Consider the following 55,126-nt stretch of genomic DNA (forward strand, 5'->3'; position numbering starts at 1 on the left):
AGCCGTGGTGGCCTACGCCGTGACGGGCAACTGGTTGGCGTCACTCACGCTGAGTTTGTTGGAGCCCACGGTCCAGGCGTTTGCTTACTTTTTCCACGAGAAAGCATGGGAACGGTCGCGGAGCCGTAAACTAGCCCGAGAGCAGGCTATTCCTAACCATATTGTTGCGGAGTCCGTGTGAAAAAACTCATCAATGATCCTCGTCACATCGTCCGGGAAGCACTTGAGGGTCTGGTCGACACCACCGGCCACCTCGCACTCGTTCAGGGCGAGAACATTGTTGTTTTACGCGACTTACCCCAGCCCGATCAACGCCCGGTCGCGGTTTTGTCCGGGGGAGGCAGCGGCCATGAACCTGCCCACGCGGGCTACGTTGGGGCGGGCATGCTCAGCGCGGCGATTGCAGGTGACGTGTTTACCTCTCCTAGCGTGGATGCGGTGCTGGCGGCCATTCTGTCTGTCGCCGGCCCTGCTGGCGCCTTGTTGGTCGTCAAAAATTACACAGGCGATCGCCTGAATTTCGGGCTGGCCGCTGAGTTGGCACGCGAGAAGGGCATCCCCGTTGAGGCCGTGGTGGTCGCCGACGATGTGGCGTTGCGCGATATCGTTCCGGCCGAACGCCGTCGCGGGATTGCCGGCACCGTATGGGTGCACAAGATTGCCGGTGCGGCAGCGGCCAAGGGCTGGTCGCTGAACAAAGTCGCCGCAGTTGCGGCACGCGCGGCCGCGAGTATTGGGTCCATGGGCGTGGGGCTGGGAGCCTGCACCGTGCCGTCAGCGGGCACACCGAGCTTCTCGCTAGGCGAGACCGAGATCGAGTATGGACTGGGCATCCATGGCGAAAAGGGCGTGCGGCGTGTCAATATGAAACCCGCTGACGCGATCGTGCAGGACATGCTCGAGCAAATATTAGCCGAGATACCGGGTGATACCCATCAGGTCGCGTTGCTGGTCAACGGCTTGGGCGCGACACCTCCTCTCGAATTACAGATCGTCGCACGGCACGCGCTGGCGACCCTACGCGCAAGGGGTCTTACACCCACGCGTGCCTGGGTCGGCAATTTCATGACCGCACTCGAAATGCCCGGATGTTCGCTGTCGGTGCTGTCATTGGATGGGGAACTACTGGAACTATTGGATGCGCCCTGCGCTGCGCCGGCGTGGACGGCTTCGGCTCGTCTTACTGAAGAGCGCGCCACTGTTTCGGCGCCCGCAGGTCTGGAGGTGGAATTCACCCTTACGCCTGAAGGCCCACTGACCGCGACACTCCAGCGAATCGCAACAGGGGTCGCGCATGCGTTGATCGCCGCCGAAGCCGAACTCGCTGACCTCGACGCGAAAGCAGGGGACGGAGATCTGGGCGCCAGCATGGCGCGTGGCGGCCAGGCCATTCTTGACTTGCCGCCCGAAGCGTTCCATACGCCTAATCAGTTTTTCGCTTCACTGGCGCAGAGTATGCGGCGCGCGATCGCCGGTAGCTCCGGGCCGTTTTATGCGGTTGGGCTATTGCGTGCCAGCCGAGAGCTGGCGGACGTGGCACAACCCACGCCTACGCAATGGCAGACCGCCTTTGCCGCTGCCCTGGATGCCGTCATGGAGATGGGCGGCGCCAAACCGGGCGATCGCACAATGGTCGATGCTCTTGCGGCGGCCAGCGACGCCTGGCACTCGGCGTTGAGCGCCGGCACGGATGGCGTAGAGGCATTCAGCCAGGCGGTTGACGCCGCGGGCAAGGCGGCCGAGGACACAGCCAACATGCAACCTCGTCTGGGCCGGGCAAGTTATCTGGGCGAGCGCGCCGTTGGCATACCGGATGGCGGCGCCGTCGCGGTAACGTGCTGGCTGCAGGCGCTACGCGTGGGGTTGAAGCGTTAAATAGACACAATTCTCCAACGGGTTCGAACGTACTCCAAGCCGTAGGTTCGAACGCGGCGCAAAGTGGCATTACGGCAACCCTGACCGCTGCGTATGCATCATGCAGCCATCTGGTCGCACTGTTCGGCGCATTCCTTGCACATGCGTGCACAATCGGCCATTCCGTCCAGGCCCTCGCAGCTTCGCGCGCAGTCCTCACATATCACGGCACATGCGCCGCAGACGAATTTATGGTTTTCGACTCGGACAAGCATCATGTGCGCCGCGGTTCGGCATAGCTCAGCACATCCCATCATCAAGCGGAAGTGGGTGGGTTGGACGTGCATTTCTCCTTCCTCGAGGCAGTATCCCATGGCGGTTTGTACGCAGCGTCTATAGCAGGCAAGGCAACTGTCTATGCAGCGCTCCATTTGGTTTTCTGTGGGCGTCATAGTGGCTCCTCATAATGGTGGATTCCCTTGAGAGACAGCATTTTTCATACCTGCGACGTGGAGTCGTGGTGGCTTTGTTGCCTCCCTGTGGCTGGTACGTTGTTTGCGAGTATGCGTACATACTCAGGTCCAGCGTGCATTGTTGATGTTGGGCGACCAAGTCAACCAGCACGGATGCGTCAATTAAGGGGTGGCACGAATGACGGAACGGCTTGGCCATGCCATGGTCAGTGCTCAACCCGCTGCGGCGGGTCGGATATCGATCGTTGTTCTGACCTATAACCGGTGCGAGGAAGTTTGCCGCACACTCAGGGGTTTGTCGGCATTGCCCGTTGCCTATCCTGTGATCGTTGTGGACAACGGTAGCACCGATGACACAGCACCCCGCATCGAACGTGAGTTCCCGAGCGTAACCCTCGTAAGCGTCGGCGCCAATTTAGGGGCCGCCGGCCGGAACCAAGGCGTGGTTAAGGTCGCTACGCCTTATGTCGCGTTCTGTGACGACGACACATGTTGGATGCCGGGCTCACTGGAAAAGGCCGTTGAAATCCTGGATGCGCACCCCGGGATATCCGTATTGAATGCTCGGATTTGGGTTGGGGAGGATGCTCGGCCAGACCCGGCTTGCGTTGCCATGGCGTCGAGTCCGCTGCCGTCTGTCGCTGGCGTCGGCCCGGAACTGACGGGTTTTATGGCGGGCGCAAGCGTCATGCGAACCCACGCATTTCGGCAAGCGAGAGGATACTGGGCGCCTTTTTTTATCGGTGGAGAAGAGGCGTTGCTGGCGCTGGACATCTTGGCACAGGGCGGCACCATCGTTTATGCACCGGCTGTGCAGCTCCGCCACTGGCCTTCCATTTCCCGCGATACGTCATTGCGTCGGCGTTTGTTGGCGCGCAATGCGCTATGGACAGCTTGGCTGCGCCTTCCGCTACCGTTGGCGCTGGCGCGCAGTTGGCATCAACTTTCCTTTCTACCCGATTGGAGGACCCGGTTCGCGGCGTGCCGGGATGCACTGGTCGGATGGCGGTGCGTCCGGCGTCACCGCCGGGTGCTTGACGCCGCCCTTTGCCGCAAGCTGGCGGCCGTCTGGCGTGACGAGGCGGGTCGCTAAAGCTCAGCGACTGCGGTTGCGAGCAAAGACCTGGAGCCGGCACTTCTTACCCGTGTGTGTAAGAAGTGCAAAGCACGCCATGTCGTACATGAGAAACCCGCAGCGGACGACGTTTGGACAGCCGTTCGGCACACCGTTTGCTCTTGCACAGACCGAACTCGCGAGTGCTCGAAACTCAGGTGGACGAGACTGCACACGCCGTCAGGAGGCGGAACGATGGACTGTGATCAACGATATTCTGGCCGGGGTAACGATGACGATTTCAACCTGAATACGGGTGTCGGCGTCGAGGACCCCATGCATGATGCCGATTATCAGAGCAAAACAAGGACGCGAGAATGGCGACAGTGCGCTCATGTCCTATGCATTCGGTTGGACAATATGGGCGATGTTTTGATGTGTACGCCGGCCTTCAGGGCGTTGCGCCAGTCAGGTGCGCGGCGCCTGTCATTACTGACTTCGCCCTCGGGGGCGATCGCGGCGCGATTTATTCCCGAAATCGACAATACGCTGTCTTACGATGCCGCCTGGATCAAGAATGCGTCGGATGGCCGAGATCAGGATATCGATGCGATCGGACGATTGCGTGCACTGAGGCCCGACGCGGCGGTGATCTTCACGGCGTACAGCCAAAGCCCGCTACCCGCCGCGCTGCTGTGTCACTTGGCCGGCGTTCCGCGCGTCCTTGCTCATTGTCGCGAAAATCCCTATCGACTGATTACCGACTGGGTTCGGGAAACGGAGCCCGCGGATGGCATCCGCCATGAAGTTCGGCGCCAGTTGGATCTGGTGGCGAGCGTTGGCGCGCACAGCGACGATTTGCGTCTGTCTTTCCATGTCAAAGAGATCGACCGCCTGTCGCTGCGGACGAAGCTCTATCACGAAGGCGTGGCCGACGAGGAGGAGTGGATCTGCGTGCATGCTGGCGCGACCGCGCCTTCGCGACGCTATCCCGCACGGCAAATGGTGCAGGCGCTGGTAGAACTGCGCGGCGACGGTCGCCGAATCTTACTGCTAGGCGCGCACGAGAGCGAGTCATGGGCTGCCGAGCTGCGGGAGGCGCGAAAGTGGCTGCCGGGTTTGATAGACCTCTCTGGCAAGTTGTCCTTGGGGGAGCTTGGCGCCGCGTTGGAAGGCGCGGTCGTGATGATCTGCAACAACAGCGGCCCGGCGCATATTGCGGCCGCTCTCGGCATCCCTGTTGTCGACCTGTACGCTCTGACGAACCCGCAGCATACGCCCTGGATCACCGCCTCTCGTATTTTGAACCACGATGTGCCGTGCAAGTATTGCTATCGAAGCATTTGTCCGGAAGGCCATCACGCCTGCCTCGCGGGCGTCGAGCCGCGGCGCGTGGCGATGGCGGCGCGAGAGTTGATGAATGGCCGCCGTCCGTTCGTCGAGAAATCGCAATGAAGCCGGTCACGGGTTCCATTCTGGTGTCGGTGGTCGTGCCGACGTACCTGCGTCCACAATTGCTGGCCCGCTGTTTGAATGCATTAGTCCGCCAGCAGTTTCCGCGCGATACCTACGAAATCCTGGTGTGCGATGACGCAGCAAGCATCACGACGCGACAGCAGGTCGAGGCGCTGCGCGAGCGGTGCTCCGGCAAACCTGAGATTCGCTACCTGGCTGTAGAGGACAGCCGTGGGCCTGCTGGCGCACGCAATGTGGGTTGGCGCAGCGCAAAGGGTGCGATTATTGCTTTTACCGACGACGACACGATTCCCGATGAAGATTGGCTGGAGCATGGTGTGAGCGCCTTATCTCCCACTGTAGCGGCAGTAGTGGGCGACACCGACATGCCGATGCCGGATCCGCCCAGCGATTATGAACGCGACGCTTGTGGCCTGACCCGAGCCGAATTCATCACCGCTAATTGTTTCGTGCGCCGTTCGGCGCTGCAAGCCGTCGGGGGATTCGACACTCGCTACACCATGGCATGGCGTGAAGACTCCGACTTGCACTTTGCTCTGTTGGACCGAGGGTTTCGGGTTGAACGCTGTCCGCCGGCCCGCGTGCTGCATCCCGTCCGCCCCAATCGCTTTGCCGCCGGTCTTGGCATGCAAAAGAAAGTCATGTTCGACATGCTGCTGAGGAAAAAGTACCCCCTTCTTTATCGCAACCGCATTCAGGCTCATCTTCCATGGTTCTATCTTGGCGTGACCGTCGCGCTTCTATTGGCCGCTGTGTTGGTCATCATGGGGTACGAGTTCGCGGCGCTGTGCGCCGCTGGTGTCTGGATAGTGCTGACGACGTTCTTCTTCGTAAAGCGTTTGCAGGGCACCCACAAGTGCGCACGCAACGTGATGGACTTGGCGATTACCTCGGCGTTTATTCCGTTGCTCTCCATCTATTGGCGGCTGGTGGGCTTGGCACGGTTTAGGCGGATTGGCTCATGAGGTCGCTGGCTTTGGCCTATGCCGGGAATGGCGTTTGCTACTGTTTTTGTACTTTTGTACATACCCGACTTTTAATGTCAGGAGGACTCGTGCCATGAAACCGAAAGAAGGAAAGTCCAACCCCTCGACCGATGATACCCCTCGTGAAGCCCAATCCAGTCATCGCGACACGCAGAACCGTACCAAGAAAGAAGGCCATGCCACGCAGATCGGAACCGGGCAAGATCAACAGAGCCAGCGAAACCGCGGAGGCGGTGCAAGAAACAAGTCCTGACACCGCACATGACTTCCCAAAGGGATGGGGTAGTCGGTCCGCCTACGGCACCCTCTATCTGGGTGATCGGCGACGTGCATGGCTGCGCAGCATCTCTGAACGCACTGTTGTCGCGTCCCGAAATCGCAGACGATCCAGACAGTCGGTTTTGGTTCGTGGGTGACTTGGTGAACCGAGGGCCGGCTTCGGCCGCGACGTTGCGCCGCATCATGGCGCTAGGCGAACGCGCCACAGTCGTGTTGGGAAATCACGATCTCCGGGCATTAGCCATTGCGGCGGGTTGTCTACGACCGGCCCGGCGTGACACGCTCGACGATCTCCTGACTGCTGCCGATCTGGACGTTTTGCTGAATTGGCTGCGTCGTCGTCCGCTGATGCATTCCGAGGCAGGCTACCTCCTTGCTCACGCGGGGATCTATCCGCAATGGGATGCGACGTTGGCAATGTCGCTCGCACGAGAAGCGCAAGATGTGCTCAGAGATAGCCGATGGCGTGATTACATACGCACGCTCTGTGGCTCGGCCGGCTCGACATGGCATACTAAATTGCAAGGTGAACGCAGGTTGCGATTTATTGTGAATGCGTTTACGCGGATGCGCTTGTGTACGCAGACAGGTGCGTTGGTACCAGGGGCCAAAGCTGCGCCCGGATGTTGGCCATCCGGGACCGTGCCTTGGTTCGATGTCCCGAGCAGGCCTACCGAACACACGCCGATCGTGTTCGGACATTGGGCGACGCTAGGCCTGTACGTGCGTACGGATGTCACGTGTGTAGATACCGGTTGCGTAACAGGCGGTGTGTTGACCGCCTTCAGGCTAAAAGATCGCAAAGTGGTGCAGGTGGGGCGGGATACGCTTGCGCCCGCTTTTGAGGCGCCGGGAGCGACACCGCATTACTGTGACTGGATCCAACCCCGGTCGCGCCATGCGTGGCCATTTCAGGCAAGTGGCCGCTAGGGTAGCGGCCGCAGAGGCTGACTCAGGGCGTCTTGCTTACGCTCTGCTGGAGTGTTTGGGCCATTTGAAGATGTTGCTGCAGCGTTGGCAGGGTCTCAGACGCGAACTGCTTGACGTCCGCATCTTTGGCGTCAGTCGATGCTTCCTGAAAGAGCTTGACGGCGTCCTCGTGAGCGGAAACCCCGATTCCATCGGCATATGCTTTGTCAAAGCCTTCTTCTCGCAGACCAAGCGTCTTCAGCTTGGCTTGTTGCATCAACGATGGTTCAGTGGGGGCCTCAAATCCCTTTTGTTTGGCCAGATCCGCCAGTTTCTGTCCCGCCTTGCCATGATCGTCGACCATTTTCTGTGCGAAGTCTTTTACTTCTGCATTGCCCGATTTTTCCAAGGCAAGTTTGCTTCCTTGGACTTCCAGATGCCCTGACTGTGCGGCGCTTTCCAGGAAGCTGCGATCATCGGCATCCAGTTCTGAGTCCGAGTTGATTGGTGTTTTCGTCGCGGCCGGCGTGTCCGATGTGCCCGGCGTACTCGGTACGCCTGGCGTGGGTTGTGCGGGCTGTGTCGTTTGCGCGACGGCGACGTGTCCGCCATTTAGCGCCGCTAGGGCAAGTAGGGTGGCTGCGAAGTAGCGAGCATTCATGAGTTTCTCCCGAACGTGGCGCTTGACGCCGTTGACAGTAATTCGTCCGGGAAATTCAGCAAGCAGCGTGCCTGACTTACGTGGGTTGGACAGCGGGAATCCAAATGAACTATGAGGTCGCCTGATGTAGTGTCACACCAGCGTTCGGGGCTGACGCTCTCAGAATCGCACCCGATGTCGACTCGGTGCAGTACAGCGTGCGTCGTTCCTTGCCGCCAAACGCAATATTGGTGGTCAATGAGCCTTGATTGCTGCGCCATACCCTGATGGGTTCGGCCCGATCATTTAGCAGCCAGACATAACCAAGCCCCGGGTTGGCGACGACAAGGTTTCCCGTTTCGTCCACCGCCAAACCGTCCGGGCCGATAGGACCATACGACGTGAAGAATTGGCTGACCTTGGATACGCTGCCGTCGGCAAGCAGCGGAACACGCCAGACGCAGTTGCCCCGCGTGACACCAAGATATAGAACGCTGCCATCCGGGGAGAGGGCGACGCCGTTCGGGCTGGGCACATTGATGAGCAAGGTGTCGAGCTCGCCGTTTGGCTTTAACCGATATAGGCGTCCGCTGGGGTCGTGCAGGCCACTTTGACCCTGATCGGTGAAATACAGATTACCCTTGGTGTCAAACACCAGATCGTTCACGCCCTTGAACCGTTCGCTGTTGCGTCGTTCCAGATAGGGTGTGACATTTCCGGTGCCGATATCAAGCTGCATCAGTCCGTTCTTGTAGTCGGTGATGAGTAGCGTATTGGCATTCATGAACTTCATGCCGTTGGGTTCGCCATCATATTCTGCGACCAGAATCCATTCCCCTGACGGAGTAATGCGAAAGACCCGGCCCCAGGGAATATCGGTGACATAAAGATTGTCATCACCGTCAAATACCGGTCCTTCCAGAAACGAGTCAGCCATAACGCCGCCACGGTTAGCATCGGCCCAGGCACTGCGTTCGCGCCGTCTGAACGTATCAGGCATAGCGGAAAACAATTCGAAGTCGCCCACTTGTGGCGAAGCAAGTAGAAACATGGCGGCGTACCTTTTTTAACGTTGTCGAAAATTGATACTTGACGCGATATTGCCCCACATTGCGCTCGTGTCTGCAAGGTTTTTTTGAACTCTGCGGCTCAGCGCCGCGTGCCTGTATACCCAAGCCCTCGGCGAACGTGCCTACGTCCCGAGCTGCCAAATCGTCGCGTCACGCGTCACGATACGTCGGGGCAGGAGTTTGTTCACCAAAAACACGTCGGCGATCTGTTGCTGCCGGTCGAGGTTCTCAAGGGAAACGGACCGCACATCGTAACTGCGTCGTTTATTCGCAGCCACGATGATCGTTTTATCCAGACCCCACACCGGAGCCAATAGACTGGCCGCATCGTCCGGATTTTGTTTGGCCCAGAGGCCCGCGGTCCGCAACGCATCAAACACCTGATTGACGACTTTAGGATTGTTTTCGGCATATGGCGTGGACGCCAAGTAATAGCGTGCATAGTCGGCCAGCCCATCGCGGCCGTCGATCAAGACCCGTACACGTTCGTGCTGCTGCGTTGCCGCGTAGAACGGATCCCAGATGGCCCACGCGTCGATCGAGCCATTGCCAAATGCAGCGCGTCCATCGGCGGGCGTCAGATACGCCTGCTGAATGTCGGCCAGCGGCACGCCCGCTTGTTCCAGCGCGGCAATCACCAGGAAATGTGCGCCGGCAGCACGCGCAAAGCCCACCTTGCGGCCTTTGAGATCTGCCACGCTGCGAATCGGCGAGTCTTCTTTAACGATGATGGCCTGGGCGGACGGTGCAGGCGTTTCGCGAGCGTAATAGGTCAGTGCGGCACCCGCCGCTTGCGCAAACAGTGGCACAGTATCCGCGACATCCGCGCTCAAATCGATCGCACCTACGTTCAGAGCTTCCAGCAAAGGCTGACCGTTCGTGAACTCGTGCCAAGACACGGTGATGCCTTGATCGGCCAATTGCTTTTGCAATGTACCTTGGGCCTTGACGATGGTGATCAGGGTCGAGGATTTTTGATAGCCGATGCGCAGTTTCTTGTCAGCGGCGGCTAGCACGGCGCGAGGGACGGTCAACGTCAATCCGACGGCGCCCGCGACGGTTAGGAGTTGACGGCGAGTTGGCTGAAACAAAGGGGATGTCATGGCAGCGGTTGATGAGGATAGGGTCTGCCATCATCGACGGCGATGCTGCGCATGACAAATACAAAAATGGGATAACAATATGGGTGAGAAACCCTCAAGGCCCGCTTACGGCTTCACATTACGGTCCAGAAACTCGCGCATCGCCTGCGCAATGTCATCGCCGTGCGTTTCAAGCGCGAGATGCCCTGTATCCAGGAAACGTACTTCGGCGTTCGGGTTGTCTCGCTTAAATGCCTCGGCGCCCGGTGGCGTAAAGAACGGATCATTCTTGCCCCAGAGAGCCAGCAGGGGAGGTTGATAACGGCGGAAGTATTCGTGCAACTGCGGGTATTGCTTGACGTTCTGTCCATAGTCCAGCAGCAGATCCATCTGCGCGTCGACGCCAATGCGCTCAATGGCTGCGGAGGCTAGTTGGTAGCTCTCCGGCGGGATCAACGTCGGGTCCGTGACGCCCTCGGTGTATTGCCACTTGATCATGTCCGGGGTGTTGAACCGGCGCAGCGTTTCGCGGTTGGCAGCGGTTGGCTCGGCCCACGCGCGGCGCATGTCTGCCCAGCCCGCACTCAATCCTTCTTCATAGGCATTGCCGTTCTGGCTCACGATGGCAGTGATTTTCTGTGGGTGTTTTACCGCCAATCGCCAGCCTACGGGCGCGCCGTAATCGAACACGTATATCGCGTAGTGGTCTAGATTTTTGGCTACAGTGAAATCGTCGATCACCGACGTTACGTTGTCGAACGTGTACTTGAACTCAACGTCAGGCATGACCGTCGTCTGCCCAAAACCGGGCAAGTCTGGCGCAATGACGTGGTATTGACGGGCGAGTTGCGGGATCAGGTCACGAAACATATATGACGAGGCGGCAAACCCGTGCAATAGCAGGACGGTTGGCGCAGTCGGTGATCCGGCTTCGCGATAGAAGACGTTGACGCCCTGGATTTCTATATGACGGTAATGGACTTGCGCGGGGCTTTCTGCGGCCTGGGCGGTGAGGGCGGTGGCGAGGGTCGAGGCGGCAGCAAGCAGGTTTCGGGTGTTCATGGCATTCCTTGGAGTGGCGTTCGATGTTCCAGATGAATAACCTATATAATTAATTTAAATAGGTTACTTTGCGCCTAGTATGAGCACGATAAAGTAACCTGTCAAATTAATTTTTAAAGGTTATCAAATGGCGGGTGTAGAAACGCGGCTCGATGGCAACCCGGGAGAGGCCCCAATGGTGGGTGATCATCTCGCAATGGATTTGCTCAATACGGAAGCACGCGTCAATGGGGTGGCCGTTGATTACTGGAGCAGCGGTGACGATGTGCGCCGATGGCTGGCGCGTTGCGGCGTAGTCCCCCCGTCGCCGGGCAAGGCGGTCGACCCCGCCGAGTTGCTGGCGCATGGAACCGCACTGCGACGACTGGCGCGTGCGTTGATCATTCAGCGCAAGCAGAGCGCCATCGGTGAAATTAGTGCGTTGAACCGGTATTTGCACGCCAGCCTGAGTGCCCCGCATTTGGAGCACGACCGTGACGGCAATCTGGTGTTGGCACGCCGCGCGTGTGGCGACGGGGCCGACGCATTACTCGGACCCGTCGCGGAATCCGTGGCGCAATTGCTGGTTGAGGGTGATTTCGGCCTAGTCAAACAATGCGAGCATCCTGACTGCGTCTTATGGTTCTATGACCGTACCAAGGCACACAAGCGCCGCTGGTGCAGCATGGCCTTGTGCGGTAATCGCTACAAGGCCGCACAGTTCAGGAAGCGGCGTAGCGGCGATACGTCGTAAATTCAGTTCCAACACCGCTTCCTTCGGGACGTCCCAAGTCAGCGTGCCTTTAATGTCCCGCCGCTTTGCGCCACTGGCCAGGTGATTGCCCCGTATGGGCCTTGAAGGCGCGCGACAATGCCGCTTCGCTGCCATAGCCGACGTCGGCGGCGATGAGTTTCAGGGGCTGACCTTGGCGCAGGGCGCGTTGGGTCAGATCGATGCGCCAGCCCTGAAGATACTGACCGGGCGTGATGCCCACTACGTCACGAAATGTGGTGGCGAACGCGCTGCGTGACATACCGGCGTTACTGGCCAGATCCTCTAGCGACCATTCTTTGGACGGGTTTTCGTGCATTGCCACGATGGGGAGGCGCAAGCGGGCATGTGCAAGTCCGGCCAGCATGCCGCTTTTCATCTGTTTGCTTTCCATCAACTGCCGCAGGATCTGGATGATAACTACCTCGAAGAGCCGATTCACGACGGCATGCTTGCCGCAGCGCTGCTCAAACGCCTCGTCGAACAGGATCCGTAATACGTCTGCCGAATCGTTGATCGACGTGAGCGGAAGGCAGATTACCGGGGGGAGGGCGGCGCTGATGGGGTTGTGCATGCCACCCTCGAATCGCAGGTTGGCGCACACCATATCCGCACCCGCTAAGGGATCCGAGAGAAACCGGTGCGCCATCGGCCGGGGATATAGCAACAGACTGGGTTCCGCGATAGTGAGCGAGCTATCGTCATGAATGACCTCCACCGACCCGCGTCGTATGAGATGCAACTGACCCAGGCCGGGTTGTGCCTCCAGCAGGTTATCGCCGCATAGCGTTCCGGCGTGAAACACTTGCGCGTTAATCGCGAAGCGATGCAGTAGTTCGGCTAACCGATCGGTCATTTTGTACTTTAGGTAGTGTTTTTTGGATTTTATATCACCAATCGTATTGTTGGACCAAGCAGAATGTCGTTAAGCCACTTCGGCCTCCAACGATTGACTACAACGAGGTTCACCATGAACACTATTTCCAAAGCGGTTGCGACAACACTACTGGCTGTTGCTGTACAGGCCGGTGCGCCGGTTCAGGCGGCATCGACGGACGCCTCTGCCGTGGCTAGCAGCATCACCAAAACCGGTAGCTACGTGACGACGAACGACGGTGTGCAGATTTACTTTAAGGACTGGGGCCCCAAAGACGGCCCCGTGGTCACCTTCAGCCATGGTTGGCCTTTGAGTTCGGATAGCTGGGAATCACAAATGATTTTCCTGGCGTCGCAAGGCTACCGCGTGGTGGCCCACGATCGACGCGGTCATGGTCGTTCCAGCCAGCCTTGGGATGGCAATGACATGGATCACTATGCCGACGATTTGGCCGCGGTGATCGACGCGCTGGATCTGAACGACGTCACGCTGGTGGGCTTTTCTACCGGCGGCGGTGAGGTAGCACGCTATATTGGTCGTCACGGCACCAGCCGCGTAAAAAAGGCCGTGCTGGTCAGCTCGGTGCCGCCGCTGATGCTCAAGACCGCCGACAATCCTGGAGGCCTGCCTATCGAAGTTTTCGATGGTCTGCGCAAAGCATCTCTGGATAACCGCTCGCAGCTCTATCTGGACATCGCCTCAGGTCCGTTCTTTGGTTTTAATCGTCCCGGCGCCAAGCCTAGCCAGGGCCTGATCCAGGCGTTCTGGGTGCAGGGTATGCAGGGCGGCCATAAGAACACGTATGACTCGATCGCCGCATTCTCGGCAACCGATTTCCGCGCGGACTTGAAGAAATTTGACGTACCTACGTTGGTGATCCATGGCGACGATGACCAGATCGTCCCGATTGATACCTCAGGCAAGGCATCCGCCGCGCAGATCAAGGGTGCCAAGCTGATCGTCTACCCCGGTGCTCCTCACGGCCTGACGGAAACGCACAAGGATCGCCTGAACGAAGATCTGCTCAAGTTCTTGCGTAACTGATTTTGCAATAGTCGCTCTCGTTGTATTGACCCGCACTCCCATTTCGCAATGATTGGAAGTGCGGGTCACGGTTACACCTGGCGATCGCGGCGCTCAGTTTCCCAATGCGGGTTAACATGGCCTTTGCTCCGGGGTGCACGCCAGTGCTGAGATTCACACCCGCGAACTTGACCCGGTTTATACCGGCGTAAGAAGAGCACTGGTCTTGCCGGGGCGCGTGGATGCGCGGCTTGTGCGGGCGGGCTTCGGAGCTTCCATGTACAGGAACTAACCAAGCCCATGAACTACGTCGAACCGCCGGTCGCCGATATTCTCGAATTTATCGCCCAAGAGGGTTGCACGGACACGCAATTCGATCAGCTTGCGCTGCGTCTGTTTGCCTATCAATACAACGCCAGTGCGTCTTATCGTAGCTTTTGCCAGCGTCGCGGGGCCACGGTGCGTAACGTGAAATCGTGGAATGACATTCCCGCCGTGCCTATCGATGCCTTCAAGGCCATGGAACTACGTTGCGAGCCGCCGACGCCAACCGAACGCGTATTCATGACGAGTGGTACGACGCGGGCCGACATGCGGGGGCGGCATTTTCATCCACGGCTCGATGTATATAACCTGTCGATGACCCGCAATTTCGCGCAACGCTTTATGCAAGGCGTCGAGCGCATGCCGATGGGTATTTTGTTCCCGGACGACATTGCGATGCCTAATTCATCGCTGGCGCATTATTTGGCATTGGCGAAAACCACCTTTGGCACCGACGATAGTCGCTATTTCATGTCGCCCACGGGGATCGACCTGGAAGGGCTGTGGCAGCGCCTGGCGCAGGCCGAGCGTTCGGGCGAGCCCTATGCCCTGTTGGGTGCCAGTTATAGCTTTGTGCACGTGATCGACGCGCTACGTAAAGCCGGACGATCATTTCGTTTGCCAGCGGGTAGCCGCATTCTGGATACCGGTGGCTACAAGGGACAATCGCGCGAGTTGCCGTTGGAGGCCTTTTACTCGGCATTGTCCGAGCTATTGGGGGTGCCGCGTCATCTGTGCATCAACATGTACGGTATGACCGAGCTCAGTACGCAGTTCTATGACGATGGCAATGCGGTCGTGCCGTCGGTCAAGTCGGGGCCGCATTGGATACGCTCGCGATTGGTGGATCCCGCGACAGGCCGTACCGTACCGGCGGGCGAGCGTGGCATTCTGGCTCATTGCGATTTAGGTAACTTCAATTCGGTTAATACGATTTTGACCGAGGATGTCGGGGAGCCCGTCGAGGGTGGATTTTTGTTGTTGGGACGTGCCGAGGGTGCGCAGGCCAAGGGGTGTTCGTTGGCGGTCGAAGAATTCATCCGGTCGGTTGCGCCATGAGCGTTATTCGGGTCGAGGCCGGCTATCTACCGGGGCTGTCGTCCAGCGATGTTCAGTGGCGGACGCTGCCGTTCGATCGAGACGGTCAACGCGTCGAAGTCACGGTGCCGGAGCTATCGCCATCACAGATGGATGCCCTGGCAAAGCGGGTCCGGGACGCTAGCGCGCGGACGCTCAGGGCGCTGTCGGTCTCCGATATCATCGACATCATTGATCGCGCCATCAGTCGGTTGCTCGATCGCGACGACCCGTATCGCCGTCAGGTCGATGCGTTATTACCGCTAGTCAGTGGCTATGACACCGAGATGGTTCACCTGGGATTGACGGGTTTTTTCAAGACCTTTCGCGCACCACAATTGCATCGATTCGTGGCCGAGGATTTTGCGAATCCGAAAGTGCTCGATGGTTTTCAGCCGGCGATCAAGGGCGGCGCGGTGCGTGCCTTTGGGCCGCGACTGCTGGTGCACAGTTGGGCGGGGAATGTCCCCGCCTTGGCGCTGTGGAGTCTGGTTTGCGGTCTGTTGGTCAAGGCCGGCAATATCGGCAAGCTGCCCAGCGCTGAGCCCTTGTTTGCGGGCTGGTTTGCGCGATTGTTGGTCGAAGTACATCCGCCGCTGGCGGATTGCCTGGCCGTCGTGTGGTGGCGTGGGGCTGGAGACGAGGGCGCGGATGCGTTGTATCGCCAGGCTGATGCCGTGGTGGCCTACGGGGGCAATGACGCATTGCAGGCGATTCAGCGCCGACTACCGGTCACCACGCGTTTTCTGGCACATGGGCACAAGCTGGGGTTCGGTGTGGTCAGCGCCGCGGCGCTTGATGCGCTCAAGGCGCCTGCGCTGGCACGGCGTGCGGCGTGGGATGTGATGCGTTATGACCAGCAGGGCTGTTATTCGCCGCAGATCTTCTATGTGCAGCGGGGTGGCCAAATCGCGCCACGCGAGTTCGCCGGTTATCTGGCGAGTGAGTTGGCCAATTTGCAGCGACGTTATCCACGTCGCCCACTGGATCTGGCCGAGTCGACGGCCGTCGCAAAATGGCGGCAGTCCATCGAATGGAAGCCCTCGGCGCAGCATCGGCAAGGGAGTGAAGACCTGTTGATCGGCGACCCGATGGCGGCGTGGAGCGTCGCCTATACCGATGATACGCAGGCGTTGGCGCCCACTGCGCTGCAACGAAGCATCGTGGTGGCGGGCATTGATGCGTTGGACGACGTTGCTCCGGCAGTGGCTGCAAGTGCCGTGTTTCTGCAAACTGCCGGTATCGCGGCCACGCCGCGAGAGCTATATCGACTGGCCGAACAGTTAGGCGCCGAGGGCGTCACGCGCGTGAGTGCGATCGGTTCGATGAGTACGCCAGAGGCCGGCTGGCATCACGATGGTCGTTTCAATCTGCTGGATCTGGTGCGCATGACCGAAATCGAACACTCGGCCGAATCCGCGGCGGATCCGTTTGCCCCGTACGAGCCATGAGTACAGCGTCGGCTACGCCTTTTCTGGATATGCGACAGGTCGCCTACGCCTATGGGGGTGGCAAGCCTATTGTCGATGGCGTGAGTTGGCAATTGGCGACAGGCAGCTTTCATTGCTTGGTCGGTCGTAGCGGTTGCGGCAAGACAACGTTGCTTAAGCTCGCCGCCGGTCTGCTGGCGCCGCAGTCGGGCTCCATCTGCCAATCGGATGGCAAGCCCGTCAAACCTGGGCCGCAGTTGGGGTATGTGTTCCAGGCGCCTACGCTGCTCGACTGGCTGCGCGTGATCGACAATGTACTGCTGCCGGTTTCGTTGCAACACCAGCCACTCGCGGCCGACATCGAGCGCGCGCAAGGGTTGCTCGCCATGTTGGGGCTATCCGATCATGCGCAACAGTATCCTCGGCAATTGTCGGGGGGGCAGCAGAGCCGGGTGGCTTTGGCGCGGGCGTTGATCCTGGAGCCGCAACTGCTGTTGCTGGACGAACCCTTTGCCGCGCTTGACGCGATCACGCGTGGCGAATTGCAGGATGATCTGATGCGGATGTGTCGTTCACGCAAAACAACCGTGCTTTTTGTCACGCATGACATCAGCGAGGCGGTTTATCTGGGGGATCGCGTAGGGATGATGCACAAGGGCCGTCTGCTGGCCGACATCGCGATAGATATTCCCATGCCCCGCACGCAAGCTCAGCGTCATGGCACGACATTTAATCAATACTGCGCCCGGATATTCGACATCATGACGGGAGCGAGCCGATGAGACAGGGGCTGCATGGTCGTGCGCTGCCTGTGGCGTTGCTGCTGATCCTGTTGGGTGGTTGGGAATGGCTCGTACGGCAGATCGGGATCTCCGCGCTGGTGCTACCCGCGCCGTCGGCGGTGGCGCGAACGTTATGGGCGACGCTTTCCTCTGGCTATCTCTGGCCACACATTGGCGCGACGCTCGCCGAGATGCTGCTTGGATTGATCGTGGGCGGAATGTCAGGCCTGGCGATAGGTATTGCGCTCGCCGAATCGGCTTTGCTTGACCGCGTGCTCAAGCCCTATGTGATTGTGAGCCAGGTCATCCCCAAGCTCGCCCTCGCACCCTTGTTTGTACTGTGGTTCGGGTTTGGCATCGTACCGACGGTGGTGATGACCGCATTGATTTGTTTTTTCCCCTTGATGGAAAACACATTGACCAGCCTGCGGCAGGTGGATCCCAATCGGTTGCAGTTGTTTCGCATGCTGGGCGCATCGCGCGCCCAAACCTTGTGGCGGCTCAAGCTGCCTGCGGGATTGCCGGGGATTTTGGCGGGATGGCGCGTGGCGCTGGTGCTGGCCCTGGTCGGTGCCGTGGTCGGCGAGTTTATCGGCGCCAGCCGCGGCTTGGGCGCCGTCATTATTGCCGCCCAGGGCATGATGGACACGTCCCTCATGTTTGCGGCATTGACCGCCATCGCTGTGATCGGACTGCTGGGCTATCAGGCCATGCTGGCATTAGAGCGGCGTTTGCTGCGTGCCTACGAGAGCCACTCATGACATTTTTCAGGAAGTTTTCCATGTATCCGTCTCCTTCTCGTCGAGCGCTGCTGGCAGCCGCCGCGGGTTTTGCCGTCACGTCGCTCGTTGCCCCCCTTGTCCGCGCTCAAGCTGCGGCGTCGGGGACGATCACGCTGGCCGGTTGGAGCAAGCCCATCTCCGAGATCACGAATCTGCTGGTCGAGCCCGACAAGGGTTTTTTTAAGGCGCAGGGTGTGGAGCTCGTTTATCTGCCCGGCGCGGGCGGCGGCGACGCGATCCGTAATATCTTGAGCGGTCAGGCAGACGTGGCCTTTACCGACCCCGGCTCATTCTTTATGGCACTGGATAAAGGCGAGAAACTGCGCGCGATCTATGACATTTATCCCCAGAACGTCTTTAACGTCGTGTCGCTCAAGTCTGCCAACATCACGCGCCCCCAGGATCTGAAGGGCAAGCGCATCGGTGTCTACAGCCTGTCCAGCGGGACGCGCCAGAACCTGCTGGTGCTGCTGCACCAGGCGGGCCTGACGGAGGCCGACGTCGAGATTGTCGTGACGGGCGTGTTGAATTTCGCCCCGTTGCTGCAGGGTCAAGTCGATGCCACGGCGGCGACCGATACCGGATTGCTCGTGGGCCGGCGTCGTGGAGTGGGTGAGGTGAACGTGATGGAAGTCCGTGACTACATCAATGTGTCCAGCGATCTTTTCGTCGTGCGCGAGCAGGTCTATCAGCAGAAAAAGCCTTTGCTGAGAACCTTCCTGCGGGCCTATCGCGATAGTGCGGCATGGATGCAGGCCCAACCTGAAGAGGCCGCTACGCTGGCGACCCGGCGTGCGATCGATGGCAGAGATCGAGAGGTAAACTTGGGCGTCATCCTGTTGCGCAATGACGCGGCCATCGCGCCGCCCGGGCCCGATGGCGCTCAGCGCGTGTTGGGCGCGTTCGATCTGGGCCTTTTGCAGCGCGCGGCCGATGCGTATCGGGACTTGGGCCTCATCCAACATCCCATCGACGTGGCCAGCGTCGTCGATACAGGCTTTTTGCCGGAGCCGTGATATGAGTGCTACCCCAAAGTTCGCAGGCAAAGTTGTGTTGGTCACGGGCGCCAGTCGCGGTATCGGCGCAGAGATCGCGCGCAGCTTCGCCCGGGAGGGCGCGACGGTCGTCATCAACTATCTAAGCAATACGGTCGCTGCCGACGCTGTCGTCGCACAATGTCTGGCGGTGGGCGCAGACGCCTGGGCCGTACAGGCTGATGTGGGTGCGCAGGACGCCGTGCGCGACATGATCGACGGTATCGTGCAAGAGACTGGACGTCTTGACGTCGTGGTTAACAATGCCTTGCGGCACTATGCCTTTGATCCGCGCCGCCGCACGCGTTTTGATGCGCTGAGCTGGCAGGACTATCAGTCGCAATTCGACGGTGCGGTCGGCGCGGCATTCAACGTGTGCCGCGCCGCGCTGCCGCATTTCAAGTTGCGCGCCCAGGGCTGTATCGTCAATATCTCGACCAATCTGGTTGAACATCCCGTGGTGCCGTACCACGACTACACCACAGCCAAAGCCTCGTTGGTCGCCTTTAGTCGCAATTTGGCCTCCGAGCTTGGGCCGTTTGGCATACGGGTCAATTGTGTCGCGCCGGGCCTGGTGTATCCCACCGATTCGAGTGGAGAGACCCAGGAGTCGTTTCGCGAGTCCCTTATCGCCGCCACCCCGCTCAGGCGTATCGCCAGACCCGAGGATGTCGCCGGGCCCGTGCTGTTTCTGGCGTCTGATTGGAGCGGGTTCATGACGGGGCAGGTATTGTTTGTCGATGGCGGGCTGGTTATGCGATAGTCTATCGGTATACCGATCCATCTTGCCGGGACGAGCAACCTGTCACTATGAACCATCCGTCGACGACGACCCCTATTGCTGCGTTGCGTACATTCGTGATCCGTTTTGCGGAGCTATTGGCGCGCCATCCTGATGAACCCACCATTTTGCGCGAAGGCGGCGCACTACTGGGGCAGTTGGTCTCGCAGGACGATTGGTTGCCGGACGAGTACGCGCAGCCAGACCCCGATTTTTATCGTCAGTACCTGTTGCACGCGGATTCGGCGCAGCGTTTTTCTGTGGTGAGTTTTGTTTGGGGCCCCGGGCAGCTTACTCCCATCCACGACCATACCGTATGGGGCTTGATCGGGATGTTGAGGGGCGCAGAGACCTCTCAGCCCTATGCGCTGGATGCTTCATCCGGTATTCGGATGGCGGGTGAGGCCGTCAGGTTGACGCCGGGGCAAGTCGAGGCGGTGTCCCCGACAGTAGGCGATGTGCATCGCGTCTCCAACGCCTACGACGACAGGGTATCGATCAGTATTCATGTCTACGGCGCTAATATTGGCGCGGTGAATCGCAACGTTTATACGGACGAGGGGGCGCGCAAGCCCTTTGTTTCGGGCTATCACAATACGACCCTTCCCAATATCTGGGATCTATCCAAAGAGTTGAAGAAACAATGAGCGTGACGCAAGCGACAGCACCCATTCCCACGGTGTCCTTTCACGATGTCCGCGAGACGCTGCTGGCCAGGCGAGAGATCGCATTGATCGACGTGCGTGAAGAAGACCCCTACGCGCAGGAGCACCCGCTGTGGGCCGCTAATTTTCCCCTGGGGCGGCTCGAGCTGGACGCCTGGGAGCGCATTCCCAGGAAAGACACACACATCGTGGTGTACGGCCATGATGCGTCCGGCGATCTGGCGCCCCGCGCCGTGCAGGTGCTGCGGTCGCTTGGCTATAGCGATGTCGTTGCCCTGGAGGGCGGGCTTGAGGGGTGGCGTGCTGCGGGCGGAGAGATCTTTCGCGATGTAAATGTCCCGAGCAAGGCGTTTGGCGAGTATGTCGAGTTTCATCGTCATACGCCGTCGCTCAGCGCCCAGGAAGTGCAACAGCTGATTGACGACAAGGCGGACATGGTCATTGTCGATGCGCGCCGGTACGACGAGTACAACACCATGAGTATTCCGACGGCCACCAGTGTGCCGGGCGCAGAACTCGTTTTAAGGATTCGAGAGCTGGCGCCGGATCCGGCGACACGGGTGGTTGTCAATTGTGCGGGCCGCACACGCAGCATCATTGGCGCGCAATCCTTGGTCAATGCTGGCATCCCTAATAAGGTCGCCGCGCTACGCAATGGCACGATAGGTTGGAAACTCGCCGGCCAGGACCTCGATCACGGTGCGACACGCCACTACGGCGAGGTGTCGGACGACACTCGTGTGGCGGCGCAGGCGGATGCGCGCCGCGTGGCGGATTTAGCAGGCGTGCGGCGTATCCGTCTTGAGGATGTAGCGAGCTTGCAGGATGCGCAACGTACGCTTTACCGGTTCGATGTGCGTACACCCGAAGAATACGTGGCGGGGCACTTGCCCGAGTTTGCGTCGGCGCCGGGTGGCCAGTTGGTTCAAGAAACCGATCACCGCGCGCCGGTGCGTGGTGCACGAATTGTCCTGGCCGATGACGATGGCGTTCGGGCATCAATGAGTGGATCGTGGCTGGCGCAGATGGGGTGGGAGGTCTATGTGGTAGACCCGCCTGTTGGCGGGGACGTATCGGGTGCCTGGAGCCGCGCGGAGCCCGCGCTGCCCCAAGTACCGTCCGTCACGCCGGAGGTGCTGGAGCAGTGGCTGGAATTTGACGAAGACATCCGGGTCGTGGATCTGGCACCGAGTGTACAGTACGTGAAAGGGCATATTCCGGGCGCCTGGTTCGCGATACGCGCGCAATTGGCGTCGGCACTGAAAACCATGGGCCAGGCGCAGCGCTATGTATTTACGTGTGGTTCGGGCGCGCTCGCGCAATGTGCGGCGCATGACGCCCAGCGCCTGACGGACGCACCGGTTTATGTTCTGGAGGGCGGCAACCGCGCGTGGCAGGAGGCGGGGTTGCCCCTCGAACAAGGCGAGACGCACTTGGCGTCCGCTCGCACGGATCGCTATCGACGACCTTACGAAGGGACCGACGCCCCGCCGAGCGCTATGCAGGCCTATCTGGATTGGGAGTACGGACTGGTCGAGCAGTTGGGACGCGACGGCACACACGGGTTTCGGGTGGCGTGACGCCGACACTCAGCGCTGGCTGAGTGCTGGCATCACCCGTATGTCCGACCCAGCAGCTGTGGGTGGTCGCTTAGGTGGCCGTTTTGGTAGCCATTTGCGCGGCCGTTTAAGTCCCGATACGCAACGGCGACACCATCTTGCGCAGCGCTGCCACGGCGGACAACGCCGTGATACGGCCGGTCCGGGGGTTGCTTTCGCTAGGGATGTTCTGGATTTCCATGCTCAGCTTGGCGGCTTCCGCATCGATTTCGATGCGATGGATATTACGCGTCACGGTAGGGTCGGCCCAGATCTCCAGGATCGTGCGATCAGGTCCGGCACCGGCTAGCGACAGGGACACGGCGACGTTCAGATTCGCGGGAAAGCCCGACGCGGCTTCGCGTGCGGTGCCCGTGTAAATCATCGTGGGCTCGGTGATGGCATCGAGGTCGATGTTGTTTTGGACGACGTAGGGGGCGCCCGCAAAGCCGCGCGGCGGTTTGCGGCTGACCATGCGCACTTCGTTGATCTTGCCTTCGGCCGCCGCGGTGACCGCATCCAGACCGAGCAGGGCACCGGTGGCGACGATGATCTGTCCGCCGTGTTCACGAGCGATCTCGATCAGGTGCTCGTTCAGCAGCAGTGCGCCTGAGCTCAGTACTAGCAGTTTCTTGCCCGCCTTGAGTACCGGTTCGGCGATGCGTGGCAACAGGGCAGCGGGTGCGCATTCGACGACGACATCGCAGTGCTCTACGAGATGATCGATGTCGGTATACGTGACGGGCTGTGCAAAGGTATACGCGTTACGTGCTTTCTCGACATCGCGAACACCAAGGGCAACCAGTTGCACGCCAGGGACGCCTGCGTCGAGTTTGGCGGCAATGGACTGGCCGATCGCGCCAAAGCCGGCGATGCCGACGCGCAGGACGGGGGATGAGGTAGACATAAAATAGCTCCAGAAGACTTGGCGAAAGTATATGCCGAACGGTAATCCCTGTTACCTGGATAGTGTTATTGAACGGATCAGCAGGCCCGCGCGGCTATGATTGAGCCACTCATGAGAAGCCTGCTCTGGGAGGGCCAGCACATGGCGCTTTTTATGCGTGAATCAACACAGGCACGACGATGAATGTTTCCGATCTGCTGGACATGCTCGAAGGGGCGTGGCGACTGAGCCGCAGCATCGAGGCTGAGGGGGCAGTCATGCAGGGGCGCGCGCAATTCTCGCGGCTTGCCCAGGACGCGCTCCTCTATCGCGAAGAGGGGGTGTTGACGCTGCACAATGGCCAGACGGTTCGGTGCACGCGCAGTTATCGGTTTCTTGCGCAGGGCGAATCGCTGCAGATTGTGTTCAACGATGCACCGGATGCGGGCAAGCCCTTTGTGACGTTGCGCTTTAGTGACGCGCCGTCAGGGGGGGTGATCGCCAACGACGAGCATCTCTGCGTAGCGGACACGTATTCGGTGCGCTATTGCCTCAGGTTGCCCGCCGGTTACGAGACCGATATCTCCGTCTCGGGACCACGAAAAAAGTATCGCGCCGTGACGCGATACTCAAAAATCGACGATGATCAGGCTTTAATTTCCGCCGATGACCTGATGAGGCAGCCAGGTGGCGATCTCGGGAATCAGCATGATTGAGACCATCACCAGCACGATCACGCCGAGCAACGGCCAGACCGCATGAACCCCTTGGGCGAACGGGATCTTTGCAATGCTGGTCGTGATGAATAGCAAGATGGCGACAGGAGGAGTAAGCCCGCCGATCTGCGTAATCATCACCATGATGATCCCGAGTTGCAGCGGATCAATGTGAAAGGCGCTCCCGACATACACGATCGTGGGCACCATCACGACAACCACCGCGAGCCCGTCGAGTATCATGGTCAGGATCAGCATGATGATGGTGAGCAAGACCAGCATCAGCAGCGAACTATCCGTGACACCCTTGAGCGCGGCCAATACGGTGTCGTTGAAATCCAGATAGCTCAATAGCCAGCCCAGGACACCGGCCATGCCAAGTACCCCGGCGACCATGGCGGTCGTCACCGCGGCGTCGACGACGACGCTGGGGATATCCTTCCATTTCAGCTTGCGATACCAGATCATGCTGACAAGCAGGCTATATACGCATGCCACCACACCGGCCTCGGTGGCGGTGAATACTCCGCTGAGGATCCCCCCCATGATGACCACGGGCGCGAGCAAGGCGGGCCAGACGCGCAGGGTCTCCCGATAGATCTGCTTCAGAGACGAGCGCGGTTGCGTGACGCGTAGCGCCGCATTGGACGGCAGATAAGACAGTGCGTAGATCACGACCATCAATAGCGTCGCGATCATGATGCCAGGCACCACGCCCGCCATAAACAGTCCGCCGATGGATACACCGGTGATGGATCCGTAGACAATCATGGTCATGCTGGGCGGGATGATGGGACCTATCGTGGAGGCCGCGGCGACGATGGCCGCCGCCAGACCGGGCTTGTAGCCGCGCTCTTTCATGGCCGGAATGATCACCGAGCCGACGGCCGCGGCTTCCGCCGTCGAGGATCCCGAAATATTGGCCATGGCCGTGCATGACACCACCGCGGTATGCCCCAGGCTGCCGCGTATATGTCCGACCAACGACTGCGAGAACTCGATGAGTCCGGCGCTCAACCCGCCGCGCGTCATGATGGCGCCTGCCAGGATGAAATAGGGCAGTGCCAGCAGGCTGAACGAGTCCAGCATGGCAAAGGCTTTTTGTGGCACCAAGGCCGGTACGAGGCCCGGAATGATCATCGCGCCGGCCAGGCTGACCGATGCGATAGACAACAGAATAGGGATGCCGAAGAACACCAGCACCAGCATGGCCGCGAAGATAATAATCAGCGTCATGATGGGCGCTCCTCAGACTTCAGGCGCGCGGCCATCGTGGCGACGACGCAGAGAACAAGATAGGCGCCGCCGATCACCATACCCGCGTAGACCAGCGACATGCTGATGCCCAAACCCGGGCTGAGCTGATATTTCGTGACTTGCATCAAGCGCCAGGTGTAGGCCATCAACGAAAGGCCCAGACCTATCCAGAGTAAGTCGATGACCCAAAGCATGGCACGTTGCATTTTTGCTGGGAACCGCTCAAAAAAAGTATCGACCCGCAAATGCGCGCTGCGGTTGTACGCGATGGGAATCGCCAGAAAGACCAGCCAGACGAAGGCGAATTTCTGAAATTCTTCGCTCCAGCTCAACGATACGTTCAGCACAAAACGGTTAAAGACCTGCAGTGTTCCAGCGATGACGATGGCCGCGAACAGCAGGGTAATCAGGGCCTCGACAAACTTGTTGATGTAGCGCATCGGCTTCTCGGAATAGCGAAACGGTATCAGGCTAATGACGGCGAATGGGCGCGGCGCCGGCTGGGAGCCGGGCCGCAAGTGAAACGTCGTGGGTGTTACTGCACCGCGCGAATTTCGGTCAGCAGTTCAGTGCCGCCTACGTCCTTGGCGATCTTGTCTTGCAGCCCTTGGGCTTTTTCGCGGAATTCGGTGGTGTCAACCGTCGTGATGGTCATGCCTTTCGCGCGCAGAAACTCGAGTGCCTCTTGTTCGCGGATCGGTGCGAGCGCCCGGTTGACGTCACCGGCCAGCTTGGCGCCGTCCATCACTACTTTTTTCTGTGCGTCGCTGAGCTTATTCCACTCGTTCAACGAGCAGGCAAAGACCGCGGGGCCCAGGAAGTGATTGGTGATGGCGAGGTTCTTGGCGACTTCGTAGAACTTGTTGGTGACAACCACGGCAGAGCCGTGTTCGAAACCGTCGAGCACACCGGTTTGCATGGAGGTGTAGACCTCTCCAAACGACATCGGTGTCGCGTTTGCGCCCATCGAATTGATGGTTTCGACATAGACGGGGCTCTGGATGGTACGAATTTTCAGGCCCTTGAGGTCTTCGGGGGTGTTGATTGCCTTGTTGGCGGTGACGATGTTACGTGCCCCCCAGTTGGTCGTCCAGGCCAGCACCTTGAAACCGGATTTCTCGAGATCGGCTGCGATTTCGTCGCCGACCTTACCGTCCAGCGCGCGGTTCATGTGGTCATAATCTTTCCAGAGAAACGGCAGATCAATGACGCCGACGCGCTTAGAGAAGTTATTCAGGATAGCGGTCCCCGCCACGGCGCAGGTGGCGCCGGCACCGAGTTGCATCGCTTCAAATACCGCACGCTCATCGCCCAATGCGCTGCTCGGGTAGATACGCGCGGACAAGGTATCCGAGTGGTCTTCGAGGTAGTTTTTGAACACCCAGGCGACGATATGGTGTTCGGACGTAATGTCACCGTGGGCCGAGTGGGAAATTTTCCACTCTTTTTTGTCATCGGCGTGGGCGGTCGGCGCAACGGCAAGCGCTGCGGTAGCTAGCAGGGCAGCCAACAGCGGTTGGGTGCGAAAACGGGGCAAAAGGGATCTCATCGTGTCTCCTCCTGTGATTGAGTCAAGGTCTGTCAGAATTAGATATATCGTTTTAGTAGATCGTTTTACCAATACCTTATCACGACCTGATTTCTTGCGACAGTAATCAGCTATTAGGCATTACCCTAATATCCTTAAACAGGATGATTTTGATAGAAAAAAACGATACAGAGTTATTTTTTTGAGCCATGATATAGTCAATAAAACGATTTACTATAACGATTCATTTATTTGCGAAACGAGGAGCCTGATGGCAACGATCCAGGATGTCGCCCGGTTAGCTGACGTCTCGATCAGTTCGGTGTCTAACGTGTTGAACGGCCGAACCGAACGGATGCGTCCGGACACCTTCGTCCGCATTCAACAGGCCATCGACAAGCTGGGATACCGTCCCAATCAAATGGCCCGGCACCTGAAGACCGGCCATCTCCCGATTCTGGGTTTATTGGTTCCTTCTATGTCCAATCCGTCGTTCGGCCAAATGGCGGTCGCCATCGAGGCCGTGGCGCAATCCAGGCACAATTACCGGGTGTTGGTGTGCAACACCTACCGCGACAAACATCTCGAAGCCAAGATGCTTGATGATCTGATCGGCCTGGGTATCCGGGCCGTCATTGTCATTTCGTCGCTCAATGACGAGCGGCATATCGAGGCGGCGATTGACAAGGGGCTGGCGGTTGTCAGCTATGACTTGGGTATCGATCCCTCCAAGCCCACCAAGCACGATCACGTTTTACCGGACAACCGCCTGGCAGGTCGCCTGGCAGCGAATCACTTGATCGAGCACGGGCACCGGCATCTGGCGTTCGTCAAACCCAAAGGGGCGACGATCAGCCGCCGAGAAAAAGTCGAGGGTTTTTTAGCGGCCGCGAAAGAATCAGCGACAGAGTGCTCCGCGCAGATCATCGAAATCGACGGCGGCTCGCGATTTGGCGATAACGAACTGGGTCAATTGGGCTTTGAAGCCGCGCAGAAAATCGTCGCGCTGTCGCCAAGACCCACCGGGGTGGTGGCGGTCAATGATATGACCGCGATCGGTGTGATGGCAGGGTTACGGCACTGCGGTTTGTCTATCCCGGAGGATGTTTCGGTGGTTGGCATGGATAACGTCGCGGTCTCCGAGTACGTCTGGCCGCCCCTGACAACGGTGGCGACCCCCGTGCGTGAGGTTGCCGAAACCATGGTCGAGCAGGCCATCGCGCGCGTCAATGCATCCGACATGCCGCCGCGTGAGTTCAGTTTTCCCCCACGGCTTGTCGAGCGGCAATCAGTGTCCGAGCCCGGTAAACCTTTTCAATCCAACGCCACGCCTCAAAAATCATGACCCGGATTTTTCTTACGCATAACCGCGCCGCGCTGCATCATTACTATGGTGAACGCGCATTGCAACAATTGACGTCGTTGGGTGATGTGCGTTTTCACGATAGCGATGAAGACACATCGCCCGAAGACATCATCCGTCAAGCGCGTGATTGCGAGATTCTGGTCAGTTTTCGCGTCCCGCCGATCGACGCCCAATTGATGCAGGCATTGCCTGACTTGGCTGCCGTATGCCGAGTGGCCGTGGATATTCGCAATATTGATCTTGAGTGCGCCAATCGCCTGGGGATCCTCGTGACGCGCGCCACGCCGGGCTTTGGCGCATCGGTTGCCGAGTGGACCATCGGCATGATGATCAGTCTGGCGCGGCACATCGACAGGGCATCGTATGCCTACCATCATGGTCGTGCGCCGTTGCCGTTGATGGGACGAGAGTTGCGCGGTGCCACGCTGGGCATTATCGGCTATGGCACGATAGGCCAGTATTTGGCCAAGCTGGCGCGCGGCTTTGGCATGAAACTGATCATTAACGACCCGTACATCACTGCTGAAAATGCGCCTGACCTGCAGCAGTGCTCGCTCGACACGTTGTTGGCACAGTCCGACTTTGTGGTGTGCCTGGCACCCGCGACTGCGGCGACGACGCATATGATTGACTTGGCTCGCTTGCAACAGATGCAACCATCGGCCTACTTTATCAACGCATCTCGTGCCGAGTTGGTCAACGAGCACGATTTGCTGCGGGCGTTGGAAGACAACTTGATTGCAGGGTGCGCACTGGACGTGGGATCTGCTGCGGATCAAATGCCGGCGATGGGGCTGGCGGGGCATCCCAAAGTCATCGCGACACCGCATGTCGGCGGACTCACGCCGCAGGCGTCGGAGCATCAGGCCATGGACTCGGTGCGACAAGTGCAGGCGCTGATTGCCGGGCAGATGCCCGCGCCCTGTGTCAACGCGCCCTATGCCATTCGAGCCCGAGATCGTTTCGGACTGCTATTGCCAAAAGCGTGACGCGGGCGGAGGCTTCATGATTCAAACCCTTTGGCCAGTCCCTCCAGACGGCTGCGATTGCCACCTCCACATCTATGATCTGGACGCGTATCCGCTGCCGCAAACATCGCCTGTTTCGCCCCCACGGGCCACTTGGACCGACTATCTCGCGTTGCGCCGCGAGTTGGGAATCACCCGTTGCGTGATCGTGCAGCCGATGGGTTATGGTTTTGACAACCGCTGCACGCTGGATGCCCTGCAAGCCGCAAACGGGTCCGCACGCGCTGTCATTTCCATGCCTGGAGAGGCGACGGACGAAACACTGGCGTCGCTGGCAAGCGCTGGTGTCGTAGGGGTCCGGTTTCAGATGGTGCCCAATAGCGGCAACATCATGACGTGGGATGACCTACCCGCCGCCGCGCGGCGTATCGCCGCCCTGGACTGGAATATCAATCTGCAGTTGGATGGCCGCACGCTACCCGATTACGAAAGCTTGATTACCCAACAACCGTGCCGCGTGGTGATCGATCACGTGGGGAAATTTCTCGAGCCCGTTACTCCACAAGATCCGGCTTTTGCCGCATTGCGGCGACTCCTGGACACCGGCCGCGTCTGGGTCAAGCTCTCGGCAATGTACGAAACCTCTCGTTTGGGTGCGCCCGCGTATCGTGATGTCGGCGTGTTGGCCGAAGCACTGGTGCACCACTATCCCGAACGCTGCCTGTGGGCCAGTAACTGGCCGCATCCCGGTCAGGAGCAGCGTCCTGATGACCGGGGCCTGCTTGCGCTGCTGGATGACTGGTGTCCGTCACAAACCGTGCGTGACCAGATCCTCGTGCACAATCCGGCGCAGTTATACGGGTTCTGAACGTCGAGTATCGAACTTCGCCGGAGCCAGTTCCACTAATGCTTCCAGCACCAAGTCCAACACCGTTTGTGCCGCCGGTGATAAAGATCGATCGCGCCGTTGATAGATACCCAGTATGCGGCACAATCGCGGCCCATGTATGGCAACAGCCGTCAAAATCGGATGACCTGCGGCAGGTAGGGCCGTGGCGGGTAATACGCTGATGCCATAGCCTGCTTCTACCATCCCGTACACCGTCGATATATGAGAAACCGGTGTTTTCCCGCGCAGTTTGACGTGTGCGCGTACCAGTTGGTCGTTGACGATCTGCCAGGTCCCGCTGCCACTGGCAGGCAGGACGAGCCGTTCGCCCGCGAGATCCTTCCATGTGACCCTGCGTCTCGTCGATAACGGGTGTTCGCGAGCACAAACCAGAAAGAAGGGATCTTCCGCCTGTGGGGTAAAAAGCACTGCACTACTTTCGGTGTCGGGTTTTACGCCTAACCCAAAATCCGCCCCGCCCGCGCGTACCGATACCGTGACTTGGCTGGCAACATCATCAAGTATGTCGATTTCCAACTCAGGGTAGCGCTCGCTGCATGCTTTCAAGGCGAGTGGCATGACGCGGCCTGCCAGTGACGCCACGCAAGATATGGTGACACGGCCACGACGTGCCTGAGTCGTAAGCGTCGCGTCGCACAGCAGTCGGTCGTAGTCAGCCAATAGGCGCGCGGCCCCCTGCAAGAAGCTTGCGCCCGCTGCGCTAGGGTGTACCTCCCGGGAACTGCGATCGAACAGCACAATCCCTAATGCCTGCTCTAATTCCGCAATCGCCGCGGACACGGCCGGCGGCGACAAGTGGACGGTCTCGGCCGCACGCCTGAAATTCAGGTGTGTGGCGACCGCGACAGCGACACGCAGTTGGCGCAGGGTAACGCTCATAGGGACTCGCAGATCAGCTTGAGGTACATGCGGGATGTAACCTGACAGCAACACAGTGCGATCCATCATAGCGCGGTGCGCCTCAGCCGTACGTCGTTGGCCACGTGATGCTTATTGGGACGCCAGACCCAATTGCTCGATCACCGGGCCGTATACCGCCAGGTCGTCAGCCAACAGTTGAGAAAACTGTTTGGACGAACCTCCCGCGACTTCAAACCCTTGTTTGGCGGTGGCTTCGCGGGTTGCGTCATCCTGTAAAGCCTTTTCGAATAGGGAGTTCAGGCGCGCGATGATCTCTGGAGGGGTCTTGGCCGGCGCGAAGAATCCTAGCCAACCCGTCGCCTGAAATGTCTTCAAGCTTGACTCTGCGAAGGTTGGCAGATCTGGCAGCATGGTTGAACGCTGCTTACCTCCGCTGGCCAGCGCGCACGCGCCCCGATTCGATAAATGGCAATGCTGTCGAGACACTGATGAAGAACATGTTGACTTCACCGGTGCTGGTGGCGACGATCCCGGGATTGCCTCCCTTGTAGGGGACATGCTGGATTTTCAAGTCTCCAGCATCTCGCTTGAGTACTTCCATGGCTAAATGCTGTGGTGTGCCGATACCCGTGGATGCGTAGTTGAAAGCATCCGGCTTGCTACGCACGAGCGCTATCATTTCGTCTACCGATTTGGCAGGAAAGCTCGGCGTTACCAGGAGCACGTTGTCTAGTGTTGCCCCCAGGATGATTGGCGCAAGGTCGCGACGCACGTCGAACGCTGCCTTTGGATACAGAAGTGGCTGATAGGCGATCGAGGATTGGTCTATCAATATCGTATACCCATCTGGCGACGCATTGGCGACGGCGGCTCCCGCCACCAAACCGGCTGCTCCCACTTTGTTTTCTACGATGACGGACTGACCCGTCTGTTTGGCTAGTGATTCGCCCACCAGCCGGGCAAAAGCATCGGTGCCTCCGCCGGCAGCGTACGGCACAATCAGGCGAATGGGTTTGGACGGAAAACCGTCGCCGTTCGTTGCCGCTATGGCCGGGCCAGCGGTCGCCGCCAGGAACACCAGGGCGCCAGCCAGCATGCGGCGCAGGGTATTGCGCACGGCACGCTGCAGCCCAGCGGGATACGTGTAAACGGATAGATCGTTAGTCGTGAACGGCGAACTCATTGCATTGTCTCCTGAGTATTTTTTATGTTGATTGCCTGCGCTCAGGAATACCACTTTCCGAAGCGCATGCGGGAATGCGCTATACCAGGCTCATGCTGCCTTCGGTGGGGCGATTTGGCAGGTCCAGAGAAAACTGTTTGCTCAGAATGGCCTGGATTTCTTCGTACAGGCAGCCGAAACGCAGGATTCGACGCGTGCCCATTTCGATGATGGTGCTGCCCACAAAATGAGGGTTCGCATATCGGCAGCGGCCGTAGTCGACGGCGATGTCGACGTGGTTCAAGAGTTCGGGCTCGATATCATTCAACTCGAACTTGTTCCCTTTGAGAGAGACATTGGCGGACGAGCCCATCATCGGTGAGCTGGATTCAAAAGACAGACGAGCCAGTTCCCGGTGCAGGGAGCCTGCATTCATCAGCAGATCCATGGTCGGCCCCTTGGTCGAGCGGCGTAATGCGCCAAACTCGACGGTGCGCAGGAAGTCATGATCGGGTCGATAGGTGCCTACGATGGACAGGGGCATATCGTGGTCGATGGTGATGCATTTCACGATATCCCGGTCCAACTGCTCGCACTCGATGACTTCGCTGAATGTGTCCCAGTTTCCCAATATGCCATTGGGTTTTGCGCTGCTGCGGTTTTTGAGTTCATAGATTCGTTCAACTGCGCGGGCCGTGTGGGCGAAGATCGCGTAGGAAACGTCAAACGGGATAACGCAAACGCCGCCGGCACGCGCCATATTGAAAACACGTCGTGCATTGTCGCGGACGGTTGCAGGATTGGGTTCGTGGCCGGGATTGATGAGCTGCATGAGGAACGTCTCCTTGGGATTAAAACGGAAATTGGCGTTGATTAACTGAGGATGAGTGCGACGTGGATCAATCGAGTTGAAGTTTCAAGGCTTCCAGAATGGGCTTCCAGCGCTCGTACTCGTTGCGCAATGCCTCGCTAGTTTGTTGCGGGGTGGTGGCGTAGGGCTCATAGCCCTGCTGATTCAGGATGGAAACGAAATCCGGGTCGCGAACGACGGCGTCAATCTCTTTATGCAAGCGATCGACAACGGCTCGCGGCGTTTTGGCGGGCGTCAGGACGACGAACCCCAATTCCAGGTGGGCCTTGGGCAGGCCTGACTCGACCATGGTGGGAATGTCCGGGGCCAGGGATGTGCGTTCGGAGGTCATGACCGCTAGTGGCGTCAGATCACCCGTTTTGATGTTGCCACGCACCGCGCCTAACGTGAACATGCCTACTTGCACATGGCCGCCGAGCACATCGACTAACGAAGGGCCGCCACCACGATAAATGGCTTCCCCTAGTTGCACCTGCGCCTCGCGGGCGAAAAGCTCAAAAGCGAGATGATGCGGCGTGCCGAGTCCCGGGTTGGCAAAGTTCAATGTGTCGGGTTTTTGGTGAGCCAACGCAATGAATTCCTGCAGGTTCGAGGCCGGCAGTTTCTTATTGCTGGCAAAAACCAGGGGTGACTTGGCGACGTAAGTGATGGGCGACAAATCTCGGTAGAAATCGTAGCCGAGCTTGCGATAAAGCAACGGAGCCAGCGCGATACCATCAGTGTTAATCAGCAGGGTGTAGCCATCGGGGGCTGCGCCGGCGACGTATGCTGTCCCGATATTGCTGCTTGCTCCGCTCTTGTTCTCGATAATGACCGGCTGGCCTAGTCGTTGTCCCAGTTTGTCGGCCAGTGGTCGGGCTAAGCTATCGGCACCGCCTCCGGGCGAGAAAGGGACGACGAGCTTGATCGGCTTGTCCGGATACGCCGCGTTAGCCAAGGGGGATGTGACGGCCGCGCAGAGCGTGAAGACGCTCGCGAGTCCAGCAAGGGCCCATTTCAACTGCCTATTCATGATATGTCTCCGTCGATGTCGTTCTTATGACGGACAGGTTAGGAGGCGTCTCGCGGTCAGTCCAGTTGATTGTTTTGAATGATCATTCAGCTTTTTTTATCGATAAGCGGCATGTTGGCAATGCACATGCGCAACGCGACTATTGTTGTGCAGCGCGCACCGAGGAACTCGCCATGTGGTAAGTTTTCACTGCACTGCCCATAGCGGTTATGCGGTACAAGATTGTCTGTTCAACAAACGAGTCCTGGAGATATCCCAATGAATGGCGCCAAAAGCCTGGTTCAAACGTTACTTGCCTCAGGTATTGATACGTGCTTTGCCAATCCCGGCACGAGCGAGATGCATTTTGTGGCGGCCTTGGATCAAGTGCCGGGCATGAAGTGTGTCCTGGGTCTTCAGGAAAACGTGGTGACCGGCATGGCGGATGGGTATTTCCGTATCGCCCGCAAGCCCGCCTGCACGCTGCTGCACTGCGGCCCGGGCCTGGCCAACGGCATGGCTAACCTGCATAACGCGCGCCGTGCGCGCAGCGGCATCGTCAATATCGTGGGCGATCAGGCGACTTATCACCGCCCCTTTGATGCGCCGCTGACAGCAGACACGACGGGGATGGCGCAAACGGTGTCACAGTGGGTGCGTGCCAGCACGCTGAGCGCGAATCTGGGCCGGGACGCAGCAGAGGCCGTTGCGGCAGCCCAAGTTTATCCGGGTCAGATCGCCACGCTGATTCTGCCCGCCGACGTGTCCTGGAACGAAGGCGGTGTGGTCGGTACGCGGATCAGTGTGCCCGCCACGCCACCCGTGGACGGCAATGCGGTCGAGCATGTGGCTCGGACGCTGCGCGCCAAGGGCGCCGATACCCTGATCCTGCTGGGCGGTCCCGCCACGTTGAGCGAGGCTCAACCCCTGGCATGGCGCGTGGCGCAAGCGACGGGCGCCACGTTGATGGGGGACTTTGTCACGGGCCATGTGGCACGCGGTCGCGGACGTCTGCAGCTCGAGCGCACGCCGTATGTCATGGAGGCGGCCATCCAGGCGCTCGAGCGCTTCAAGCACATTATTCTCGTGAATGCCAAGGGTCCAGTCGGCTTCTTTGGTTACCCAGGGTTGCCGTCGGAGCAATACGCACCGGATGCACAATTGCATGTCTTGTCCCGGCCCGATCAAGACCCTGTTGCGGCGTTGCAAGCACTGGTGTCTGCCCTGAATGCCCCCGAGGTCGAGATTCCTGATCCCGGTCCACGTCCAGAGATCGCGACGGGGACGCCCACGCCTGAAGGCCTGGCCCAGACAGTCGCTGCGTTAATGCCTGAGAATTCCATCGTCTCGGACGAGAGTGTTTCTTTTGGTCGTGGTTTCTATAAGTTTAGCCACGCCGCGCCCGCGAATGATTGGTTGCATCTGGCGGGTGGCGCGATTGGCGACGGGCTGCCCGTCGCGACGGGAGCGGCGATCGGCGGGCAGAAGCAACGGCGCGTGATTAGTTTGCAAGCGGATGGGTCCGCCATGTACTCGCTACAGTCGCTTTGGACGCAAGCCCGCGAGCAGTTGCCGTGCACGACGATCATTCTGAACAACAGCAAATACAACATTCTGATTAATGAGTACAAAAATGTCGGTGCGACGCCGGGTGACACCGCGATGAGCATGCTGGATCTTGGCAATCCGTCGCTCAATTGGGTGAGCCTGGCCAACGGGATGGGCGTAGAGGCGGCCCGTGCCACGACACTCGAGCAGTGCGGTGATCTGATGAAGAGCAGCTTTGGAAAACAGACGCCGTTCTTGATCGAACTGATGGTGTAAGGGGCGGCCCGAGAATCAATTCCGGTGATATACGTCTCGTACGATTTGGCAAGACGTACGAGCATTCCCAACTAGCATCAGGTGGATGGAGACACAGACAATGAAATTGACTCGGCTATATAAATATTTGGGTGCAATCGCCATTGGCGGCGCGGCGATGGCTGCGCATGCGGATACCTATCCTGACAGACCGATTACGTTAATTGTTCCCTACCCGGCAGGAGGGACGACCGACTTGGCGGCGCGGACTATTGCCCAAGCGATGGGACCCTATCTGAAGCAATCGATTGTCGTCGACAATCGTGCGGGCGCGGGCGGAAGCATCGGCATGGGGATGCTCAAGCGCGCGGATCCCGATGGGTACACCATTGCGATGGGGACGATTGGCACGCAGACCATTAACCAGTTCCTCTATCACGACATGCCGTACGATCCGGCTAAAGATTTCGCCTCTCTGGCCATGGTACTGACGACGCCGAATGTGATAGCGGTGCGCCAGGACTCGCCGCTGAAGACGATGCAGGATCTTTTCGGCAAAGCCAAAGCCAGCAAGGACAAGCCCATTTCGTATGGATCGCCTGGCGTCGGGTCGTCGGTGCATTTGACCGGCGCGTATCTCGAACAGGCCGCCGATATCGAGATGCTGCATGTGCCGTTCAAAGGTGTGTCGGGCTCGATGCCTGCGTTGATCGGCGGACAGATCGATGTACTGATGGACAATTTGCCCAGCACGATCAGTCAGCTAAAGGATGGATCTCGCGTCCGCGCGCTGGCTGTGACCTCCGCAGAGCGGTCATCGTCGTTACCCGATGTCCCGACGGTCGTGGAGTCCGGGATCGCGGATTTCGACGTAACGGCCTGGTTTGCGCTGTATGCCCCGGCTGGCACGCCCTATGACGTGCAGGCAAAGTTGATCGACGCCGCGACCCAGGCACTGGCCAGTGCGGACGTGAAGGCGCAACTGGCGGCCTTGGGCGCCACCGCGGGCACGCTCACAGGCAAAGACCTTGCCGCATTCGAGGACAAGGAACGTCAGCGCTGGAGTCAGCTCATTAAAGAGCGAAATATCACCACCAATTAGGACGCCGTCGTCAAAATCGACGACAAACTCATGGTCGAATTGTGTAGCGAAGTCGATCGTGATCGCCACGGCATAGAGTTCGATGTGGATCAGATTCAGGTAATGTGATTGCTTGATTTTCCGCCCTATTAGCGCAAACCGCCCCCCGCTCGACGACCGAGCGGGGGGCGGTTTGTTTAGGGCTTTAGACGTTAGACGCCGACGACCGATACGGCCTTGGTGACCAGATAGGCTTCGAGCGCCTCAGGGCCGCCTTCGGAGCCGTAGCCCGAGTCCTTCACACCGCCGAACGGCAACTCAGCCGAGGGTGTGGCGGGCTGGTTGATCCAGACCATGCCGACTTCCAGGCGACGCGAGAGTTCGTTGACGTTTTTGAACGAACGCGTGTAGGCATAGGCCGACAAGCCGAAAGGCAGGCGGTTGGCCTCGTTGATGGCTTCGTCCAGCGATTCAAAGGTGCGGATCGCGGCGATGGGGCCGAAAGGTTCTTCGTTGAAGATGTCGGCGTCCAGTGGTACGTCGGACAGAATGGTCGGCGAGAAGAAGTTGCCGGCCGTGCCCACGCGTTCCCCGCCGGTCATGACCCGTGCGCCTTTTTCGCGGGCGTTCTTGACGATCTTGTCCATGGCGACCAGGCGGCGGTCATTGGCCAGCGGACCCAGCGTCGTGCCATCGGTCAGGCCATCACCCAACTTGAGGTTTTCGGCGTGCGCCACGAAGGCTTTTTCAAAGTCGGCCTTGACGGACGAGTGCACGAGGTAGCGGGTCGGCGAGATGCAGACCTGGCCGGCGTTGCGGAACTTGGCGGCGCCTGAGGCCTTGACGGCCAATTCGACGTCGGCGTCCTCGGCGACGATCACCGGGGCGTGGCCGCCCAACTCCATCGTGACGCGCTTCATGTGCTGGCCCGCCAGGGCGGCCAGTTGCTTGCCGACCGGGGTGGAGCCCGTGAAGGTCACCTTACGGATGATCGGGTGCGGGATCAGGTAGCTGGAAATCTCGGCCGGCGATCCAAACACCAGACCGATCACGCCCTTGGGGATACCCGCATCAACGAAGCAATTCAGCAAGGCAGCAGGAGAGGCCGGGGTTTCTTCGGGGGCCTTGACCAGGAACGAGCAGCCTGCCGCCAGGGCCGCGCCCAGCTTGCGGACGATCTGGTTGACCGGAAAGTTCCACGGCGTGAAGGCGGCGACGGGGCCGACGGGCTCTTTCAACACCATTTGATGGGCGGCGACGTTACGAGCCGGAATGATGCGGCCATACACGCGCAGGGCTTCGTTGGCGAACCAGTCGATGATTTCGGCGCCGGCTTTGACTTCGACGCGAGCCTCGGTCAGCGGCTTGCCTTGTTCTTGGGTCAGCAGGCGCGCGATGTCGTCAGCACGCTCACGGATAATCAACGACGCCTTGCGCATAATGGCGCAGCGCTCGTGGGCGGACATGTTGCGCCAGGTCTCGAAGCCGCGTTGGGTTGCGGCCAGTGCCGCGTCCAGATCCTCGCGAGATGCACTGGCGACCTGGCCGATCTTGGCGCCGGTCGCGGGATTGACGACGTCAATGCGATTGTTGCCTTTGGCTTCGCGCCATTCGTTGTCAATCAACAGGAGAGTGTCGGGATAACTGCTCATGAATGCTCCAAAGGGGATGTTGCGATCGACTCGACCGGGTTTTGATGCCAAGAGTCGGAGGAAAACGGTAGCCGCCCGGCGATCAGGGCGATATATCCAGGAGTTAACACCTGCTGGCGCTATCTGTCAAAACGGGGTAATCGGAAATTGTATAGGGATAACGGGGACAAAGTGGCGGCATTGCGGATGAAATCGGAGGGGCGGCGCAATATACTGGGTTTCGGTCTTGGTTGACGGAGAAATAAAGTGTCAAGGAAATGGTTGAGCGTCTGTGTGGTCATGCTGGCGGGATGCGCAAGCCAGAATGAGCCCTCTGTCGGCATGGCGAATCCGGCATCGGTGTATTGCGGGAAGGTCGGCGGACAGCTTGAAATCCAGCAGACCCCCTCGGGCGAGATTGGCATTTGCGTATTACCCAGCGGCGAGCGTATCGAAGAGTGGACGTTGTTTCGCCGAGATCATCCCGAGGCAAAGATCTGAGTTTTCTTATGACGGAACGGTGAAGCGTGAGTGCGTGCGCGGGTTGATATATACTCCCTCCTAGTATATTTTGATGCCTGTTTTGACCTATGCCTCATTCCCCTGATGAAAAAAAGCGGGCCCTCGCGAGGGTGCGTCGCGTACGTGGTCAGTGCGATGCGCTGGAACGTGCGCTTGAGGCCGGCGCAGATTGCGGCCCCGTGCTGCAGCAAATCGCAGCCATTCGCGGCGCGATCAATGGGCTGATGTCCGAGGTCCTGGAATCACATATCCGCGAGGGTTTTAGCGATCCCTCGGCGCCTGGCGATAAGTATGATCAACGCGTGCAAGAGCTTCTGACCTTGGTGCGCACTTACTTGAAATAATCAATATTGCCAGCCTGGCTGTGCAGTTTGCTTTCCCTTTACGGAGCCATATCCATGAAATCCCGTGCCGCCGTTGCCTTTGCCGCAGGCCAACCCTTGCAGATCGTCGAGCTTGATGTCGAGCCCCCCCGTAAAGGAGAAGTGCTCATCAAAATTACGCATACCGGGGTTTGCCATACTGATGCCTTCACGCTCTCGGGCGAGGATCCGGAAGGCTTGTTTCCGGTCGTCCTGGGCCATGAGGGGGCGGGCGTGGTCGTCGAGGTCGGAGAAGGTGTCACCAGCGTCAAGGCCGGCGATCATGTGATTCCGCTCTACACCGCCGAATGTGGCGAGTGCTTGTTCTGCAAGTCGGGCAAGACCAATTTGTGCGTGGCCGTGCGGGCGACGCAAGGCAAGGGCGTAATGCCCGACGGCACGACGCGTTTCTCGTACAACGGTCAGCCGGTCTATCACTACATGGGTTGTTCGACGTTCAGCGAGTACACGGTGGTCGCCGAGGTGTCGCTGGCCAAGATTAATCCTGATGCGAATCCCGAGCACGTCTGTCTGCTGGGCTGCGGTGTGACGACCGGCATCGGTGCCGTGCACAATACGGCCAAAGTCCAGGAAGGCGATTCCGTCGCCGTGTTTGGTCTGGGCGGGATCGGGCTGGCCGTGCTTCAGGGCGCACGCCAGGCCAAGGCAGGCCGCATCATCGCCGTTGACACCAATCCCGACAAATTCGGCCTAGCCAAAGTCTTTGGTGCTACCGATTGCCTGAATCCCAAGGATTTCGACAAGCCCATCCAGGAAGTCATTGTGGAGATGACTGGCTGGGGGGTCGATCATTCGTTCGAATGCATCGGCAACGTCAACGTCATGCGTGCTGCGCTCGAGTGCGCACACCGTGGTTGGGGGCAGTCGGTCGTGATCGGCGTAGCGGGCGCGGGCCAGGAAATCTCGACTCGTCCATTCCAGTTGGTGACGGGGCGTCGTTGGCTGGGCACAGCGTTTGGCGGGGTCAAGGGCCGTTCGCAATTGCCGGGCATGGTCGAAGACGCGATGTCGGGCAAGATCGAGCTCGCCCCCTTTGTGACACACACCATGGATCTGGACGAGATCAACAATGCTTTTGATCTGATGCACGAGGGCAAATCAATCCGTAGCGTTGTGCACTATTAAAATTAAAAAAGGCGCGACCCTTGTTCGGGGTCGCGCCTTCTACGTTATCGATGTCGATATAACGATGTCTGAGGCAGATTAACGACGTCCGCCAAAGCGACCGCCACCAAAGCCGCCTCCACCAAAGCGACCGCCGCCGCCAAAACGGTCTCCGCCGCCAAAGCGATCACCGCCCATGCCTCCGGACCAGCTCATGTCGCTGCGATTGTCGCTCCAGTCACGCGCCTGACGTTGCCCATCCAGGTAGTTGCCCGTGGCATTGCTCGACGAGAAATCGCTGCGTTGCATGGGCTGCCAGCCTGACGAGGTATGTTGTTGCCAGCCGCCGTCGGCAGTGTGCTGGTAAACATTACCGTTATGGTCACCGTAGAGGTTGCCGTTGTTCCATGCGACGGTGTTGCCGGTATGGCTGTCATGCTCTACCCCGCGACGATCGACGCTGTTGGCACCGTCACCGGCTTGGCCGGTGGCCGTCGTACCCGATACGACGGTGCGTCCGGTATCGCTGTTGGTGCGGGCGCTCTGGCGCCCCGCACGCCATTGGCCATCGTCGTTTTCGACGACACCCGAACGGCTGGCGCCTGATACGCCCGTCGCGGTATTCTTGTAGGCATCGCGCTGCCCGGCGGCATAGTTGCCGGAGTAAGCGTTGTAGTCGGCGCCGCGCGAGCCCTCGAATCGGCTACCCGTGGCAGAGTTGTAGACGTCCGCGTGGCCGGTGCGCCATTCGTTGCCGGTCCAGTCGTTGTAGCCGACGCTACGGGTCACGGCGCCTTGGCCCCATGTGCCATAGACGTTGGTCCGATTGATATCCACGCCGCGCGAATAAGCGAACCCGTCGTACGGCCCCCAATAGGGTTCGGGCCCCCACATGTCTGCCGCGGCAAAGCCGAATGCGAAGCCCGCCGCGGTATCCAGCGCGGCGTTATACCCATAGGTAGGCGGATAGCTGACCCACGTGTTGTCGACGACAGTGGGGGGATAGGCGTAGCCAGTGCCGTACACCACCGTGCCGTCCGGGTTGACCACCATACCCAGGTAGCCCGGCGTATAGCCCACCACCACGGCATCGGGTGTGGAGCCATAGATATGGACGTAGGTGACGTAGTGCAGCGGCGACTCGGGGGGAATGGTGTAAATGGACGAGGGAACCGAATCGGCCACGCGCCACGGTCCCTGGGGTGAGCTGGCGGTGAACCAGACCGCCTTCGACATGGCGTAGTACTCGTTGCTGGTGACCTGGATCACGGGCACCGAGGTATTGGTCGCATAGTGCAATGAGGTGCCGGCGATACGATCAAACTTGGGCGACCCGCCGATGTAGTTGACGTGCAGTGTCGCCTTGGTGCGGGATACGGTTGCCGTTTGCGGAATCGTCGAGGCGATGAGTGCCTCTTTGGCTTGTGGTGTTCCAGGTACCGAGGCCAGTACGCCCGCTTGGGGATCGTGGATATCGATGCGGGCAAAAGCCGGATTCAGCTTGTTGCCGGGCACGTAGCTCCAGGTACCGTCCAGTTTCGACGCGCTGAACCAGCGCCCGGATACAAGTAGGTAGTAGTGGTTGTCCGACGGCAGCATGAATAGCGCATGGTCGGCATTATTGACGGACAGCAGGCTGGTGCCTTGCACGGGCCGCATCTGCGCCGGGCCCTGCAGCAGGACGAGTTCGGCGGGATCAGAGGATACGATCATGGCTGGCGGCTGGGGCGGTCGTGCTGCGCCTTTGGCGAGCAACGGATCGACGGGCGCCTGTCGGGCTGCCGCGGCGGCCACGGTGAGCAGGGCTTGCGAGGGGGATTCGCTTTGCCATCCCTCGAGCAGCGAGCGAGACGTGTACCAATAACCCGCGGCATTCGAGTGGTATTCCCCGTTGGGGCCACGGACAATCAGGGCGCGACTGTTGATGACGCGCTGCCAGCCTTCGACTTGCGGTACCGGTTTGAAGATGGCTTTCCCGTCGATCAGCACCAAGACGGTCGGCGTCGTGCGAACGAAAATTTGCGGGGGCGTGTTTTTGACCTGGACGGTCTTCAAGTCCGCCAATTGCCGCGAAGCGGTGTAGCTGAGTTGCAGTTCGCTCAGGCGCACGGTCATTTCGACGGGGAGACGCGAGCTGAATTGTTCCCGTACGGTTTGTGCCGTGTCGGGCGCCGTGGGAATCTGGACGCGTGAAATCTGAAAATGCGTCAGATGGACTTCGTCGTTGGCCTTGTTTATTACCTCGGCGTCGGCGCTGAAATCCGCCACCCCGTAGGTCGGATTGCCGTTGGTGGGGCCCGTGGCAATGGCTGCGCGACCCGTGATACGGGTACCTGTCCAGCTATCAATCTGCGGCTGGTAGATTTCGTAGCGAGTGCCATGAAAATCCAGCTTGCGAGGCCATTGGGGCGCGATGCTCTGGGAGCGTGGCGCGGTGGCCTGCGGCGGCGCGGGTTGGGCAGAGACGCTGACGCCGCTGGTGGCTACCGTTGCCGCGAATAAGGCGGCGATGATGGTTGCGGGTTTCAAGTTATTGCTTTTGTCGAACATCACGCTTTCCTCGGGGTTGGTCTTCGGCCTACTCGGAAACAGCTTTCAGAAAGGAATCCATCTGAGCATTTTGCCCGTACAAAGTTCATTTTCTTGTTACAAAACAAGGGGCGTCTGTTTCCCCCCGGGGATGCTATCCCGCGTGGCGCATCATATCCGCTAATTCGTGGGCGCCGCGTGCGTCCAAGCCATCCGCCGCGCCCAGGCGATCGCGGGCGGGCTTGTTTTGACCCAGCTTGCGCTTGCCAACGAGCGAGGTGATCTCGATTTCGATGCCGACGATGTTTTGCAACATGCTGTCGATGTACTCGGGCGTGGAGTCGCCCATTTTCCAGGGCTTGGGTTCTGTGGCCTCGTGCCGTTTGGTCAATTGCGCGACGACCCGGCGCACGAATCGTTCGTCGTCCAGGATGGTGAGCACCCCATGGGCATGGACCACCTCGTAATTCCAGGTGGGGACTTCGCGGTGGGTCTCGTGCTTGTTGGGATACCAGTTGGGCGAGATGTAGCTCTGGGCGCCACGAAAGACGACCATGACGGCAGAGCCGTCCGGACAGCTTTGCCATACGGGGTTGGCCCGGGCGACGTGGGCCCAGAGTCGTCCGTGCGGTCCGACCGCGGGATCCAGTTCGAAGGGGATGTGATTCGCGTCCAGTCCGTCGGCGCCCTGGGTCACGAAGACGCCCAGCGGATGCTGGCGAATAATGCGGTGGAGTTCTTCCGGCCGGTCTTCGGCAAAATGCGAGGGAATATACATGGTGGCTCGATGCGGCGGCGCGCACAAGATAAGGGACCCCATAATGTTGCTTAAAACGGGCCTAATAACAAGTGCAACAAGTGCCGGAAACAGCATCTGGGACAAGCCGGGTGGCGTTGGGCGGTCATACTGTTATGCGAGAATGTTTGCACCTTTCACCGTCAAGCTTATGGCCACTACCAAAAAGCCTCCTGTCGCCGAGCCCACCGTATCCCACGCGGCACCGTCTGCCATGCTGGCGCGTATCGAAAGCCTGCTTCCCACCATGGGGCCGGCGAGTCATCGCATCGGCGAATTCGTCAGCCGTTATCCCGACCAGGTGGTGCACATGTCGGTCAGCGAGGTGGCCGAGAAAACCGAATCCAGCGAGGGCAGTGTCATCGGTTTTTGCAAGCTGGTGGGAGCGTCGGGGTTTCAGCAACTGAAGATTTCGTTGGCCCAGGAAATCGTGAGGCCGGTGCAGTACATCCACGAAGACCTCGCCCCAGAAGACAGCGCCGGTACCGTGGTGTCCAAGATTTTCCAGAGCAATATCCAGGCGCTGCAGGAAACCGCTTCGGTACTGGATACCCAGGCGCTGGAGCAGGCCGTGCGAGTGCTTGCGCAGGCCCGTCGCATTGAAATCTACGGCATAGGCAGCTCGGCCACCATTGCCGAAGACGCGCATTACCGGATGCTGCGCATTGGCCTGAACGCGACCGCGGTCACGGATTCGCACGTGCAGGCCATCAGCGCCTCGCTGACCGGCCCCGATGTGGCCGTGCTGACCATCTCGCATTCTGGCAGTACGCATGAAACCGTGCTGGCCACGCGCCTGGCCAAAGAAGCCGGTGCGCGTACCATCTGCATCACCAATTTTGGCAAATCGCCTATTCAGTCGTTTGCTGACGTGGTGTTGCACACCATCGCGCGCGAGACACGCTTTCGTACCGAGGCGATGACCAGTCGTCTGGCTCAGTTGGCCATTATTGACGCATTGATTGCGTGTCTGGCATTGACCAACTACGACAAGTCGGTCGCTACCCTGAAAAGCACATTCAATGTGCTGTCGCTCAAGCGCTACTAAGTCCGAAGACCAGGTCCGAAGCCCAAGCCCGAACGCTGAGCCCGGAAGTCCGAGCCTCAGCGTGTTGCGGCCCGCCTCTGCGCGACGCAACACGATTAACGTTCGTTGTCCCGGGCCGGGACGCCGGGTACAGACGACGGGATCCGAGCGTCAGTCGGCAGGGTGGTCGTTGGCGTTCGGGCGTGTGATTACTTCTCGTAGCTGCGCCCGAGTTCCAGCAGTTCCGGCGTGCCGATCAGGCCGTTCAGCGCGTTGAAGTCATTCATCTCGCCCCACAGGGGCTGGGTTGTCCCGTGGTTTTTCAGGCTGGCAAAGTAGCGCTGCAGTTGATGGGACACAAAGCGTGCCGTGCCACCCGGATAGATCACGATGCGATAGCCGCGGGCCGAGAGTTCTTCGACGCTACCTACGGGGGTCTTGCCACCCTCGACCATATTGGCCAGCAGCGGGATGCGTGTAGCGTACTTGCCGCAAACCCGATCCATGTCGTCGCCCGACACGACAGCTTCGATGAAGAGGGCGTCGACGCCGCAGGCCAGATAGGCGTCGGCGCGCGCCAGGGCCGCGTCCAGGCCTTCGACGGCAACGGCATCGGTACGGGCCAGAATAAGCGTGTCGGTCGAGTGCCGCGCATCAAGGGCCGCGCGCAGTTTGCCGCACATTTCCTGCGTCGAGACCAGTGTCTTGTTGTCCAGGTGACCGCAACGCTTCGGAAAGGTCTGGTCTTCCAACTGAATCATCGCCGCACCGGCGCGCTCGAACGTGCGCACAGTGCGCTGGGTATTCAGGGCGTTGCCGTAGCCGGTGTCGCCATCGACGATGACGGGCACTTGTACGCGATCGGTGATCCGCGCCAGAACGTCGGCGGTTTCGGTGGCGGTGGTCAGGCCAACATCGGAACGCCCCAGTTGGGTATAGGCGACGGCGCCGCCCGATAAATACAGGGCATCAAAGCCGGCTTGTTCGGCGATCAGGGCTGTCAGGGCGTCATAGACGCCGGGCGCGAGGACGGCGGGACCATTTGCGAGACGCTCACGCAGGTTGACGCGGCTCATACGGGGCTCCCGGCGGTCTCGCTGGGCGAGACAGAGGCGATATAGGCTTGCATGTCTTCCTTGGTGACGGTGGGCTTCCACGTAGTAAAGGGCATGTTCAGTGCGGCGGCCTGGCGTTTTTCGTATGCCAGGAACTCTTCGGTAATGGAGCTGCCGCGCACCCCCCCGCGTACGGAACCCGCGCGGGTATCGCCGTAGTACTCAAGCCAGTCGTCGGGCAGCGGTTGTGATCCGGGGATTGCCAACCACAGTCGTAGCAGATGGCGTTTGAGATCCGGTTCTTCGTAATCTTCAAAGGGCGTGCGCGAGTGCAGCGTGACATAGTTGTTCAGCAATTGCAGGTCGCCGCGTTCCAGTTCCATCGAATAGCAGAATTGGTCAGTGGGCATCAACGTATCCAGCAAGTCCAGGGCTTCGGTCTGTGCCGCGGTCAGGCGGGGGACTTCGGGAAAGTCGTTTTGCGCGGCCACGGTGTTCTTGCGGTTAGAGCGCGCCGAAAAATATTCCGGATGCGAACCGAGGATAGACAAGCGATAGTACGGCGGCTGGCTCGGGTCTTGCGTGCCTTGGTAGCTGTGAAAATAGCGGGTTTTCAAGGCTTCGATCAGATCGGGGCGGATTTTCTGGATGGCATCGCGCAGCGCGATCGAGCTGACGACTTTGCTGGTGCCGCCCGATTTGGCCGTACGACGGCAGAGCAGGGCGACTACGTCGCAGGAGTCTTGGTGAAAATCCAGACCGGCGTTGGTGTTATAGCCGCGTCCGCCTTTGACTTTGTACGAACCACCCGCATCGCGGACGTCGTTGATGTACTGGCTAGCTCGGTTCTGAGTGCGACCGACGCCCATGTACAGGGACATGCCCCAGTAGGCCATGCGAGTCTCGTCTTCGCTCCAGTCATCGACGGGAAAGCCTTTCAGCAGGCACATACCCCAGCGCTGCTGGGTGGCGTCGATGGCTTGTTGTAACGCATCTTGCGAAGCAGCCGGCAGCGGAAAGTCCGCTTGTTCCATGGCCAATAGCGGCTTGTCCAGGCGCTTGGCATGGGCCACGGCGGCTTGAACGCCATCGACCTGCTCGTTCGTCAGGCGCAAGATCCAGGAATCGTCCTGTTTGACTTGGTCTGGTGTCCAGGCGAATGGGCGTTTGGAGGGATCGACTACCGACATATTTATCTCCGTAATGAAGGGTCTGAACATCAATAGCTGCAGTGTAATGACATCACTTCATTTAGAATAACGATGTTATTTGACGAGTTTCATAAGGAATTTTGATGAAAATCGAAACCTTTGCCACCCTGGAGGCCATCTTGCAGGCGGGTACCTTCGTTGGGGGCGCGCGTTTGATGAATATCACGCCCAGCGCGGTGAGCATGCAGATGAAGCAGCTTGAGGGCTATCTGGGCAAGCCTCTCTTTGACCGGTCGGGGTTGCAGGTGCGGCCCACCCAACTGGCGCACGAGGTGGCGGACACCCTGAGAGAGGCCCTGAAAGGGCTGGATGCACTACGTTCCGGCACGGTGCTGGAGATTGAGGGCGTGGTACGGGTGGGGATCATCGAGTCGATGCAGCCCCTCGTGTTGCCTGGCCTGCTGCGTTTTATTCGCACCCGCCATCCTAAACTGGATGTCATCCCCATCCGGGGACGAAGCAGCAGCCTGACGACTGCGCTGAAGGCCGGCGAGATCGACGCCGCACTGGTCGCCCAGCCCGTCGGCGCGCAGGCCGGTCGCCTATCATGGACGCCGATGTTGCGCCGGGAGTTGGTGCTGGTTGCCCCACCCGACACCGCCGATACGCCGATTCCTACGCTGTTTCGTCAATTGGAATGGATACGTTATGACCGTAAAGCGGTCTCGGGCAGCATGGCCGCACAGTACGTCAACAGCCAGATTGGCGACGTACGCAGCACACTGGAGTTCGATAACGCGGCGGCCATTGTGGCCATGGTGAGTTCGGGCTTGGGTATCTCGGTGATCCAGCGGCCAGATCCCGCCACGTTGCATGGTTATCCCGTGCGCATCTTTCGCTTGGGCAAGTCCGCGCCGATATTGCAGTTGTCGATGGTCAATCGCAAGTCGGACGACGATAGCCGGCCGTTGGGTGTCGTGCGCGAGGCAATGGCGCAGGCCTGTGCGGACTATCACAAGTTATCGAAGCAATGAGGGCCACTTTTTTTGGGGGGGCGCTTGCATCGCGTTGTAGGGAAGTCAGGCCGACATCAACAAAAATCCTTAGTAAAGAGTTCAAATAACTTCGTTATTCCTAATGTACCGTCTATGACTAGACTACTTCCCCACACGAAATAGCAGCATGGACGGAGACGCGGCAATGCACAGAAGAACATTCATGGGAGTTTTGGGCGCAGGGGCGCTGGCGGCCTCGGGCGTCGCCCACGCGCAGACGCCCACGACGCGTATTGTTGTCGGTGCAACACCCGGCGGCGGCACCGATACGGTCGCACGCGTGCTGGCGGCCGAGCTGGGCCGCGTGATGGGCGAAACCTTTGTAGTCGAGAATCGCCCGGGGGCGGGAGGCAATATCGCCGCCCAAGAGGTGGCGCGCGCGACGCCTGACGGCCGTACCCTGTTGATGTGCTACACCAGCCACGCCATTAACGCCACGTTGTATCCCAAACTGCCTTTTGACCCGATCAAGAGCTTCACACCGGTTGTTCACGTCGCTAATGCGCCGTCGATATTGTTGGCGCACCCCTCTGTGAAGGCCAACAATATGGCCGAGCTGATTGCCTTGGCCAAAGCCGAGCCCGGCCAATTGAGCATGGGCTTACCGGGTATCGGGTCTGCCGGCCACCTCGGCGCCGAAGTGATCATGCTGGAGACGGGCATTGATGTGCTGCTCGTGCCCTACAAGGGGACAGCGCCTGCGATGACGGATGTGTTGGGCGGGCAAGTCAGCATGATGTTTGCAGGCGCGGCATTGGCAAAAGGACAGTTGAAATCCAAGGCGCTCAAGCCATTGGGTATCAGCAGCGCACAGCGCATGAGCGTATATCCCGATATTGCACCGATTGCCGATACGATTCCCGGCTACGACTTCAGCGCCTGGTACGGTCTTCTAGGACCGGCAGGGATGGATGCCGGACGGACGAAAAAATTGTCCGAGGCCACGACGCAAGTCCTGAATGACGCCAAGATCAAAGGGCAGTTGCTCGAAGAAGGCTTGCTTGTCGAGGGGGGAGCTCCCGCCGAATTTCAACGCTTTTTGCAGACTGAAATCGAGCGTTGGGGCACGGTCGTAAAAGCCTCGGGTGCGCAAGCGGGTTAATCGCTACCCATTGACCGTCGACGGGCTATAGCGTGGCTAGCCAGTCGCGAATCGTCGCCACGACCGTATCGGGTATCTCTCGGTGCGGGACATGGCCGCACCCCTCGAGAATTACGGATCTGGCTCCTGCCAGGGCATGAATGCGGCGGGGATGGTCCAGCGATCCATATTCATCGTTATCGCCATGCAGCGCCAATGCCGGACAACGGACCTCGCGGAGATAGGCCTCCAGTGTCCAGTCTGCGAAGCGCGGAGATAGCCATGTCTCGGTCCAGGCGTTCAGGACCCAGGCTGCCTTGTCTCCGTGGTAGCGCTTCAGGCGATCCAGTTGTCCGGGTTGCGCAAAGGCGGCCTTGGCTTGCCGAATGCCCTCGAGCGTGTGCTCTTCGGCATAGACCTGGGCGGACTCGGTAATAAGGGCTTGGCAGGCGTCTTGATAGACGGCCGCGCTGGCAATGCTCATCCCGCCGCCGACACTGTGGCCAAACGCAATGAATTGCTCCAGATCGAGCGCCGAGCGCAACACCCGAAAATCCCCGTGGATCTCTTGACCGACAAGGTCGCAGTCCAGGGTACCCGGATGCGGGTCCGAGCGGCCGAAGCCCAGGCGGTCATAGGCAATGACGGGATGGCCTGTGGCGACAGCCAGTTGCTGGGGAAAATCCCGCCATAACTCTACGCACCCAAGCGAATCGTGCTGCATGACGATCGTGGGAAGGCGAGGGACCGACGCCTCCAGCGTCCAGCGCCTGGCGAAGAGTTGGCCACGATCGGTTTTGACGAAAATATCCTCGGTCGCTACGGTCTGCATGCTTGTTTCTCACTTTAGGGCGCAATCCTCCATGAATGATAAACAGGATTGGATATTTGAGTGCGCACCGGTATCCGCTTTTTCTGACAACCCTGTCAGTCAGCCGTCAGGGGATCGACTGCCATTGTCTTGTAGACTCGCTTGCCTCGGGCAGCTCATGTCTTGCGTTGCTCATTTTTAATGGGATAGGCGCACGTGTTTCAGCTTGCCGCGGGTCTGATCGGTTTTTACGTGATAGGGCGTTATGTATGGCCGCTAAAGCTGGGCGTCATCGCCAAGGTAATTTTGTCTGCCGCCGTCTTGGTCGTCGCCGAGCACCAGTGGCTGGTCAGCCAGATTGCGGGATCCATGGCATCGCCCGAGAGCCCGCGATGGCTCATTATCGGATTCGGTGCTGCTTATGGGGCGCTTATCTTGTTGGCGTGCTTCTTGGCGCTAAAAGATCTGCTCGGCGGGCTGCTGTATCTGGCCTCTCGCTCTGCGGGAGTGCGCGTTCTAGCTGGCCGCAGATTGCCACATTTCATGGCGGTACTGGCACTGTCGCTCGGGGCATGGGGCACATCACAGGCCGTCCGTGTGCCTGAGGTACGCAAGCTGGAATTACCTGTGGCAGGGTTGGCGCCGGAGTTTGATGGTTACCGTATTGTGCATCTGACCGACTTACACATTAGCCGGCTTTTTCACGGCCCTTGGGTCGATGCCGTGGTCGATAAGGCCAATATGTTGAATCCTGATCTGATTTTGATTTCCGGAGATTTGGTGGATGGCACCCCCGAAATACGTCAGAACGATTACCCGCCACTGGGCCGCTTATCTGCGGAAAATGGGGTGTACGCCGTCACGGGGAATCATGAATACTACGCGGCGTTTTCACAGTGGATCGAAGTATTTCGTGGATTGGGTGTGACGGTGCTCGAGAATGAGCACGCGCTTATCCAGGTGGGAGAGGGATCGTTGGTCATCGCAGGTGTGCCCGACCAGATTGGGCCGCGTCATGGTCAGATCGGTCCCGACGTCGAGAAGGCGCTGGCAGGCAGGCCGGGAGGTGTGCCGGTGATCTTGATGGATCACCGTCCTGGTGGCGCCGGGAACAATCAGGCACAGGGTGTGGACGTGCAACTCTCTGGCCATACGCATGGTGGCCATATTCGAGGTTTAGATCTGCTTGTGGCGCGTTTTAACGCCGGGTTTGTATCGGGGTTGTACGAGGTCGGCGGCATGCATTTGTATGTGAGCAATGGCGCGGGCTTGTGGCCCGGCTTCCCTCAGCGTATCGGCCGGCCGTCGGAGATCACCGAAATTACGTTGCGGCGGTCATCGTAGCGTTGCATCAGGACAAGTGGATTTTGCATAATAAGCTTGGGTATTCTTATTCGACTGATGCAATCCCCGGCACCCCTTTCCGGATGTCTTGCGAGAAACTCGAAACGTCCTTTGATTCCCGCGCACGTTGAGTGTAATGACCTGCGTGTCGATAGTCTGCCATGCTGTCCGCGCCTTCGAGGGCCTCCAGTTCGTATAGATACTCTGGCAGATAGCCCGAGAGCAGCAGTCGATAATCAAGCGGCAGGCCGGGCACGATCTGTTTGGCTAGTTGATAGATGATCGTGGTGCAATTGGCCGTGATCGTGTTGTAAAAACGCGGGTGTTCTTGCAGTTGGTTGGCCGTTTCCATATATGAAAGAAATAACGGGCGTATCGTACCCTCAGGCATTTTCACGCGATAAAGATAGCCTTCCTCGCCCCGTACATTGGTGCGTACGCGCAGGCTGTCTTGTTCTGTAGAGGCGAGTACCGCTAATTCATACTGGCGGAAGAATCCGCCGATCTCTGAAAATTTATCGCCTTGCTTGCGGCGGATTTCTACCGAAAACACGACGTATTGACCGTCGGTAAAACCGAAAGACACCATGGTGTGGGCAATGGCGGGGCGGCCCCAGGACGACAAGACCAAGTCTACGGAGCGTAGCTGCGTCAAATCATAGGTGCGCGTTTCCCAGCGTGGGTCATAGTCGGTTTTTGAACGCCAGTCGAAGTTGCGCACGTTGTGCAGCGTAACCAGATCGCCCCTTATCGTGCCATGGGTCTGCTCGGCAACTTCGGGTATCCATTGCCGGTCGTTGGAGGGCCGTACGCCCAGCCACCACCACGCCTGCATGATGACCCACGCGAAAGCGAATACCGCTAGCGGAAGATACGTGCCGCGGATCAGGCCAATGACCGCCGCAATGGTCAAGACAATCCAGATGATGGCCAATATGACCGGTATCGGAGCCTGAAACCATAGGGCGAGCGTGCCCCAGAAGGCCGCAGCCAATACGGCCAACACAATGACGGTGTGTAAAAGCATGATCGTTCGAGTTCGCTTCACAGTCAGATTGTTGTCTTTGGCATCATTGCAAGCTTTGGGCGGGATGGTTTGCGGTGCTGGCGCGTCGTGATGTGAGTCTGTCAACTGGCTGCCAGCTTGTTCCGCACACGCTCGGCGACATCAGCAGGTACCCACTTGGTCCAGAGGTCCGGGTGGGTTTTCAGAAAATAAAGCGCTGCCTCCTCGACCTCCATGCCTTCGTTCTCCATATGCCCCAGGACCTCGGTCACGGTTTTCTCGGGAAAGTTGATTTTGGCAAGAAAGGCGATTAGTTGGGGCGCGCTGTCAGCGAATTTAACGTTGACAGCGGTCTTGACCGTGTAGGGTGCGATGCCGGTGGGTTGCGGGTCGGCGCATTGCGCATCCTTGAAGCACTCCAAGGCTTTCTCATCGACAGGCGGAAGCTCCAGCTTGACGAGATCCAGAGACCCGGCCAGGGATGTCGGCGTCCAGTAATAAAATACAATGTCCTTCTTGCGTTTATATGCCGAGGTGATGGCCGCGCGTTGTGATGCTGAACTGCCCGGGGAATACACGAGATACTCGTCTTGCAGTTTGAAGGCCTTGATCAAGTTCGCGCTAAGATTGCCGCATGTCCAGCCTACCGCGCAGCCGTAGAGCCGGCCCTTGGTGGGCTCTTCGTCATCGAGGAACAACTCATGCCGGCCTTTCAGGTCGGCGACCTTGCGAAGATCCGGGTATTTCTCTGCCGTGTAGCGGGGGATATACCAGCCGTCCGTGCCGCTGAAAACCTCGCCGATCTGTTTGATTTTTCCCTCGGCAATGGCTTCATCCCAGGCCTTTTGCATCTGCGTGCTCCAGACCTCGGCGTTGATGTCTACATCGCCGCGTTGCAGCGCGGCAAACATCGGTAAGGTATCGCCGGGTTCGACGTCGGTTTTGCAGCCATAGCCGTGTTCGACAATATAGCGTTCGATGTCCACGATCAGCAGATTGGATTCCCAGTTCATGCCACCAAACTTTATGGGTCTATCCAGTTCGCAGGTGGGGGTTTCGGCGTGAGCGTTGAGGCTAAACATTGCGCCGGCGGCGAGACTGGTAGCGGCCAGAATACGTTTGATATGCATGCGACGAACCATTGATCTATTTCCCCTGTCTTCCGTAGTAGAGGCCTTGATCGTAGCAGACGGGCTCAATGGCGCAGCGGGTCTTCGCAAGAGTGGCACGTGCTTACGTTCTGCGAGACCTGCGGCGCACATGGCAAACGGAGACTCCGCAAGGCGTCCTCCACGCAGCTGACGGTACGTCTTACTGTATTGAGTACGCCTTGCCGCAATGCGCTATTTTTTGTCGATCGACAACGCAGAGAATGATTGCGCGACCGGCATGAGCTCTAGGCGATTGATGTTGACATGAGCCGGTAAGTTGACAACCCAGGAAACGGCTTCGGCGACGTCCTTTGCATCCAAGGCTGTCACGCCCTCGTATCGGCTGGCGGCGAGTTTTTCATCGCCGTGAAAGCGCACTTGGCTGAATTCGGTGCCACCCACCAAACCGGGTTCTATATTCGTGACGCGCAGCGGTGTGCCAAACACGTCGGCACGTAGATTCAGGCTGAACTGTTTCACAAAGGCTTTGGTCGCGCCATAGACATTGCCGCCTGCGTAGGGATAAGTCCCGGCAACGGATCCAATGTTGACGATGTGGCCGACCTGACGGTCGATCATCCCCGGAAGAAAGGCTCTTGTGATCGCCACCAGAGCGGTGATGTTGGTGTCGATCATGGTTTTCCAGTCATTCCAGTGAGCGTCTTGGGCTTTTTCCAGGCCTAGCGCCAAACCTGCATTGTTGACCAGGATGGTGATCTTCGAAAATTCCTCGGGCAGGGAATCAGGCAGCGCCGCGATCGCATCGGTGTCACGCAGATCCAAGGCCAGTGGATGCACGGCGGGGCCAAGCTCAGCAGCCAGGGCATGCAGTCGCTCGGCGCGTCTACCGATCGCAATGACTTTCTTTCCTTGGGCGACGAATTGCCGCGTAATCTCCAGCCCAAATCCCGCGGTGGCACCCGTGACAATAGCAACCATATTTATCCCCTTTGATCTGCAATGAAAGCCGATTTTTCGCCACGACCACGTGGGCGATGCATACCGATTTTCGATCACAGTAGCGCAGATTTCAAATGGTGTGCCACCTTGGATCTCGATGCCAGCCGCCTCTAATTTGGCTCGGACGTCGGGCATTGCCGGATTTGAGTTGCTCTTTAATGGCGCTGAGCGTGTCGATAAACAGCACGGACGATATGTGGGGCCGCCACCGAATGTGACCTCGGTGGCGTGAGTGGCGCGTTTGCTCGGCTGTCAGACGGATTACGCGAAGTTAGACGGAAACAGGGCGCGTTGTGTTTCCTCGTCATTGACCTTTTTGAATTCGATATCGGACCCGACTTCGCGCGCGCGGCTCGCGGCAGGCCGGGCGTCGATGGATTGGAACCATCGTTTGATATTGGGATAGTGCGCTAGCGGGTCTTCGGCGCCTTTCATCACGCGGGATGCACGGCCGAGCCATCCCCAGGCTGAAATGTCGGCAATCGTGAATTCGTTGCCGACAATGAATTCGCGCCCGGCCAGATGGTCGTCCAACACTTGATAATGACGTTCAATTTCGCGGCGGTAGCGATTGACGGCATAGTCCAATCCGGATGGCGCGGCATACTGAAAGTGAACGGCTTGCCCGGAAAAAGGGCCCAATCCGCTGGCAATGAATAATAGCCACGACAGCAGTTCTCCGCGGTCCTGGGGCGAGCCCTGGAATTTGCCGGTTTTCTCGGCGAGATATAACAAGATCGCCGTAGAGTCGAATACCGCGACAGGTTTGCCCGTCGAGCTATCCAGATCAACAATGGCAGGGACTTTGCCATTGGGGTTTATTTCGCGAAACTCCGGTGTGTGCTGTTGACCTTTGCTCGTATCAACCGGAACAACCTCATAATCAAGACCCGCTTCCTCAAGAAAGAGGGAAATCTTTGCGGGGTTTGGCGTGGGGTGGAAATAGAACCGAATCATGGCGAGGCCTCCTAGGTAATCGAGCGTTGGAAATATTGGTCTATGGTTGAGGGGTGACGTCCAGTAATGTGGTGATGGGTCGTATCACACCCTGCAATAAGGCGCGTTCGGGTCGCGATCTCGCCAGAACACGCAAGCCCATTAATACACTGAG

53 protein-coding genes, 1 pseudogene and 1 riboswitch (2 of these 55 only partly in view) are annotated in these 55,126 nt (G+C 59.1%); of the genes and pseudogenes, 30 read left to right on the plus strand and 24 right to left on the minus strand.

All coding sequences use genetic code 11. The annotated features are described in order from the left end of the window. From ACNAZS_RS13520 to ACNAZS_RS13550, 7 genes are all read left to right on the plus strand, one after another. Positions 1 to 181, plus strand: partial view of a DUF2061 domain-containing protein gene (locus tag ACNAZS_RS13520; protein WP_415790061.1) — the 3' portion only. 86 nt of this gene lie to the left of the window's left edge; only the last 181 of its 267 coding nucleotides appear in the window; the start codon falls outside the window, past its left edge; the stop codon is at positions 179 to 181. Beyond that, positions 178 to 1,875, plus strand: a complete 1,698-nt coding sequence (locus ACNAZS_RS13525; RefSeq protein ID WP_415790063.1) for a dihydroxyacetone kinase family protein — start codon at positions 178 to 180, stop codon at positions 1,873 to 1,875. The genes ACNAZS_RS13520 and ACNAZS_RS13525 overlap by 4 nt, the downstream gene beginning before the upstream one ends. A 630-nt stretch (positions 1,876 to 2,505) precedes the next feature. Further along, positions 2,506 to 3,420, plus strand: coding sequence for a glycosyltransferase family 2 protein (locus ACNAZS_RS13530; RefSeq protein ID WP_415790065.1), 915 nt, complete (start codon positions 2,506 to 2,508; stop codon positions 3,418 to 3,420). A gap of 216 nt (positions 3,421 to 3,636) precedes the next feature. After that, positions 3,637 to 4,836: a glycosyltransferase family 9 protein gene (locus tag ACNAZS_RS13535; RefSeq protein WP_415790067.1), complete on the plus strand. Its 1,200-nt coding sequence runs from the start codon at positions 3,637 to 3,639 to the stop codon at positions 4,834 to 4,836. After that, positions 4,833 to 5,822, plus strand: a complete 990-nt coding sequence (locus ACNAZS_RS13540) for a glycosyltransferase family 2 protein (protein WP_415790069.1) — start codon at positions 4,833 to 4,835, stop codon at positions 5,820 to 5,822. The genes ACNAZS_RS13535 and ACNAZS_RS13540 overlap by 4 nt, the downstream gene beginning before the upstream one ends. Before the next feature lie 94 nt (positions 5,823 to 5,916). After that, positions 5,917 to 6,096: a hypothetical protein gene (locus ACNAZS_RS13545; protein ID WP_415790071.1), complete on the plus strand. Its 180-nt coding sequence runs from the start codon at positions 5,917 to 5,919 to the stop codon at positions 6,094 to 6,096. Positions 6,097 to 6,104: 8 nt separating this feature from the next. After that, the gene (locus ACNAZS_RS13550; RefSeq protein WP_415790073.1) at positions 6,105 to 7,052 is read left to right on the plus strand and encodes a symmetrical bis(5'-nucleosyl)-tetraphosphatase; all 948 of its coding nucleotides are present in this window, start codon (positions 6,105 to 6,107) and stop codon (positions 7,050 to 7,052) included. Between the two features lie 22 nt (positions 7,053 to 7,074). On the opposite strand, the gene ACNAZS_RS13555 is transcribed toward ACNAZS_RS13550, so the two are convergent. The 4 genes from ACNAZS_RS13555 to ACNAZS_RS13570 form a co-directional block, all read right to left on the minus strand. Then, positions 7,075 to 7,692, minus strand: a complete 618-nt coding sequence (locus tag ACNAZS_RS13555; protein ID WP_415790075.1) for a DUF4142 domain-containing protein — start codon at positions 7,690 to 7,692, stop codon at positions 7,075 to 7,077. 109 nt (positions 7,693 to 7,801) lie between these two features. Beyond that, positions 7,802 to 8,722, minus strand: a complete 921-nt coding sequence (locus ACNAZS_RS13560; RefSeq protein WP_415790077.1) for an SMP-30/gluconolactonase/LRE family protein — start codon at positions 8,720 to 8,722, stop codon at positions 7,802 to 7,804. A 141-nt stretch (positions 8,723 to 8,863) separates the two neighbouring features. Next, complete coding sequence (locus tag ACNAZS_RS13565) at positions 8,864 to 9,844, minus strand: aliphatic sulfonate ABC transporter substrate-binding protein (protein ID WP_415790079.1); 981 nt, start codon at positions 9,842 to 9,844, stop codon at positions 8,864 to 8,866. Positions 9,845 to 9,949: 105 nt separating this feature from the next. Next, positions 9,950 to 10,885: an alpha/beta fold hydrolase gene (locus ACNAZS_RS13570; protein WP_415790081.1), complete on the minus strand. Its 936-nt coding sequence runs from the start codon at positions 10,883 to 10,885 to the stop codon at positions 9,950 to 9,952. A 127-nt stretch (positions 10,886 to 11,012) separates the two neighbouring features. Between ACNAZS_RS13570 and ACNAZS_RS13575 the strand changes: the two genes are divergently transcribed. After that, on the plus strand, positions 11,013 to 11,618 hold the full coding sequence (locus ACNAZS_RS13575; RefSeq protein WP_415790083.1) for a CGNR zinc finger domain-containing protein: 606 nt from the start codon (positions 11,013 to 11,015) through the stop codon (positions 11,616 to 11,618). Positions 11,619 to 11,667: 49 nt separating this feature from the next. On the opposite strand, the gene ACNAZS_RS13580 is transcribed toward ACNAZS_RS13575, so the two are convergent. Further along, entirely contained in the window at positions 11,668 to 12,492 is an 825-nt protein-coding gene (locus ACNAZS_RS13580) for an AraC family transcriptional regulator (protein ID WP_415790085.1), read from the minus strand. 114 nt (positions 12,493 to 12,606) lie between these two features. On the opposite strand from ACNAZS_RS13580, the gene ACNAZS_RS13585 reads away from it, so the two are divergent. The 9 genes from ACNAZS_RS13585 to ACNAZS_RS13625 all read left to right on the plus strand — a co-directional run bounded on the left by ACNAZS_RS13585 (position 12,607) and on the right by ACNAZS_RS13625 (position 21,991). Beyond that, positions 12,607 to 13,557 carry an alpha/beta fold hydrolase gene (locus ACNAZS_RS13585; protein ID WP_415790087.1) on the plus strand — a complete coding sequence of 317 codons (951 nt, stop codon included), beginning with the start codon at positions 12,607 to 12,609 and terminating at the stop codon, positions 13,555 to 13,557. 119 nt (positions 13,558 to 13,676) lie between these two features. Continuing rightward, positions 13,677 to 13,768, plus strand: a riboswitch (TPP riboswitch). 68 nt (positions 13,769 to 13,836) lie between these two features. Further along, entirely contained in the window at positions 13,837 to 14,919 is a 1,083-nt protein-coding gene (locus ACNAZS_RS13590) for a LuxE/PaaK family acyltransferase (protein ID WP_415790089.1), read from the plus strand. Next, a complete protein-coding gene (locus tag ACNAZS_RS13595) occupies positions 14,916 to 16,388 on the plus strand; it encodes an acyl-CoA reductase (protein WP_415790091.1) in 1,473 nt (490 codons plus the stop codon). The genes ACNAZS_RS13590 and ACNAZS_RS13595 overlap by 4 nt, the downstream gene beginning before the upstream one ends. Further along, a complete protein-coding gene (locus tag ACNAZS_RS13600; RefSeq protein WP_415790093.1) occupies positions 16,385 to 17,149 on the plus strand; it encodes an ABC transporter ATP-binding protein in 765 nt (254 codons plus the stop codon). Before ACNAZS_RS13595 ends, ACNAZS_RS13600 begins: the two co-directional genes overlap by 4 nt. Further along, positions 17,146 to 17,910: an ABC transporter permease gene (locus ACNAZS_RS13605; RefSeq protein WP_415790095.1), complete on the plus strand. Its 765-nt coding sequence runs from the start codon at positions 17,146 to 17,148 to the stop codon at positions 17,908 to 17,910. Before ACNAZS_RS13600 ends, ACNAZS_RS13605 begins: the two co-directional genes overlap by 4 nt. Positions 17,911 to 17,930: 20 nt before the next feature. Beyond that, positions 17,931 to 18,947, plus strand: a complete 1,017-nt coding sequence (locus tag ACNAZS_RS13610; protein WP_415790097.1) for an ABC transporter substrate-binding protein — start codon at positions 17,931 to 17,933, stop codon at positions 18,945 to 18,947. A 1-nt stretch (position 18,948) separates the two neighbouring features. Continuing rightward, complete coding sequence (locus tag ACNAZS_RS13615) at positions 18,949 to 19,728, plus strand: SDR family oxidoreductase (RefSeq protein WP_415790099.1); 780 nt, start codon at positions 18,949 to 18,951, stop codon at positions 19,726 to 19,728. A gap of 47 nt (positions 19,729 to 19,775) precedes the next feature. Continuing rightward, positions 19,776 to 20,393: a cysteine dioxygenase family protein gene (locus ACNAZS_RS13620; RefSeq protein WP_415790101.1), complete on the plus strand. Its 618-nt coding sequence runs from the start codon at positions 19,776 to 19,778 to the stop codon at positions 20,391 to 20,393. Further along, complete coding sequence (locus ACNAZS_RS13625; protein ID WP_415790103.1) at positions 20,390 to 21,991, plus strand: rhodanese-related sulfurtransferase; 1,602 nt, start codon at positions 20,390 to 20,392, stop codon at positions 21,989 to 21,991. Before ACNAZS_RS13620 ends, ACNAZS_RS13625 begins: the two co-directional genes overlap by 4 nt. 106 nt (positions 21,992 to 22,097) lie before the next feature. Here the strand turns inward: ACNAZS_RS13625 and ACNAZS_RS13630 are convergent, their stop codons facing one another. Continuing rightward, entirely contained in the window at positions 22,098 to 22,916 is an 819-nt protein-coding gene (locus ACNAZS_RS13630; RefSeq protein WP_415790105.1) for an aspartate dehydrogenase, read from the minus strand. Positions 22,917 to 23,095: 179 nt separating this feature from the next. Here ACNAZS_RS13630 and ACNAZS_RS13635 point away from each other — a divergent pair, with 179 nt between their 5' ends. After that, positions 23,096 to 23,611 (plus strand): DUF6314 family protein, encoded by a 516-nt coding sequence (locus tag ACNAZS_RS13635; RefSeq protein ID WP_415790107.1) that lies wholly within the window; start codon positions 23,096 to 23,098, stop codon positions 23,609 to 23,611. On the opposite strand, the gene ACNAZS_RS13640 is transcribed toward ACNAZS_RS13635, so the two are convergent. From ACNAZS_RS13640 to ACNAZS_RS13650, 3 genes are all read right to left on the minus strand, one after another. Beyond that, the gene (locus ACNAZS_RS13640; protein ID WP_415790109.1) at positions 23,549 to 24,847 is read right to left on the minus strand and encodes a TRAP transporter large permease; all 1,299 of its coding nucleotides are present in this window, start codon (positions 24,845 to 24,847) and stop codon (positions 23,549 to 23,551) included. The two genes, ACNAZS_RS13635 and ACNAZS_RS13640, sit on opposite strands and share 63 nt — an antisense overlap. Beyond that, complete coding sequence (locus tag ACNAZS_RS13645; RefSeq protein WP_415790111.1) at positions 24,844 to 25,308, minus strand: TRAP transporter small permease; 465 nt, start codon at positions 25,306 to 25,308, stop codon at positions 24,844 to 24,846. Before ACNAZS_RS13645 ends, ACNAZS_RS13640 begins: the two co-directional genes overlap by 4 nt. A gap of 95 nt (positions 25,309 to 25,403) precedes the next feature. After that, complete coding sequence (locus ACNAZS_RS13650) at positions 25,404 to 26,417, minus strand: TRAP transporter substrate-binding protein (protein ID WP_415790113.1); 1,014 nt, start codon at positions 26,415 to 26,417, stop codon at positions 25,404 to 25,406. Between the two features lie 250 nt (positions 26,418 to 26,667). Here ACNAZS_RS13650 and ACNAZS_RS13655 point away from each other — a divergent pair, with 250 nt between their 5' ends. Genes ACNAZS_RS13655 through ACNAZS_RS13665 form a run of 3 tightly spaced genes read left to right on the plus strand, consistent with a single transcriptional unit; the run spans position 26,668 to position 29,598 of the window. Continuing rightward, positions 26,668 to 27,741 (plus strand): LacI family DNA-binding transcriptional regulator, encoded by a 1,074-nt coding sequence (locus ACNAZS_RS13655; RefSeq protein WP_415790115.1) that lies wholly within the window; start codon positions 26,668 to 26,670, stop codon positions 27,739 to 27,741. Beyond that, positions 27,738 to 28,751, plus strand: a complete 1,014-nt coding sequence (locus tag ACNAZS_RS13660; RefSeq protein WP_415790117.1) for a hydroxyacid dehydrogenase — start codon at positions 27,738 to 27,740, stop codon at positions 28,749 to 28,751. Before ACNAZS_RS13655 ends, ACNAZS_RS13660 begins: the two co-directional genes overlap by 4 nt. A gap of 16 nt (positions 28,752 to 28,767) precedes the next feature. After that, entirely contained in the window at positions 28,768 to 29,598 is an 831-nt protein-coding gene (locus ACNAZS_RS13665) for an amidohydrolase family protein (protein WP_415790119.1), read from the plus strand. On the opposite strand, the gene ACNAZS_RS13670 is transcribed toward ACNAZS_RS13665, so the two are convergent. The 4 genes and pseudogenes from ACNAZS_RS13670 to ACNAZS_RS13685 form a co-directional block, all read right to left on the minus strand. Beyond that, the gene (locus ACNAZS_RS13670; RefSeq protein ID WP_415790121.1) at positions 29,584 to 30,588 is read right to left on the minus strand and encodes a LysR family transcriptional regulator; all 1,005 of its coding nucleotides are present in this window, start codon (positions 30,586 to 30,588) and stop codon (positions 29,584 to 29,586) included. The two genes, ACNAZS_RS13665 and ACNAZS_RS13670, sit on opposite strands and share 15 nt — an antisense overlap. A 42-nt stretch (positions 30,589 to 30,630) precedes the next feature. After that, positions 30,631 to 31,684 (minus strand): annotated as a pseudogene (locus ACNAZS_RS13675) (tripartite tricarboxylate transporter substrate binding protein). A gap of 79 nt (positions 31,685 to 31,763) precedes the next feature. Beyond that, on the minus strand, positions 31,764 to 32,495 hold the full coding sequence (locus ACNAZS_RS13680) for a Sua5/YciO/YrdC/YwlC family protein (protein WP_415790123.1): 732 nt from the start codon (positions 32,493 to 32,495) through the stop codon (positions 31,764 to 31,766). A gap of 67 nt (positions 32,496 to 32,562) precedes the next feature. Continuing rightward, positions 32,563 to 33,546 (minus strand): Bug family tripartite tricarboxylate transporter substrate binding protein, encoded by a 984-nt coding sequence (locus tag ACNAZS_RS13685; RefSeq protein ID WP_415790125.1) that lies wholly within the window; start codon positions 33,544 to 33,546, stop codon positions 32,563 to 32,565. Between the two features lie 258 nt (positions 33,547 to 33,804). Here ACNAZS_RS13685 and ACNAZS_RS13690 point away from each other — a divergent pair, with 258 nt between their 5' ends. Together ACNAZS_RS13690 and ACNAZS_RS13695 are read left to right on the plus strand one after the other, a co-directional pair. Then, entirely contained in the window at positions 33,805 to 35,349 is a 1,545-nt protein-coding gene (locus ACNAZS_RS13690) for an acetolactate synthase large subunit (protein WP_415790127.1), read from the plus strand. A gap of 100 nt (positions 35,350 to 35,449) precedes the next feature. Further along, positions 35,450 to 36,430: a Bug family tripartite tricarboxylate transporter substrate binding protein gene (locus ACNAZS_RS13695; RefSeq protein ID WP_415790129.1), complete on the plus strand. Its 981-nt coding sequence runs from the start codon at positions 35,450 to 35,452 to the stop codon at positions 36,428 to 36,430. Positions 36,431 to 36,621: 191 nt separating this feature from the next. On the opposite strand, the gene ACNAZS_RS13700 is transcribed toward ACNAZS_RS13695, so the two are convergent. After that, on the minus strand, positions 36,622 to 38,061 hold the full coding sequence (locus ACNAZS_RS13700; protein ID WP_415790131.1) for an NAD-dependent succinate-semialdehyde dehydrogenase: 1,440 nt from the start codon (positions 38,059 to 38,061) through the stop codon (positions 36,622 to 36,624). 246 nt (positions 38,062 to 38,307) lie between these two features. Between ACNAZS_RS13700 and ACNAZS_RS13705 the strand changes: the two genes are divergently transcribed. The 3 genes from ACNAZS_RS13705 (at position 38,308) to ACNAZS_RS13715 (ending at position 40,070) form a co-directional block, all read left to right on the plus strand. Continuing rightward, positions 38,308 to 38,541 carry a putative hemolysin gene (locus ACNAZS_RS13705; RefSeq protein WP_415790133.1) on the plus strand — a complete coding sequence of 78 codons (234 nt, stop codon included), beginning with the start codon at positions 38,308 to 38,310 and terminating at the stop codon, positions 38,539 to 38,541. Positions 38,542 to 38,630: 89 nt separating this feature from the next. Beyond that, positions 38,631 to 38,906: a formaldehyde-responsive transcriptional repressor FrmR gene (gene frmR, locus ACNAZS_RS13710; RefSeq protein WP_415790136.1), complete on the plus strand. Its 276-nt coding sequence runs from the start codon at positions 38,631 to 38,633 to the stop codon at positions 38,904 to 38,906. A 54-nt stretch (positions 38,907 to 38,960) separates the two neighbouring features. Further along, the gene (locus ACNAZS_RS13715) at positions 38,961 to 40,070 is read left to right on the plus strand and encodes an S-(hydroxymethyl)glutathione dehydrogenase/class III alcohol dehydrogenase (protein WP_415790137.1); all 1,110 of its coding nucleotides are present in this window, start codon (positions 38,961 to 38,963) and stop codon (positions 40,068 to 40,070) included. A gap of 78 nt (positions 40,071 to 40,148) precedes the next feature. Here ACNAZS_RS13715 and ACNAZS_RS13720 read toward each other — a convergent pair whose 3' ends face one another. Both ACNAZS_RS13720 and ACNAZS_RS13725 read right to left on the minus strand, forming a co-directional pair. After that, the gene (locus ACNAZS_RS13720) at positions 40,149 to 42,599 is read right to left on the minus strand and encodes a carbohydrate-binding family V/XII (RefSeq protein WP_415790139.1); all 2,451 of its coding nucleotides are present in this window, start codon (positions 42,597 to 42,599) and stop codon (positions 40,149 to 40,151) included. Positions 42,600 to 42,732: 133 nt separating this feature from the next. Next, positions 42,733 to 43,356 carry an FMN-binding negative transcriptional regulator gene (locus ACNAZS_RS13725; RefSeq protein ID WP_415790141.1) on the minus strand — a complete coding sequence of 208 codons (624 nt, stop codon included), beginning with the start codon at positions 43,354 to 43,356 and terminating at the stop codon, positions 42,733 to 42,735. Between the two features lie 169 nt (positions 43,357 to 43,525). Here ACNAZS_RS13725 and ACNAZS_RS13730 point away from each other — a divergent pair, with 169 nt between their 5' ends. Further along, complete coding sequence (locus ACNAZS_RS13730) at positions 43,526 to 44,422, plus strand: MurR/RpiR family transcriptional regulator (RefSeq protein WP_415790143.1); 897 nt, start codon at positions 43,526 to 43,528, stop codon at positions 44,420 to 44,422. Positions 44,423 to 44,610: 188 nt separating this feature from the next. On the opposite strand, the gene ACNAZS_RS13735 is transcribed toward ACNAZS_RS13730, so the two are convergent. Both ACNAZS_RS13735 and ACNAZS_RS13740 read right to left on the minus strand, forming a co-directional pair. Continuing rightward, positions 44,611 to 45,477 carry an isocitrate lyase/PEP mutase family protein gene (locus ACNAZS_RS13735; protein WP_415790145.1) on the minus strand — a complete coding sequence of 289 codons (867 nt, stop codon included), beginning with the start codon at positions 45,475 to 45,477 and terminating at the stop codon, positions 44,611 to 44,613. Further along, positions 45,474 to 46,646, minus strand: coding sequence for a TauD/TfdA family dioxygenase (locus ACNAZS_RS13740; protein WP_415790147.1), 1,173 nt, complete (start codon positions 46,644 to 46,646; stop codon positions 45,474 to 45,476). The genes ACNAZS_RS13735 and ACNAZS_RS13740 overlap by 4 nt, the downstream gene beginning before the upstream one ends. Positions 46,647 to 46,750: 104 nt before the next feature. Here ACNAZS_RS13740 and ACNAZS_RS13745 point away from each other — a divergent pair, with 104 nt between their 5' ends. Both ACNAZS_RS13745 and ACNAZS_RS13750 read left to right on the plus strand, forming a co-directional pair. Next, positions 46,751 to 47,641: a LysR family transcriptional regulator gene (locus tag ACNAZS_RS13745; RefSeq protein WP_415790149.1), complete on the plus strand. Its 891-nt coding sequence runs from the start codon at positions 46,751 to 46,753 to the stop codon at positions 47,639 to 47,641. 166 nt (positions 47,642 to 47,807) lie between these two features. Beyond that, entirely contained in the window at positions 47,808 to 48,764 is a 957-nt protein-coding gene (locus ACNAZS_RS13750) for a Bug family tripartite tricarboxylate transporter substrate binding protein (protein WP_415790151.1), read from the plus strand. A 25-nt stretch (positions 48,765 to 48,789) separates the two neighbouring features. Here ACNAZS_RS13750 and ACNAZS_RS13755 read toward each other — a convergent pair whose 3' ends face one another. Beyond that, positions 48,790 to 49,575 carry an alpha/beta fold hydrolase gene (locus ACNAZS_RS13755; protein WP_415790153.1) on the minus strand — a complete coding sequence of 262 codons (786 nt, stop codon included), beginning with the start codon at positions 49,573 to 49,575 and terminating at the stop codon, positions 48,790 to 48,792. Positions 49,576 to 49,770: 195 nt separating this feature from the next. On the opposite strand from ACNAZS_RS13755, the gene ACNAZS_RS13760 reads away from it, so the two are divergent. Continuing rightward, positions 49,771 to 50,898 carry a metallophosphoesterase gene (locus tag ACNAZS_RS13760; protein ID WP_415790155.1) on the plus strand — a complete coding sequence of 376 codons (1,128 nt, stop codon included), beginning with the start codon at positions 49,771 to 49,773 and terminating at the stop codon, positions 50,896 to 50,898. Between the two features lie 46 nt (positions 50,899 to 50,944). Here the strand turns inward: ACNAZS_RS13760 and ACNAZS_RS13765 are convergent, their stop codons facing one another. From ACNAZS_RS13765 to ACNAZS_RS13785, 5 genes are all read right to left on the minus strand, one after another. Continuing rightward, positions 50,945 to 51,925 carry an Lnb N-terminal periplasmic domain-containing protein gene (locus ACNAZS_RS13765; RefSeq protein WP_415790157.1) on the minus strand — a complete coding sequence of 327 codons (981 nt, stop codon included), beginning with the start codon at positions 51,923 to 51,925 and terminating at the stop codon, positions 50,945 to 50,947. Between the two features lie 101 nt (positions 51,926 to 52,026). Continuing rightward, a complete protein-coding gene (locus ACNAZS_RS13770; protein WP_415790159.1) occupies positions 52,027 to 53,034 on the minus strand; it encodes an ABC transporter substrate-binding protein in 1,008 nt (335 codons plus the stop codon). Between the two features lie 213 nt (positions 53,035 to 53,247). After that, positions 53,248 to 53,994 carry an SDR family NAD(P)-dependent oxidoreductase gene (locus tag ACNAZS_RS13775; RefSeq protein WP_415790161.1) on the minus strand — a complete coding sequence of 249 codons (747 nt, stop codon included), beginning with the start codon at positions 53,992 to 53,994 and terminating at the stop codon, positions 53,248 to 53,250. Between the two features lie 282 nt (positions 53,995 to 54,276). After that, positions 54,277 to 54,972 (minus strand): glutathione S-transferase family protein, encoded by a 696-nt coding sequence (locus ACNAZS_RS13780; RefSeq protein ID WP_415790164.1) that lies wholly within the window; start codon positions 54,970 to 54,972, stop codon positions 54,277 to 54,279. 40 nt (positions 54,973 to 55,012) lie between these two features. Then, positions 55,013 to 55,126, minus strand: the 3' portion of a protein-coding gene (locus ACNAZS_RS13785) for a TetR/AcrR family transcriptional regulator (RefSeq protein ID WP_415790167.1). Its footprint extends 483 nt past the window's final position; the window shows 114 of its 597 coding nt (coding positions 484-597); the start codon falls outside the window, past its right edge; the stop codon is at positions 55,013 to 55,015.

It is taken from the genome of Bordetella tumulicola (assembly GCF_965138755.1).
Classification (GTDB): Bacteria; Pseudomonadota; Gammaproteobacteria; order Burkholderiales; family Burkholderiaceae_B; genus Bordetella_A; species Bordetella_A tumulicola.

What these genes read in the sequence shown, in the direction of transcription:
- ACNAZS_RS13735 (WP_415790145.1), bottom strand. Translation starts at nt 45,477, where the DNA reads ATGAGCCGCGTCAACCTGCGTGAGCGTCTCGCAAATGGTCCCGCCGTC.
- ACNAZS_RS13605 (WP_415790095.1), top strand. Translation starts at nt 17,146, where the DNA reads ATGAGACAGGGGCTGCATGGTCGTGCGCTGCCTGTGGCGTTGCTGCTG.
- ACNAZS_RS13615 (WP_415790099.1), top strand. Translation starts at nt 18,949, where the DNA reads ATGAGTGCTACCCCAAAGTTCGCAGGCAAAGTTGTGTTGGTCACGGGC.
- ACNAZS_RS13590 (WP_415790089.1), top strand. Translation starts at nt 13,837, where the DNA reads ATGAACTACGTCGAACCGCCGGTCGCCGATATTCTCGAATTTATCGCC.
- ACNAZS_RS13580 (WP_415790085.1), bottom strand. Translation starts at nt 12,492, where the DNA reads ATGACCGATCGGTTAGCCGAACTACTGCATCGCTTCGCGATTAACGCG.
- ACNAZS_RS13545 (WP_415790071.1), top strand. Translation starts at nt 5,917, where the DNA reads ATGAAACCGAAAGAAGGAAAGTCCAACCCCTCGACCGATGATACCCCT.
- ACNAZS_RS13745 (WP_415790149.1), top strand. Translation starts at nt 46,751, where the DNA reads ATGAAAATCGAAACCTTTGCCACCCTGGAGGCCATCTTGCAGGCGGGT.
- frmR (WP_415790136.1), top strand. Translation starts at nt 38,631, where the DNA reads ATGCCTCATTCCCCTGATGAAAAAAAGCGGGCCCTCGCGAGGGTGCGT.
- ACNAZS_RS13625 (WP_415790103.1), top strand. Translation starts at nt 20,390, where the DNA reads ATGAGCGTGACGCAAGCGACAGCACCCATTCCCACGGTGTCCTTTCAC.
- ACNAZS_RS13565 (WP_415790079.1), bottom strand. Translation starts at nt 9,844, where the DNA reads ATGACATCCCCTTTGTTTCAGCCAACTCGCCGTCAACTCCTAACCGTC.
- ACNAZS_RS13635 (WP_415790107.1), top strand. Translation starts at nt 23,096, where the DNA reads ATGAATGTTTCCGATCTGCTGGACATGCTCGAAGGGGCGTGGCGACTG.
- ACNAZS_RS13775 (WP_415790161.1), bottom strand. Translation starts at nt 53,994, where the DNA reads ATGGTTGCTATTGTCACGGGTGCCACCGCGGGATTTGGGCTGGAGATT.
- ACNAZS_RS13540 (WP_415790069.1), top strand. Translation starts at nt 4,833, where the DNA reads ATGAAGCCGGTCACGGGTTCCATTCTGGTGTCGGTGGTCGTGCCGACG.
- ACNAZS_RS13550 (WP_415790073.1), top strand. Translation starts at nt 6,105, where the DNA reads ATGACTTCCCAAAGGGATGGGGTAGTCGGTCCGCCTACGGCACCCTCT.
- ACNAZS_RS13765 (WP_415790157.1), bottom strand. Translation starts at nt 51,925, where the DNA reads ATGCTTTTACACACCGTCATTGTGTTGGCCGTATTGGCTGCGGCCTTC.
- ACNAZS_RS13715 (WP_415790137.1), top strand. Translation starts at nt 38,961, where the DNA reads ATGAAATCCCGTGCCGCCGTTGCCTTTGCCGCAGGCCAACCCTTGCAG.
- ACNAZS_RS13610 (WP_415790097.1), top strand. Translation starts at nt 17,931, where the DNA reads ATGTATCCGTCTCCTTCTCGTCGAGCGCTGCTGGCAGCCGCCGCGGGT.
- ACNAZS_RS13690 (WP_415790127.1), top strand. Translation starts at nt 33,805, where the DNA reads ATGAATGGCGCCAAAAGCCTGGTTCAAACGTTACTTGCCTCAGGTATT.
- ACNAZS_RS13555 (WP_415790075.1), bottom strand. Translation starts at nt 7,692, where the DNA reads ATGAATGCTCGCTACTTCGCAGCCACCCTACTTGCCCTAGCGGCGCTA.
- ACNAZS_RS13575 (WP_415790083.1), top strand. Translation starts at nt 11,013, where the DNA reads ATGGCGGGTGTAGAAACGCGGCTCGATGGCAACCCGGGAGAGGCCCCA.
- ACNAZS_RS13560 (WP_415790077.1), bottom strand. Translation starts at nt 8,722, where the DNA reads ATGTTTCTACTTGCTTCGCCACAAGTGGGCGACTTCGAATTGTTTTCC.
- ACNAZS_RS13600 (WP_415790093.1), top strand. Translation starts at nt 16,385, where the DNA reads ATGAGTACAGCGTCGGCTACGCCTTTTCTGGATATGCGACAGGTCGCC.
- ACNAZS_RS13750 (WP_415790151.1), top strand. Translation starts at nt 47,808, where the DNA reads ATGCACAGAAGAACATTCATGGGAGTTTTGGGCGCAGGGGCGCTGGCG.
- ACNAZS_RS13695 (WP_415790129.1), top strand. Translation starts at nt 35,450, where the DNA reads ATGAAATTGACTCGGCTATATAAATATTTGGGTGCAATCGCCATTGGC.
- ACNAZS_RS13780 (WP_415790164.1), bottom strand. Translation starts at nt 54,972, where the DNA reads ATGATTCGGTTCTATTTCCACCCCACGCCAAACCCCGCAAAGATTTCC.
- ACNAZS_RS13620 (WP_415790101.1), top strand. Translation starts at nt 19,776, where the DNA reads ATGAACCATCCGTCGACGACGACCCCTATTGCTGCGTTGCGTACATTC.
- ACNAZS_RS13645 (WP_415790111.1), bottom strand. Translation starts at nt 25,308, where the DNA reads ATGCGCTACATCAACAAGTTTGTCGAGGCCCTGATTACCCTGCTGTTC.
- ACNAZS_RS13720 (WP_415790139.1), bottom strand. Translation starts at nt 42,599, where the DNA reads ATGTTCGACAAAAGCAATAACTTGAAACCCGCAACCATCATCGCCGCC.
- ACNAZS_RS13570 (WP_415790081.1), bottom strand. Translation starts at nt 10,885, where the DNA reads ATGAACACCCGAAACCTGCTTGCTGCCGCCTCGACCCTCGCCACCGCC.
- ACNAZS_RS13535 (WP_415790067.1), top strand. Translation starts at nt 3,637, where the DNA reads ATGGACTGTGATCAACGATATTCTGGCCGGGGTAACGATGACGATTTC.
- ACNAZS_RS13640 (WP_415790109.1), bottom strand. Translation starts at nt 24,847, where the DNA reads ATGACGCTGATTATTATCTTCGCGGCCATGCTGGTGCTGGTGTTCTTC.
- ACNAZS_RS13655 (WP_415790115.1), top strand. Translation starts at nt 26,668, where the DNA reads ATGGCAACGATCCAGGATGTCGCCCGGTTAGCTGACGTCTCGATCAGT.
- ACNAZS_RS13725 (WP_415790141.1), bottom strand. Translation starts at nt 43,356, where the DNA reads ATGTATATTCCCTCGCATTTTGCCGAAGACCGGCCGGAAGAACTCCAC.
- ACNAZS_RS13665 (WP_415790119.1), top strand. Translation starts at nt 28,768, where the DNA reads ATGATTCAAACCCTTTGGCCAGTCCCTCCAGACGGCTGCGATTGCCAC.
- ACNAZS_RS13680 (WP_415790123.1), bottom strand. Translation starts at nt 32,495, where the DNA reads ATGCAGCTCATCAATCCCGGCCACGAACCCAATCCTGCAACCGTCCGC.
- ACNAZS_RS13685 (WP_415790125.1), bottom strand. Translation starts at nt 33,546, where the DNA reads ATGAATAGGCAGTTGAAATGGGCCCTTGCTGGACTCGCGAGCGTCTTC.
- ACNAZS_RS13660 (WP_415790117.1), top strand. Translation starts at nt 27,738, where the DNA reads ATGACCCGGATTTTTCTTACGCATAACCGCGCCGCGCTGCATCATTAC.
- ACNAZS_RS13700 (WP_415790131.1), bottom strand. Translation starts at nt 38,061, where the DNA reads ATGAGCAGTTATCCCGACACTCTCCTGTTGATTGACAACGAATGGCGC.
- ACNAZS_RS13530 (WP_415790065.1), top strand. Translation starts at nt 2,506, where the DNA reads ATGACGGAACGGCTTGGCCATGCCATGGTCAGTGCTCAACCCGCTGCG.
- ACNAZS_RS13770 (WP_415790159.1), bottom strand. Translation starts at nt 53,034, where the DNA reads ATGCATATCAAACGTATTCTGGCCGCTACCAGTCTCGCCGCCGGCGCA.
- ACNAZS_RS13730 (WP_415790143.1), top strand. Translation starts at nt 43,526, where the DNA reads ATGGCCACTACCAAAAAGCCTCCTGTCGCCGAGCCCACCGTATCCCAC.
- ACNAZS_RS13755 (WP_415790153.1), bottom strand. Translation starts at nt 49,575, where the DNA reads ATGCAGACCGTAGCGACCGAGGATATTTTCGTCAAAACCGATCGTGGC.
- ACNAZS_RS13585 (WP_415790087.1), top strand. Translation starts at nt 12,607, where the DNA reads ATGAACACTATTTCCAAAGCGGTTGCGACAACACTACTGGCTGTTGCT.
- ACNAZS_RS13630 (WP_415790105.1), bottom strand. Translation starts at nt 22,916, where the DNA reads ATGTCTACCTCATCCCCCGTCCTGCGCGTCGGCATCGCCGGCTTTGGC.
- ACNAZS_RS13740 (WP_415790147.1), bottom strand. Translation starts at nt 46,646, where the DNA reads ATGTCGGTAGTCGATCCCTCCAAACGCCCATTCGCCTGGACACCAGAC.
- ACNAZS_RS13670 (WP_415790121.1), bottom strand. Translation starts at nt 30,588, where the DNA reads ATGATGGATCGCACTGTGTTGCTGTCAGGTTACATCCCGCATGTACCT.
- ACNAZS_RS13650 (WP_415790113.1), bottom strand. Translation starts at nt 26,417, where the DNA reads ATGAGATCCCTTTTGCCCCGTTTTCGCACCCAACCGCTGTTGGCTGCC.
- ACNAZS_RS13595 (WP_415790091.1), top strand. Translation starts at nt 14,916, where the DNA reads ATGAGCGTTATTCGGGTCGAGGCCGGCTATCTACCGGGGCTGTCGTCC.